59 protein-coding genes (2 of these 59 only partly in view) are annotated in these 53,570 nt (G+C 69.2%); 25 read left to right on the top strand and 34 right to left on the bottom strand.

The annotated features are described in order from the left end of the window. A protein-coding gene (locus tag M3149_RS08530) for a CinA family protein (protein WP_251708883.1) crosses the window boundary here: on the top strand, nucleotides 1-135 show its final stretch. The gene continues 354 nt to the left of window position 1, outside the view; only the last 135 of its 489 coding nucleotides appear in the window; the start codon falls outside the window, past its left edge; it ends in the stop codon at nucleotides 133-135. A gap of 10 nt (nucleotides 136-145) precedes the next feature. After that, the gene (locus M3149_RS08525) at nucleotides 146-1,291 is read left to right on the top strand and encodes a DNA alkylation repair protein (RefSeq protein WP_251708882.1); all 1,146 of its coding nucleotides are present in this window, start codon (nucleotides 146-148) and stop codon (nucleotides 1,289-1,291) included. Nucleotides 1,292-1,303: 12 nt separating this feature from the next. Here M3149_RS08525 and M3149_RS08520 read toward each other — a convergent pair whose 3' ends face one another. Beyond that, on the bottom strand, nucleotides 1,304-2,464 hold the full coding sequence (locus tag M3149_RS08520) for an Acg family FMN-binding oxidoreductase (RefSeq protein WP_251708881.1): 1,161 nt from the start codon (nucleotides 2,462-2,464) through the stop codon (nucleotides 1,304-1,306). Nucleotides 2,465-2,553: 89 nt separating this feature from the next. Between M3149_RS08520 and M3149_RS08515 the strand changes: the two genes are divergently transcribed. The 3 genes from M3149_RS08515 to M3149_RS08505 all read left to right on the top strand — a co-directional run bounded on the left by M3149_RS08515 (nucleotide 2,554) and on the right by M3149_RS08505 (nucleotide 4,606). After that, nucleotides 2,554-3,444: a LysR family transcriptional regulator gene (locus tag M3149_RS08515; protein WP_251708880.1), complete on the top strand. Its 891-nt coding sequence runs from the start codon at nucleotides 2,554-2,556 to the stop codon at nucleotides 3,442-3,444. A 65-nt stretch (nucleotides 3,445-3,509) separates the two neighbouring features. Further along, nucleotides 3,510-3,929 carry a DUF3597 domain-containing protein gene (locus M3149_RS08510; protein WP_251708879.1) on the top strand — a complete coding sequence of 140 codons (420 nt, stop codon included), beginning with the start codon at nucleotides 3,510-3,512 and terminating at the stop codon, nucleotides 3,927-3,929. 11 nt (nucleotides 3,930-3,940) lie between these two features. Continuing rightward, the gene (locus M3149_RS08505; protein ID WP_251708878.1) at nucleotides 3,941-4,606 is read left to right on the top strand and encodes a glutathione S-transferase family protein; all 666 of its coding nucleotides are present in this window, start codon (nucleotides 3,941-3,943) and stop codon (nucleotides 4,604-4,606) included. Nucleotides 4,607-4,624: 18 nt separating this feature from the next. On the opposite strand, the gene M3149_RS08500 is transcribed toward M3149_RS08505, so the two are convergent. Together M3149_RS08500 and M3149_RS08495 are read right to left on the bottom strand one after the other, a co-directional pair. Further along, complete coding sequence (locus tag M3149_RS08500; RefSeq protein WP_251708877.1) at nucleotides 4,625-5,416, bottom strand: UPF0149 family protein; 792 nt, start codon at nucleotides 5,414-5,416, stop codon at nucleotides 4,625-4,627. 64 nt (nucleotides 5,417-5,480) lie between these two features. Continuing rightward, nucleotides 5,481-5,684 (bottom strand): hypothetical protein, encoded by a 204-nt coding sequence (locus M3149_RS08495; protein WP_251708876.1) that lies wholly within the window; start codon nucleotides 5,682-5,684, stop codon nucleotides 5,481-5,483. Nucleotides 5,685-5,833: 149 nt separating this feature from the next. Here M3149_RS08495 and M3149_RS08490 point away from each other — a divergent pair, with 149 nt between their 5' ends. Then, nucleotides 5,834-7,459: an FMN-binding glutamate synthase family protein gene (locus M3149_RS08490; RefSeq protein ID WP_251708875.1), complete on the top strand. Its 1,626-nt coding sequence runs from the start codon at nucleotides 5,834-5,836 to the stop codon at nucleotides 7,457-7,459. A gap of 9 nt (nucleotides 7,460-7,468) precedes the next feature. On the opposite strand, the gene M3149_RS08485 is transcribed toward M3149_RS08490, so the two are convergent. The 10 genes from M3149_RS08485 to M3149_RS08440 all read right to left on the bottom strand — a co-directional run bounded on the left by M3149_RS08485 (nucleotide 7,469) and on the right by M3149_RS08440 (nucleotide 17,270). Next, nucleotides 7,469-8,347, bottom strand: coding sequence for a toxin-antitoxin system YwqK family antitoxin (locus M3149_RS08485; RefSeq protein ID WP_251708874.1), 879 nt, complete (start codon nucleotides 8,345-8,347; stop codon nucleotides 7,469-7,471). Then, nucleotides 8,344-8,763 (bottom strand): putative toxin-antitoxin system toxin component, PIN family, encoded by a 420-nt coding sequence (locus tag M3149_RS08480; protein ID WP_251708873.1) that lies wholly within the window; start codon nucleotides 8,761-8,763, stop codon nucleotides 8,344-8,346. The genes M3149_RS08485 and M3149_RS08480 overlap by 4 nt, the downstream gene beginning before the upstream one ends. 2 nt (nucleotides 8,764-8,765) lie before the next feature. After that, nucleotides 8,766-10,049, bottom strand: coding sequence for a THUMP domain-containing class I SAM-dependent RNA methyltransferase (locus M3149_RS08475; protein WP_251708872.1), 1,284 nt, complete (start codon nucleotides 10,047-10,049; stop codon nucleotides 8,766-8,768). Continuing rightward, a complete protein-coding gene (locus M3149_RS08470; RefSeq protein WP_251708871.1) occupies nucleotides 10,046-11,674 on the bottom strand; it encodes an RNA polymerase factor sigma-54 in 1,629 nt (542 codons plus the stop codon). The genes M3149_RS08475 and M3149_RS08470 overlap by 4 nt, the downstream gene beginning before the upstream one ends. Continuing rightward, entirely contained in the window at nucleotides 11,674-12,459 is a 786-nt protein-coding gene (gene lptB / locus M3149_RS08465) for an LPS export ABC transporter ATP-binding protein (RefSeq protein ID WP_251708870.1), read from the bottom strand. Before lptB ends, M3149_RS08470 begins: the two co-directional genes overlap by 1 nt. 5 nt (nucleotides 12,460-12,464) lie before the next feature. Continuing rightward, the gene (gene lptA / locus M3149_RS08460; RefSeq protein ID WP_251708869.1) at nucleotides 12,465-13,097 is read right to left on the bottom strand and encodes a lipopolysaccharide transport periplasmic protein LptA; all 633 of its coding nucleotides are present in this window, start codon (nucleotides 13,095-13,097) and stop codon (nucleotides 12,465-12,467) included. A 104-nt stretch (nucleotides 13,098-13,201) separates the two neighbouring features. Next, entirely contained in the window at nucleotides 13,202-13,822 is a 621-nt protein-coding gene (locus tag M3149_RS08455; protein ID WP_251708868.1) for a thiol:disulfide interchange protein DsbA/DsbL, read from the bottom strand. Nucleotides 13,823-13,913: 91 nt separating this feature from the next. Next, nucleotides 13,914-14,642 carry an SPOR domain-containing protein gene (locus M3149_RS08450; RefSeq protein WP_251708867.1) on the bottom strand — a complete coding sequence of 243 codons (729 nt, stop codon included), beginning with the start codon at nucleotides 14,640-14,642 and terminating at the stop codon, nucleotides 13,914-13,916. 15 nt (nucleotides 14,643-14,657) lie between these two features. Next, nucleotides 14,658-16,343 carry an arginine--tRNA ligase gene (gene argS / locus M3149_RS08445; RefSeq protein WP_251708866.1) on the bottom strand — a complete coding sequence of 562 codons (1,686 nt, stop codon included), beginning with the start codon at nucleotides 16,341-16,343 and terminating at the stop codon, nucleotides 14,658-14,660. Nucleotides 16,344-16,352: 9 nt separating this feature from the next. Next, the gene (locus tag M3149_RS08440; protein WP_251708865.1) at nucleotides 16,353-17,270 is read right to left on the bottom strand and encodes a LysR family transcriptional regulator; all 918 of its coding nucleotides are present in this window, start codon (nucleotides 17,268-17,270) and stop codon (nucleotides 16,353-16,355) included. A gap of 116 nt (nucleotides 17,271-17,386) precedes the next feature. Here M3149_RS08440 and M3149_RS08435 point away from each other — a divergent pair, with 116 nt between their 5' ends. Beyond that, nucleotides 17,387-17,623 (top strand): hypothetical protein, encoded by a 237-nt coding sequence (locus M3149_RS08435; RefSeq protein ID WP_251708864.1) that lies wholly within the window; start codon nucleotides 17,387-17,389, stop codon nucleotides 17,621-17,623. On the opposite strand, the gene argP is transcribed toward M3149_RS08435, so the two are convergent. Next, nucleotides 17,578-18,501: an HTH-type transcriptional regulator ArgP gene (gene argP / locus M3149_RS08430; protein WP_251708863.1), complete on the bottom strand. Its 924-nt coding sequence runs from the start codon at nucleotides 18,499-18,501 to the stop codon at nucleotides 17,578-17,580. The genes M3149_RS08435 and argP overlap by 46 nt on opposite strands. A 103-nt stretch (nucleotides 18,502-18,604) precedes the next feature. On the opposite strand from argP, the gene M3149_RS08425 reads away from it, so the two are divergent. The 3 genes from M3149_RS08425 to M3149_RS08415 are packed head-to-tail and all read left to right on the top strand — an operon-like array spanning nucleotide 18,605 to nucleotide 21,670. Continuing rightward, nucleotides 18,605-19,231 carry a LysE/ArgO family amino acid transporter gene (locus M3149_RS08425; protein WP_251708862.1) on the top strand — a complete coding sequence of 209 codons (627 nt, stop codon included), beginning with the start codon at nucleotides 18,605-18,607 and terminating at the stop codon, nucleotides 19,229-19,231. Between the two features lie 5 nt (nucleotides 19,232-19,236). Further along, nucleotides 19,237-20,898 (top strand): flavin monoamine oxidase family protein, encoded by a 1,662-nt coding sequence (locus M3149_RS08420; protein ID WP_285886779.1) that lies wholly within the window; start codon nucleotides 19,237-19,239, stop codon nucleotides 20,896-20,898. Nucleotides 20,899-20,902: 4 nt separating this feature from the next. Then, a complete protein-coding gene (locus M3149_RS08415; protein ID WP_251708861.1) occupies nucleotides 20,903-21,670 on the top strand; it encodes a nitrilase-related carbon-nitrogen hydrolase in 768 nt (255 codons plus the stop codon). Here M3149_RS08415 and M3149_RS08410 read toward each other — a convergent pair. Continuing rightward, entirely contained in the window at nucleotides 21,627-22,559 is a 933-nt protein-coding gene (locus tag M3149_RS08410; protein WP_251708860.1) for a LysR family transcriptional regulator, read from the bottom strand. The two genes, M3149_RS08415 and M3149_RS08410, sit on opposite strands and share 44 nt — an antisense overlap. A 2-nt stretch (nucleotides 22,560-22,561) precedes the next feature. Further along, the gene (locus M3149_RS08405) at nucleotides 22,562-23,791 is read right to left on the bottom strand and encodes a CaiB/BaiF CoA transferase family protein (RefSeq protein ID WP_251708859.1); all 1,230 of its coding nucleotides are present in this window, start codon (nucleotides 23,789-23,791) and stop codon (nucleotides 22,562-22,564) included. A 109-nt stretch (nucleotides 23,792-23,900) separates the two neighbouring features. On the opposite strand from M3149_RS08405, the gene M3149_RS08400 reads away from it, so the two are divergent. Together M3149_RS08400 and M3149_RS08395 are read left to right on the top strand one after the other, a co-directional pair. Continuing rightward, on the top strand, nucleotides 23,901-24,596 hold the full coding sequence (locus tag M3149_RS08400; protein WP_251708858.1) for a haloacid dehalogenase type II: 696 nt from the start codon (nucleotides 23,901-23,903) through the stop codon (nucleotides 24,594-24,596). Nucleotides 24,597-24,624: 28 nt separating this feature from the next. Further along, the gene (locus M3149_RS08395; RefSeq protein WP_251708857.1) at nucleotides 24,625-26,823 is read left to right on the top strand and encodes a malate synthase G; all 2,199 of its coding nucleotides are present in this window, start codon (nucleotides 24,625-24,627) and stop codon (nucleotides 26,821-26,823) included. Between the two features lie 81 nt (nucleotides 26,824-26,904). On the opposite strand, the gene M3149_RS08390 is transcribed toward M3149_RS08395, so the two are convergent. Then, a complete protein-coding gene (locus M3149_RS08390; protein WP_251708856.1) occupies nucleotides 26,905-28,029 on the bottom strand; it encodes a hypothetical protein in 1,125 nt (374 codons plus the stop codon). A gap of 212 nt (nucleotides 28,030-28,241) precedes the next feature. Here M3149_RS08390 and hemB point away from each other — a divergent pair, with 212 nt between their 5' ends. Beyond that, the gene (gene hemB, locus M3149_RS08385; RefSeq protein WP_251708855.1) at nucleotides 28,242-29,243 is read left to right on the top strand and encodes a porphobilinogen synthase; all 1,002 of its coding nucleotides are present in this window, start codon (nucleotides 28,242-28,244) and stop codon (nucleotides 29,241-29,243) included. Nucleotides 29,244-29,256: 13 nt separating this feature from the next. Next, the gene (locus tag M3149_RS08380) at nucleotides 29,257-30,369 is read left to right on the top strand and encodes a magnesium transporter CorA family protein (RefSeq protein WP_251708854.1); all 1,113 of its coding nucleotides are present in this window, start codon (nucleotides 29,257-29,259) and stop codon (nucleotides 30,367-30,369) included. Nucleotides 30,370-30,379: 10 nt separating this feature from the next. Here M3149_RS08380 and M3149_RS08375 read toward each other — a convergent pair whose 3' ends face one another. Genes M3149_RS08375 through M3149_RS08365 form a run of 3 tightly spaced genes read right to left on the bottom strand, consistent with a single transcriptional unit; the run spans nucleotide 30,380 to nucleotide 32,611 of the window. Beyond that, nucleotides 30,380-31,285, bottom strand: coding sequence for an amidohydrolase family protein (locus M3149_RS08375; RefSeq protein ID WP_251708853.1), 906 nt, complete (start codon nucleotides 31,283-31,285; stop codon nucleotides 30,380-30,382). Between the two features lie 4 nt (nucleotides 31,286-31,289). Next, on the bottom strand, nucleotides 31,290-31,976 hold the full coding sequence (locus M3149_RS08370) for a dienelactone hydrolase family protein (RefSeq protein ID WP_251708852.1): 687 nt from the start codon (nucleotides 31,974-31,976) through the stop codon (nucleotides 31,290-31,292). Nucleotides 31,977-32,011: 35 nt separating this feature from the next. Continuing rightward, a complete protein-coding gene (locus tag M3149_RS08365; RefSeq protein ID WP_251708851.1) occupies nucleotides 32,012-32,611 on the bottom strand; it encodes a 2-hydroxychromene-2-carboxylate isomerase in 600 nt (199 codons plus the stop codon). An 86-nt stretch (nucleotides 32,612-32,697) separates the two neighbouring features. Between M3149_RS08365 and M3149_RS08360 the strand changes: the two genes are divergently transcribed. Continuing rightward, complete coding sequence (locus M3149_RS08360) at nucleotides 32,698-33,447, top strand: SDR family oxidoreductase (protein WP_251708850.1); 750 nt, start codon at nucleotides 32,698-32,700, stop codon at nucleotides 33,445-33,447. Further along, the gene (locus M3149_RS08355) at nucleotides 33,447-34,067 is read left to right on the top strand and encodes a MarC family protein (protein ID WP_251708849.1); all 621 of its coding nucleotides are present in this window, start codon (nucleotides 33,447-33,449) and stop codon (nucleotides 34,065-34,067) included. Before M3149_RS08360 ends, M3149_RS08355 begins: the two co-directional genes overlap by 1 nt. Nucleotides 34,068-34,082: 15 nt before the next feature. On the opposite strand, the gene M3149_RS08350 is transcribed toward M3149_RS08355, so the two are convergent. The 13 genes from M3149_RS08350 to hpaR all read right to left on the bottom strand — a co-directional run bounded on the left by M3149_RS08350 (nucleotide 34,083) and on the right by hpaR (nucleotide 45,485). After that, complete coding sequence (locus tag M3149_RS08350; RefSeq protein WP_251708848.1) at nucleotides 34,083-35,087, bottom strand: TRAP transporter substrate-binding protein; 1,005 nt, start codon at nucleotides 35,085-35,087, stop codon at nucleotides 34,083-34,085. A 21-nt stretch (nucleotides 35,088-35,108) separates the two neighbouring features. After that, nucleotides 35,109-36,197 (bottom strand): aromatic ring-hydroxylating dioxygenase subunit alpha, encoded by a 1,089-nt coding sequence (locus tag M3149_RS08345; protein WP_251708847.1) that lies wholly within the window; start codon nucleotides 36,195-36,197, stop codon nucleotides 35,109-35,111. Between the two features lie 89 nt (nucleotides 36,198-36,286). After that, on the bottom strand, nucleotides 36,287-37,102 hold the full coding sequence (locus tag M3149_RS08340) for a helix-turn-helix transcriptional regulator (protein ID WP_251708846.1): 816 nt from the start codon (nucleotides 37,100-37,102) through the stop codon (nucleotides 36,287-36,289). A gap of 39 nt (nucleotides 37,103-37,141) precedes the next feature. Beyond that, the gene (locus M3149_RS08335) at nucleotides 37,142-38,176 is read right to left on the bottom strand and encodes a 2-dehydropantoate 2-reductase (protein WP_251708845.1); all 1,035 of its coding nucleotides are present in this window, start codon (nucleotides 38,174-38,176) and stop codon (nucleotides 37,142-37,144) included. Between the two features lie 39 nt (nucleotides 38,177-38,215). After that, nucleotides 38,216-39,010: a class II aldolase/adducin family protein gene (locus M3149_RS08330; RefSeq protein ID WP_251708844.1), complete on the bottom strand. Its 795-nt coding sequence runs from the start codon at nucleotides 39,008-39,010 to the stop codon at nucleotides 38,216-38,218. Between the two features lie 19 nt (nucleotides 39,011-39,029). After that, entirely contained in the window at nucleotides 39,030-39,857 is an 828-nt protein-coding gene (locus tag M3149_RS08325) for an aldolase/citrate lyase family protein (RefSeq protein WP_251708843.1), read from the bottom strand. A gap of 10 nt (nucleotides 39,858-39,867) precedes the next feature. Next, entirely contained in the window at nucleotides 39,868-40,692 is an 825-nt protein-coding gene (gene hpaH, locus M3149_RS08320; protein ID WP_251708842.1) for a 2-oxo-hept-4-ene-1,7-dioate hydratase, read from the bottom strand. Nucleotide 40,693: 1 nt separating this feature from the next. Further along, complete coding sequence (locus M3149_RS08315) at nucleotides 40,694-41,149, bottom strand: 5-carboxymethyl-2-hydroxymuconate Delta-isomerase (RefSeq protein ID WP_251708841.1); 456 nt, start codon at nucleotides 41,147-41,149, stop codon at nucleotides 40,694-40,696. Nucleotides 41,150-41,168: 19 nt separating this feature from the next. Next, complete coding sequence (gene hpaD, locus M3149_RS08310) at nucleotides 41,169-42,092, bottom strand: 3,4-dihydroxyphenylacetate 2,3-dioxygenase (protein WP_251708840.1); 924 nt, start codon at nucleotides 42,090-42,092, stop codon at nucleotides 41,169-41,171. A gap of 28 nt (nucleotides 42,093-42,120) precedes the next feature. Beyond that, nucleotides 42,121-43,593 (bottom strand): 5-carboxymethyl-2-hydroxymuconate semialdehyde dehydrogenase, encoded by a 1,473-nt coding sequence (gene hpaE / locus M3149_RS08305; protein ID WP_251708839.1) that lies wholly within the window; start codon nucleotides 43,591-43,593, stop codon nucleotides 42,121-42,123. Nucleotides 43,594-43,600: 7 nt separating this feature from the next. Then, the gene (locus M3149_RS08300) at nucleotides 43,601-44,365 is read right to left on the bottom strand and encodes a fumarylacetoacetate hydrolase family protein (RefSeq protein ID WP_251708838.1); all 765 of its coding nucleotides are present in this window, start codon (nucleotides 44,363-44,365) and stop codon (nucleotides 43,601-43,603) included. Next, complete coding sequence (locus tag M3149_RS08295; protein WP_251708837.1) at nucleotides 44,362-45,015, bottom strand: fumarylacetoacetate hydrolase family protein; 654 nt, start codon at nucleotides 45,013-45,015, stop codon at nucleotides 44,362-44,364. Before M3149_RS08295 ends, M3149_RS08300 begins: the two co-directional genes overlap by 4 nt. Then, entirely contained in the window at nucleotides 45,012-45,485 is a 474-nt protein-coding gene (hpaR, locus tag M3149_RS08290; protein ID WP_251708836.1) for a homoprotocatechuate degradation operon regulator HpaR, read from the bottom strand. The genes M3149_RS08295 and hpaR overlap by 4 nt, the downstream gene beginning before the upstream one ends. Nucleotides 45,486-45,576: 91 nt before the next feature. Here hpaR and M3149_RS08285 point away from each other — a divergent pair, with 91 nt between their 5' ends. From M3149_RS08285 to rfbC, 9 genes are read left to right on the top strand one after another with little or no spacing between them, the layout of a single operon-like run. After that, entirely contained in the window at nucleotides 45,577-46,623 is a 1,047-nt protein-coding gene (locus tag M3149_RS08285) for an NAD(P)H-dependent flavin oxidoreductase (RefSeq protein WP_251708835.1), read from the top strand. Nucleotides 46,624-46,633: 10 nt separating this feature from the next. Further along, nucleotides 46,634-48,013, top strand: a complete 1,380-nt coding sequence (gene radA / locus M3149_RS08280; RefSeq protein WP_251708834.1) for a DNA repair protein RadA — start codon at nucleotides 46,634-46,636, stop codon at nucleotides 48,011-48,013. A 13-nt stretch (nucleotides 48,014-48,026) separates the two neighbouring features. Continuing rightward, nucleotides 48,027-48,443: a glycerate kinase gene (locus M3149_RS08275; protein WP_251708833.1), complete on the top strand. Its 417-nt coding sequence runs from the start codon at nucleotides 48,027-48,029 to the stop codon at nucleotides 48,441-48,443. 44 nt (nucleotides 48,444-48,487) lie between these two features. Beyond that, on the top strand, nucleotides 48,488-49,426 hold the full coding sequence (locus M3149_RS08270) for a branched-chain amino acid transaminase (RefSeq protein ID WP_251708832.1): 939 nt from the start codon (nucleotides 48,488-48,490) through the stop codon (nucleotides 49,424-49,426). Nucleotides 49,427-49,428: 2 nt separating this feature from the next. Beyond that, nucleotides 49,429-49,635 (top strand): zinc-finger domain-containing protein, encoded by a 207-nt coding sequence (locus M3149_RS08265; RefSeq protein WP_251708831.1) that lies wholly within the window; start codon nucleotides 49,429-49,431, stop codon nucleotides 49,633-49,635. 54 nt (nucleotides 49,636-49,689) lie between these two features. Further along, a complete protein-coding gene (gene rfbB, locus M3149_RS08260) occupies nucleotides 49,690-50,754 on the top strand; it encodes a dTDP-glucose 4,6-dehydratase (protein WP_251708830.1) in 1,065 nt (354 codons plus the stop codon). Then, entirely contained in the window at nucleotides 50,751-51,647 is an 897-nt protein-coding gene (rfbD, locus tag M3149_RS08255; RefSeq protein WP_251708829.1) for a dTDP-4-dehydrorhamnose reductase, read from the top strand. The genes rfbB and rfbD overlap by 4 nt, the downstream gene beginning before the upstream one ends. Next, nucleotides 51,644-52,549, top strand: a complete 906-nt coding sequence (gene rfbA / locus M3149_RS08250; RefSeq protein ID WP_251708828.1) for a glucose-1-phosphate thymidylyltransferase RfbA — start codon at nucleotides 51,644-51,646, stop codon at nucleotides 52,547-52,549. The genes rfbD and rfbA overlap by 4 nt, the downstream gene beginning before the upstream one ends. Next, a complete protein-coding gene (rfbC, locus tag M3149_RS08245; RefSeq protein ID WP_251708827.1) occupies nucleotides 52,546-53,109 on the top strand; it encodes a dTDP-4-dehydrorhamnose 3,5-epimerase in 564 nt (187 codons plus the stop codon). The genes rfbA and rfbC overlap by 4 nt, the downstream gene beginning before the upstream one ends. A gap of 103 nt (nucleotides 53,110-53,212) precedes the next feature. Here the strand turns inward: rfbC and M3149_RS08240 are convergent, their stop codons facing one another. Continuing rightward, nucleotides 53,213-53,570: the 3' portion of a glycosyltransferase family 4 protein gene (locus tag M3149_RS08240; protein ID WP_251708826.1), read on the bottom strand. 830 nt of this gene lie beyond the right edge of the window; the window shows 358 of its 1,188 coding nt (coding positions 831-1,188); the start codon falls outside the window, past its right edge; the stop codon is at nucleotides 53,213-53,215.

Genomic DNA, 53,570 nt, shown 5'->3' with positions numbered 1-53,570 from the left:
GGCACGGTCTGGTTCGGCTGGTGCACGCCGGCCGGGATCTTCACCGAACGCCAGCGCTTCAATGGCGACCGCGCAGCGGTGCGCCGCGCCAGCGTGGTGCACGCACTGGGCGGGCTGCTGCAGCGCCTGCCCTGACCCGCACGTCGTGGCCGAACCGTTCAAGAATTTCATCAACGCCGGCACTGCGCGACACGCGGCGCAGCACCTGCGCCGCGCCTGGCGCGGCTTCGATGCGGCGCGCTTCGAAGCGCTGGTGTGCGATGGCCTGGACGCACTCGAGTTCAAGGCGCGCGCGCTGCGCTGGGCCGACGCGCTGCAGGCCACCCTGCCCGATGACTTCGACCGCGCCTGCGGCGTCATCGAGACCGCGCTGGCGCCGCCGTTGGCACTCGACGCCGACGGCGAGCCGGTGGGCCTGCAAGGCGCGCTGCACCCGCAAGGCATCGCGGGCTGGGCGCTGTGGGGCACCGGCGAATGGGTGGCACGGCACGGCCAGCCCGCACCGCAACGCGCCCTGGCCTGCCTGCACGCGATCACGCAGCGCTTCACCGGCGAGTTCGCGATCCGCCCCTTCATCGCGCAGCAACCCGACGTGGTCTGGCCGGTGCTGCAGCGCTGGGCACAGGACCCGAGCGCGCACGTGAGGCGCCTGGCCAGCGAAGGCAGCCGCCCGCGCCTGCCCTGGGGCCTGCGCCTGCAGTTGCTGGTGGTCGACCCGGCACCCACCCTGCCTCTGCTGCGCGTGCTGCAGGACGACCCCAGTGCCTACGTGCGCCGCAGCGTGGCCAACCACCTCAACGACATCGCCAAAGACCACCCAGCGCTGGTGGCCGGCTGGGTGCGCGAACACCGCGTGGGGGCGAACGCACAGCGCGAGGCGCTGCTGCGCCACGCCAGTCGCAGCCTCATCAAGGCAGGCCACGAGGACACGCTCGCGGCCTGGGGGTTGTCTCGCGGTTTCGCGGGCGAGGCCACGGTCACCGTCGCGCCCGCGCGCGTGGCGGTGGGTGGCGCGGTGGTCATCGAGGCCGTGCTGCACGCCCGCGCGCGGCACAAGCAGACTCTGGTGGTGGACTACGCGGTGCACCACGTCAAGGCCAACGGCAGCACATCGCCCAAGGTGTTCAAGGGCTGGAAGCTTGAACTCGCACAGGACGAGGTTCGCACCCTGCGCAAGACGCACTCGTTGCGCGAGGTGACCACGCGGCGCCTGTATCCCGGACGCCACCGGGTGGAGCTGCTCGTCAACGGCGTGGCGGTGGCCGAGGCCGCGTTCGACCTCGTCACCTGATCCGCGCCTTCGTCAGGCCTTCATCACGTGCGCGGCCACACCGCGGCGCGGTGCCGGCCCGATGGACGGCCCGTACCCGAGCCGCGCCCACATCTGCACCGTGTGGCGCGGTGCCGATGCGCCCAGACGCTCATGGATCTCGCGGTATGGCGCGGCCATTTCGGGGTACTCCTGCAGGGCCTGCGAGATCGGCTGCATCGCCAGGCCCTGCGCCGTGGCCGCCAACTGTGCACGCACCCAGGCACGACCGGCATTGACCTGCGTGATGCGGTCATTGCCTTCGCTGACCAGCCAGTAGAAGGCCGATGTGGCAGCGATCTTCGCGTTGAAGTCGTCGATCTGCCCGGTGGTGGCCGTGTCGTCGGGCCCGGGCGCCACGCTGCGGTCGAACAGGCCAGTGGCCACCAGCAGGCGCACCATCGGATCGTTGAGCGAGATGCCGTCGCGGTGCTCGGCGATTTCGCGCGGGCCCACGCGCAACACCTTGAACGATTCGAGCACGGTGCGTGGCGTGGTGAGCTCGATGCGCCAGGCCTCGCGCGCGATGCGGCGCTGGTGCTCGATGGCTTCGGCGTCTGCGCTGGTGACGAAGCCGGTGCGCATGGGATAAGCGGCTGTGCTGGCAGCAATCGCCCGCAGTGCGTCGGGCGATGGCACACGCGGTTCGTACGCCTCGCGGTTGGTGTGGCGCCGGAACACCTGCGCGAACAGCGGATCGCGCGCCACCGCGGCGTCGGGCACGAGGCGGATGCGCGCGGTCGGCCGGTCGTCCAGCGTGGTGGGGCCGAACACGCCTTCAGGAAACAGCGCGATCTCGGCGCGCAGGCCCTTCTCGCGCGCCGCCTGGTCCAGCAGCTCGAGGAAGGTGCCCTGGCTCATCAGCATCTGGCGCGAGAACGGGTCGGTCTCGGGCAGCAGGCGCGTGCGATCGATGCGCAGCGTGATCTGGTCGGGCACCGACAGGTCCACCAGCCAGCTCTGCAGGTTGTGCGAATGCGGCGCAAGGATGGCGTGCGCGAGGATCCAGCGTCGCACGTCGGGCTCGTCGCCCGGGCCGCGCCAGGCGGCGATGGCGGCATCGGGCAGCGCGCTGCTGCACCCGGCGATGGTGGTGGCGGTGGCGGCGGTGATGACACCCCCGCCAGCGATGCGAAGGAAGGAACGGCGGTTCATGGTGGGCTCCGGTGGGTGGCGATGGGGTCATTGTGGGAACGCGTGCCCCCATCCACAATTGACGAACCGCAAACACCAGCCATGCAGAAATGAATGAGACGGGCTTCAACTGGACGCTGATCCGCTCCTTCCTGGCGGCGCTGGACCAGGGCAGCCTGATGGGCGCAGCGCGCGCGCTGGGCATGCACCAGCCCACGCTGGGCCGGCACATTGCCGAGCTGGAGCAGCAACTTGGACTCACGCTGTTCGAGCGCACCGGCCGCGGCCTGCTGCCCACGCCCGACGCGCTGCGCCTGGCCGACGCCGCGCGCGGCATGGCCACCGCGGCCGACCAGCTCGCGCGACAGGCCAGCGGCGCGCAGCGCAGTGCACCGGGTTCGGTGCGGCTGAGCGCGAGCCAGCCCGTGGCCTGCCTGCTGCTGCCGCCGCTGCTGGCGCAGCTGCGCGCGCAGCAGCCGCAGATCCAGATCGAGCTGGTGGTGAGCAACGCGGTGAGCAACCTGCTGCAGCGCGAGGCCGACATCGCGATCCGCATGGTGCGCCCGGAGCAGGGCTCGCTGGTGAGCCGCAAGCTGGGTCAGGTGACCATTGGCGCCTACGCGCACCGCGACTACCTGCGCCGCCGCGGCACGCCACGCCAGCCGGCCGACCTGCTGCAGCACGAGCTGATCGGCAACGACCGCCAGACGGACATCGTGCGCGGCTTCGCCGGCATGGGCTACCGGCTCGCGCGCGAGCAGTTCGCGCTGCGCACCGACGACCTCATCGCCTACCACGCGCTGGTACTCGCCGGCGCCGGCGTGGGCTTTCTGCCGCACTACATGGCGCGCCACCACCCCGAGTTGGTGCCGCTGCTCACCGCGCTGCCGATCCCGCCGCTGCCGATGTGGCTCGCGGTGCACCGAGAGATCCGCAGCAACCCGCGCATCCGCACCGTGTGGGACGCCCTCGCTGCGGCACTGCCCGAGGCCCTGGCCTGAAATCACCCACGCGTCACACCCCGCTCCTATACTGGCTGGCCCTTCAACGCCAACGGGAGATGACCATGGGTTTCTTCAGCACTATCCTCGACAAGCTGGGCCTGTCCAAAGCAGAAGCCGCCACGCCGGCGGCCACTGCACCGGCCCCAACGGCGGCACCCGCGCCCGCCAGCGCTGCGGCCCCCGCGAGCGCACCGGCCGCACCCGTCGTCAACCCCATCGCCATGGTCGACGTCGTGGCCCTGATGGAAGCGAAGGCCAAGGCCAACCCGCAGAAGCTGAACTGGCGCACGTCCATCGTCGACCTGCTCAAGCTGCTCGACATGGACAGCAGCCTGCAGGCGCGCAAGGAACTGGCCAAGGAGCTCTACTGCCCGGACGAGCTCATGAACGACTCGGCGAAGATGAACGTGTGGCTGCACAAGAACGTGCTCGCCCACATCGCGGCCAACGGCGGCAACATACCCAAGGAATTGCTGGATTGAGACAACACCCCATGATCCGCGTCCACCACCTGAACCACTCGCGCTCACAGCGCGTGCTCTGGCTGCTCGAAGAACTCGGCGTGCCTTACGAGATCGTGCGCTACGAGCGCGACCGCAAGACCATGCTGGCGCCGCCCGAGCTCAAGAAGGTGCACCCGTTGGGCAAGTCGCCGGTGGTCACCGACGGCCCGCTGGTGCTGGCCGAGTCGGGCGCGATCATCGAGACGCTGGTGGAGCGCCACGGGCCGCAGCTTCGCCCTTCACCGGACACCCCTGCGTTCCTGCGCTACCGCTACTGGCTGCACTACGCCGAGGGCTCGCTGATGCCGCCGTTGCTGCTCAAGCTGGTGTTCGACGAGATCGAGAAGAAGTCGCCGCTGCTGGTACGCCCGGTGGCCAAGGGCATCTCGGCACAGGTGAAGAAGCTGCTGATCACGCCCAACCTGCGGCAACACCTGGATTTTCTGGAGGCCGAACTGGCCGAGGGCCCGTGGTTCGCGGGCAAGGCCTTCAGTGCGGCCGATGTGCAGATGAGCTTCCCGATCGAAGCGGCGGCGGCGCGCGCCGGACTGGATGCCAGCCGGCCGCGCCTGATGGCATGGCTGGAGCGCATTCACGGCCGCCCGGCCTACCAGCGCGCGCTCGACAAGGGCGGGCCGTTCGAGATCCCTGGTTGAAGCGAGATGCTGCGCGCCTCAGGCGCCGTGGCACTTCTTGAACTTCTTGCCGCTGCCGCACCAGCACGGGTCGTTGCGGCCCGGGGTGGCCGCCTGGCGCAGCGGCGCCACGCGCGGGCCCAGGCTGTGCCAGATGCGATGCAGGTCGTACACCGCCCAGATTGCGGCCGCGAAGTCATCGAGGCGCTGCTCGCTCACGCTGGGGGTTGACTGCTCGTCGTGCAGGTTGACCGCGGGCTTGCCCTTGTCGTCCTGCGTGAGCACGTCGATGCTGTCCAGCGCGTCCTCGATCCACTGCGCGGTCTCGCGATCGCGCGGCAGCGCCCACTCCTCGTCCCACTGCTCCACAACGAACAGAAAACCCAGTGCCCACACCTGGCCGTACGAGGGCACCGGCAGATCGGCGGGCGGGCGCTCGGCCTCGGGCAGCGCAGCGAGCGCGCCGCGCACGTCCATCACCTCGGGGTGGTAGCTGCGTTCGTCGTCGAGCGCCTCCACCTCGGTGGTCAGTGCCTGGCGGACTTCCGCCTCGCGCCGCTGCCACAGGGCCATGAAGCGCTCGTAGGCCGCGGTGTTCGGGAAATGGGTACCGCCATCCTGGGGCAGCGTGGGCAGGTCGGCGGTGCCCAGCAGCAGCGGCAACCACTCGGCGGGCGCCACCGGTCGGCGGGTGCAGACCAAGGCGGCCATGGCGCCTTCGAGGAACTCCCACTCGGGCACTTCCTCATCGCGCTTGCGCAGCTCATCGAGCAGCGCGTCGAGTTCGTCGAATTCGGCACCGCTGAGCGGCACGTCGGTTTCTGGGCTCATGGGGCGGGCGGCCTGCGGGCCGCAAAAGGCCGGCAGTGTAGCCGCGTGCCGCCCGTGCCGCGCGTCAGTGGTGCAGGCGCGAGTCGGCTTCGGCAGCCCCGAAAGCCAGCGAGGCCAGTGCGGTGGGCGCGGGCGACACGGGTTCGTGTGGTGTGCCGGTGGCCTCGCGCGGTGCGGCCTGCGCGCCGCGCCAGGCGTCCTGCAGCAACTGCCAGGCACGCGGCGCCACCTTCATCGCATCGGGTTCGTCCATCAGGATGGGGAACATTGCGGACTCCTTGCATGGCAGGCGAGTCGAGGCCCGGTCCGCGCTGCCTGCCCCGCGCGGTGGGTGGTGTGAGGCCATTGTTCGCCTGTACAACACCCTCGCCAATAATGCTCATGCAGCATTTCGCACCGCCTGTCCGACACCCACCGATGCTTGATCGCCTCAACGCCGTCTATCCCGTCCGCTATACCGTTCTCGCCTTCTGCGCGGTGGCGGCGTTGCTGAGCCTGTTCACGCTGGTCGCCTTCGGCATCGGGGGTTTCTGGTTCCTGGTGTTTGCCGCGCTCAGCGCGCTTGGCGCCTGGGACTTGCGCCAGACACGCAGCTCGGTGCTGCGCAACTACCCGGTGATCGGACACCTGCGCTTCATGCTCGAGTACGTGCGCCCCGAGATCCGCCAGTACTTCATCGAGAGCGACACCGAGGCGCAACCGTTCTCGCGCAGCCAGCGCAGCCTGGTGTATGCGCGCGCCAAAGGCGAGACCGACAAACGCCCGTTCGGCTCGCAACTGGACATGAAGGACAACGGCCACGAGTGGATCAACCACTCGATCGCGCCGAGCGCGCTGGCCACGCACGATTTCCGCGTGCGCATCGGCGGGCCAGACTGCACGCAGCCCTATGAGGCGAGCGTGTTCAACATTTCGGCCATGAGCTTCGGCGCGCTCTCGGCCAACGCCATCCAGGCGCTCAACGCGGGTGCCGCGCGCGGTCGCTTCGCGCACGACACCGGCGAAGGTTCCATCTCGGCCTGGCACCGCCTGCACGGCGGTGACCTGATCTGGGAGATCGGCTCGGGCTACTTCGGCTGCCGCAACGACGACGGCACCTTCAGCGAAGAGAAATTCGCCGCGAACGCAACCGATCCGCAGGTGAAGATGATCGAGCTCAAGCTCAGCCAGGGCGCCAAGCCGGGCCACGGTGGCGTGCTGCCAGGCGCCAAGGTGACGGCCGAGATCGCGGCCGCGCGTGGCGTGCCCGAGGGCGTGGACTGCATCTCGCCGGCCGCGCACAGCGCGTTTGCCACCCCGCTGGAGATGCTGGACTTCATCGCGAAGCTGCGCGCGCTCTCGGGCGGCAAGCCGGTCGGCTTCAAGCTGTGCATCGGCCACCCGTGGGAGTGGTTTGCCATCGTCAAGGCCATGCTGCAGACTAGCATCACGCCCGACTTCATCGTGGTCGATGGCGCCGAAGGTGGCACCGGCGCGGCCCCGCTGGAGTTCACCGACCACGTGGGCGCGCCGCTGCAGGAGGGCCTGCGCCTGGTGCACAACACGCTGGTCGGCGTGAACCTGCGCGATCGCATCCGCATCGGCTGTGCCGGCAAGGTGGTGAGCGCGTTCGACATCGCACGCGCCATCGCCATCGGCGCCGACTGGTGCAACAGCGCGCGCGGCTTCATGTTCGCGCTTGGCTGCATCCAGGCGCAGCACTGCCACACCGGCCAGTGCCCCACCGGCGTGACCACGCAGGACCCGCTGCGCCAGCAGGCGCTGGTGGTGCCCGACAAGGCCGAGCGCGTGTGGCGCTTCCACCAGAACACGCTCAAGGCCTTGAAGGAACTGGTGCAGGCCGCGGGCCTGCAGCACCCGCGCGACATCAGCGCACACCACCTGGTGCGCCGCGTGAGCGACAACGAGGTGCGCCTGCTGGCCAACCTGCTACCGACCACCGCGCCCGGCGCGCTGCTCGACGACGACGTGGACGGCGAGCACGCGGTGTTCACCACCTGGTGGCGGCGCGCGCGCGCCGAGAGTTTCTCGATCGCGCCCTGAGGCGCCGGCTCAGGTGCGGGCGTCGTCGCTGTTCACGCGCTCGGTGCGCTGCAGGCGGCCACGCTCGTCGTAGAAGCGGCGCTGCAGCAGCACACCGCGCTCGCCGTGCTCGTCCTCGCGCTGCAGGGTTCCGCCGCGCGCGTGGTACTGCTGCCAGCCGAACAAGCGGCCGTTGCGTTCACGGTTCACGGCGGCCGGCGAGCCGTCTTCATAGAAGCTGCGCGTCTCGCGCAATTCGTCGCGGCCCAGGCGGCGCACCGACTGATCGAGCTTGAGCTGGCCGTCGAGGTACCACTGGCGGATGCGCCGCTCGCGGCCCTCGGCCCACTCAACCTCCTGCGTGATCTGGCCCGACTCGGCGAATTCGCGGCCCGTGCCCTCGCGCCCCCGGTAGTCCTGCGGGGCGGGTTCGACGAGGTCGATCTCGTGCCGCAGGCGCCCGGACGGGTAGTACACGCGCTTGATGCGCCGGTCGGGCGCGTCGTTGCGGTCGATGAACTCCTCGCTGCGCACCAGCCCGCCCTGCGGATTCACGATGGTCTGACGCAGCATCACGCCGCGTTGGTGGCTCACCGTGCCGAAGGGTTTACCGGGCTCGCGGAACAAGGTGGTCTCGCGCACCTGGCCGTCGTGGCCGCAGGGCTCGCGATCGGCGGCGAGCAGGCTCGCCGGCGCGCAACGCAGCTCGGCCAGGCTGCCATCGGGCCAGCGGCGCAGCAGCACCGAGGCGCGGCGACCGTCGGCCGTCATCACGCGCTCGATCGTGCTGCCGTCGGGCGCGCTGCAGCGCTGCAGGCCACCGGGGCCGGGCGCACTGCAGCGAAGTTCATCGGCTGCGGCGGGGGCGGTCAACGCCAACACGGCGAGCATGGTCAGGGTCGTCTTCATGCAGCAAGCTCCGACAGAACGGACGGCGGGCCCACGCGCACGCCAATGCGCGCGAGCCGTCGTGCAAGCGCCAGCACCTGAGCGTCCTTGCTCAGCAGCAGCGCGTTGTGCGCCACGGCGAGGTCGATGAAACGCTGGTCATCCGGGTCGCGGCAGGTGAAGGTGGCCTTGGGCGCGGGTTCGACGCGGCGGGCGTGGCGGTCGAAGGCCTCGAGCACGGCGGTCGCGCCGGCCGCGCCGAGGCGGTGTGCAATGTGGGGGTAATCGAGCACGCGCTGCAACTCGTCGCGCATGGCCTCGCTGGCCAGCCACGTGGCGCGGCCCTCGCGCAGCGCGGCGTGCCAGGCCACGCAGGCCGGGTCGTCGAACACGAAGAGGTCGAGCACGACGTTGGTGTCGATCACGACCGCGTTCACGATCAGGCCTCGTTGTTCTCGGTGCGCGGCTTGCGCGCGGTGAGATCGAAGCGGAACAACCGGCATTCGATCGGGCCGTTCCACAACGGCACGCGGCGCGACTCCTTGAGCCGCATGCGCCCGGGCAGCTTGAGGTCGGGCGTGAGCAACCAGGCACTCCAGCCTGCGTAGTGCGTCTTCCAGTGCGCGGCCAGGCGCTCGAAGAAGGCGTCGGCGGTCTCGCCGTCGTCGCTGCGCGCCTGCTCCCGGCCCACGGTGAAGGTGCGCGCGCGCTCGGCCGCATTGCGGCCGGCCACACCGGCCGCAGCGATGCGCTCGCCATAGGGCGGGTTGAGCAGCAACACGCCCGCGCGCGCTGTGGGTGGCGTGCGCTGCAGTGCGTCGCCGCCGCGCAGCTCGATGGCCTGGGCCACGTGGGCGCGCGCGGCATTGCGTTGCGCGAAGTCGACCATGCGGAACGACACGTCGCTGCCGAACACGATCGGTGGGTGGCCCTCGGGCCAGGGCCGCTCGGCCTGGCGCGCCTCGTCGTGCAGCGCGTACCAGACGTGCGGCTGGTAGGGCAGCAGCTTCTCGAACGCGAAGCGGCGCTCGCCGCCGGGTGCGATGTTGAGCGCGATCTGCGCCGCCTCGATCGGCACCGTGCCACTGCCGCAGCACGGGTCGACCAGCGGCGGGATGTCGGCCAGCGTGGCGGCCTCGCGCGCGAGCGTGTCCCAGCCGGTGGCGGCGATCATGGCGGCGGCCAGGGTTTCCTTCAGCGGTGCGTCGCCCTTGTCCTCGCGCCAGCCACGCTTGAACAGCGGCTCGCCAGTGGTGTCGATGTAGAGCGTGAGCGTCTCGGCCGTGAGGTGAGCGAACAGGCGCACGTCGGGGCGCTGCGTGTCCACGCTGGGGCGCTCGCCACGCTTGTCCCGAAAGCGGTCGCACACGGCGTCCTTGATCTTCAGGGCGGCGAAGTTCAGGCTCTGCAGCGGGCTGTGCTGCGCGGTGAGCTCGACCTTGATGGTCTGTTTCGGCGTGAACCAGATCTCCCAGGCCACGTCGGTCGCAGCGCGGTACAGGTCGTCCTCGCTGCGGTAGGGGCCGTGCCACAGGCGCACCAGCACGCGTTGCGCAAGCCGGCTGTAGAGGTTGAGTTTGAGCGCGTCGCGCCACGAGGCCTCGAGCGTGACACCGCCGCGTGAACGCTGCAGCGCTGGCACCCCGGTGATGCGCTGTGCCTCATCGGCCAGGAAATCCTCGACGCCGGCGGCGCAGGGAAGGAACAGATGGAGTTGGTTCAAAGCGATTTGCGCAGGTTCGCGGGCGCAATGCGCATGGCCTCGCGGTACTTGGCCACAGTGCGGCGCGCGCACTCGATGCCCTGCTCCTTGAGCAGGTCCGAGAGCTGGTTGTCGGACAGCGGCTTGCCGGGCTCCTCGGACGCGATGAACTGCTTGAGCAGCGCGCGCACCGCAGTGCTGGAAGCATTGCCCCCGGTCTCGGTGCCGAGCGATGAGCCAAAGAAGTACTTGAGCTCGTAGGTGCCGAAGGGTGTGGCCATGTACTTGGCGGTGGTCACACGGCTGATGGTCGATTCGTGCAGGCCGAGTTCGTCGGCGATCTCGCGCAGCACCAGCGGGCGCATGGCCAGTTCGCCGTGCATGAAGAAGTTGCGCTGGCGCTCCACGATGGCGCTGGAGACGCGCAGGATGGTGTCGAAGCGCTGCTGGATGTTCTTGATGAACCAGCGCGCCTCCTGCAGCCGTTGCTGCATGGCGGCGTGGCCGCCTTCACCGCCGTCGCGCACGCCGCGGTTCTGACGCAAGGCGTTGGCATACACGTCGTGCACGCGCAGGCGCGGCATCACGTCGGGGTTGAGCACCACCTTGAAGCCACGGCCGGCGCGCGTGACGATGACGTCGGGCACCACCACGTTGCGCTCGACGTCGACGAAGCGGCGCCCGGGTTTGGGCTCCAGGCGCGCGATGAGCGCAAGCGCGGCGCGCACCGTCTCCTCGTCGAGACGGCAGGCGCTGCAGAGCTTGCGTACGTCGCGCTTGGCCACCAGCTCCAGCGGCTGCGCGCACAGGGCGAGCGCGGCGCGCGCCACGGGCGTGTTGCGCAGCTCCAGGATCTGCAGCCGAAGGCACTCGGACAGGTCGCGCGCGCCGACACCGGGCGGGTCCATGTGCTGCAGCCATTGCAGGGCGGTGCGCAAACGTTGTCCCGCGGTCTCGCGCTGTTCCAGTGCGGACTCCCCGTCGGGCTCGGCCACACCCTGCAGGCGCAGGAACGACAGTGCCAGCGCCTCCAGGCTGTCTTCGAGATAGCCGTCGTCGTCGAGCGATTCGATGAGGAAGTACAGCGCGGCCCGGTCCTCGTCGTTGAGCCGCAGGCAGCGCGCCTGCTCGTGCAGGTGGTCCTGCAGCGAGACCTGCGCACGCGCGAGATCAGCGGCGCTGGCGGTCTCGTCGTCATCGCCGCTGCCACTGTGGCGTGCGGGCGCGTCGCCGCCCCATTCGCTGTCGTCGGGCGCGATCTCCACCGAGCCATCGCCCTCCCAGCTTTCTTCGATCGGGCTGGCGCCGTCCAGACGCGCTTCCAGCCCATCGCCGTCGCCGCCGTCCACGCCATCGGCCCCTTGCCCCGCTTCACCGCTGTCGGCGGTGCCGCTGCACGCAACGGGCGTGGTGGCTTCCACGATCTGCTCACCCGCGCTCACCGGTGCGTCGGCGCTGGCGACCTCGCCGAACACCTCGCGCTCACTGCCGTCGTCGGCGCGTTCGAGGAACGGGTTCTCGTCGAGCATCTGCTCGACCTCCTGCGCCATCTCCAGCGTCGAGAGCTGCAACAGGCGGATGGACTGCTGCAACTGGGGCGTGAGCGCCAGGTGCTGTGAAACCCGGAGCGACAGAGCGGGTTTCATCACATCCTGAAGTGTTCGCCGAGGTAGACGCGGCGCACGTCCGCGTTCTCGACGATCTCCGACGGCGTGCCGCTGGTGAGCACGTGGCCGTCGTTGATGATGTAGGCGCGGTCGCAGATGCCCAGGGTCTCGCGCACGTTGTGATCGGTGATGAGCACGCCGATGCCGCGCGACTTGAGAAAGCCGATGATGCGCTGGATCTCGATCACCGCGATCGGGTCGATGCCGGCGAAAGGCTCATCGAGCAGGATGAAGCGCGGGTTGGTGGCCAGCGCGCGGGCAATCTCCACGCGGCGGCGCTCACCGCCCGACAACGCGGGCGCAGGCGAATCGCGCAGGTGTTCGACGTGCAGGTCGCGCAGCAGCGTGTCCAGGCGCTCGTCGATGGCTGCGGTGGTCAGCGGGCGGCCCTGTTCGTCCTCCTGCAGCTCGAGCACCGCGCGCACGTTCTGTGCCACGGTGAGTTTGCGGAAGATCGAGGCTTCCTGCGGCAGGTAGCCCAGCCCGAGCCGTGCGCGCCGGTGGATCGGCAGCCGTTCGATGGACTGGCCGTCGAGCAGGATCTGCCCGCCGTCGGCGCGCAGCAGGCCCACGAGCATGTAGAACGAGGTGGTCTTGCCCGCGCCGTTGGGCCCGAGCAGGCCCACCACCTCGCCCTTGTCGACCGCGAGCGAGACGTCCTTGACGACCAGGCGGCTGCCGTAGGACTTCTTGAGCCCGCGCGCGACCAGACGGCTGACCCCGGCGATTGCCTGGGTGGCGGCAAAGTCGGCGGCAGGCGCCATGCGGGTCACGGGCGGCTCCCGCCGAGGGTGCCCGACGGGCGCAACGGCGTGCCGGTGGCAGGCGGTGGCGGCGTGGCACCCGCCTCGCCCTCGCGCGGCACGGGCGTGAGCGTGGCGCGCACGCGACCGCCCGGATTCCCGGCGCTGCCGGCCGCGGGGTTGCCGTCGACGGTGAAGACCTCGCTGCGGTTGTCGTAGACGATCACGCTGCCGCGGGTTTCGTCGTTGAGCTGGGTACCGAGGTAGCGGCGCAGCACGGCGTCGCCGATGAAGCGGACCGTGTCGGCGCGGCTGTCGTACTCGATACGGCTCGCCTCGCCTTCGATGAATTCGTTGACGCCCTCGCGCTTTTGCTTGAAGTAGCCGGGGCTGCCCTGCACGATGCCGAACTGGTGGCCTTGCGGGTCCTGCCGCACCTCGACCTGCGCCCCGCGGATCACGATGGTGCCCTTGGTGATGACGACGTTGCCGGTGAACACGCTGATCTGGCGCGCATCGTCATAGCGCAGGTTGTCGGCCTCGGCGTTGAGGGGCTTGAGCCGGTCGGCCTGTTCGGCGCGCAGCCCACCGGCGCTCAGCGCCAGGGCCATGCCCAGCACGACGGCCAGAAGGAGAGAGGGACTAAGGGTGGGGCGCATTTGGAGGGCACGAAACTTGCATGCCATTCTAAACACGCCGCCGCGCCCGACACCCTCGGTCACCGGGCTTCGGTGAAGTTTTTTCGCCCAGACGGGCGGCGGCGTCAGCCCTTGCGCGCTTCGGCGATCAGCGCGTTGGCGACCACCAGCGTGTTGGGGCCCTGGCCCGGCACGGTGAAGCGCCCGGCAATGCCCAGCGCAGGCGTGCCTTCAATGGCGTAGGCGTCCTGCAGCGCCGCGGCACGGCGCGCCTTGGTGGCGGTGGCGCCGCTGTTGAACACCTCGCTGAACTTCGCGCGGTCCACGCCCTGGCGCACCACCCACTCGGTGATAGGACCCGACGTGGTGAGCGGCAGGCGATCGGCGTGGATCGCCTTGAACACGGCGCCGTGCAGTCGCTCGAGCAGATTCATGCTTTCGAGCGTGTAGTACAGACGCTGCATCGGCTCGAATGCGGGCGAGAAGGCCACCGGCGTGCGGCGCAGCACCACGTCGGCCGGCTTGCGCTTCTCCCAGTCTTCGAGCAGCGGCTCGAAGTTGTAGCAGTGGATGCAGGAGTAGGCGAAGAACTCGATCACCTCGATCTTGCCGGCCGGCGCCTCGACCGGCGCGGGCTTGGGCAGGCGCTGGTACTCGACGCCCTCGCGAGGCGCCACGCGCTGGGCAAACGCAGGCAGGGCAGTGCCAGCGGCCAACAGGGACAGGGTGAAATCGCGGCGGTACATGAGAGGGCAGCTCCGTCAGTGAATCTGGGCGATTGGGCGGTGACCCACGGGGAAAGTTCCCGCGGGCCGCCGCAGCGGCACGCCGGTCTGATCAGCGTTGCACGCGCACCAGCGCGGCATCGACCTTGTTGACCTGCAGTTGCTCGATGGTGAGGTCGGCCAGCGCCTTCTGCGCGAACGGGCCCACGCGAACGCGGTACACGGTGCGCCCGCTCTGTTCGCGCTCGTCGATGTTGGCGCTGATGCCCAGCATGGCCAGCCGCGCGCGCTGGGCCTCGGCTTCGTCGGGGTTGCGGAAGGCGCCGGCCTGCACGAAGTAGGTGAAGGGGTCGGCACCCACGGCGGGCTCGGCCGCCGGGGCAGCGGGGGCGGCAGCGCCTGGCCTCGCCGCAGCCGTGGTGCTGCTGCCCGCGGCGGGGGCAGGTGCGGCACCGGGCTGACCAAGGCGGGAATTCACGAGGTCCCCGATCGGGTCCTTCGCGGCAGCACCCGCCGGCGGCAACGTGCGGCCATCGGCGGGCGGCACGGAAATGGCGCCTTCGCTGCCCGGCGTGGCCGCCGCTGCGGGCGGTGCGGTACCCGCGGCGGGTGCGCCGCTGATCGCGCGGTTCGGGTTCCAGCCTTTGTTGCGTTCGGCCTCCTTGGCGTCGTCCTCGGCGCTGCGCGAGAGGCCGCGGTCGACGAAGGGCACCGGCACGCGCGTGACATAGACCGCGACCGCGAGGGCCGCGGCCAGGCCCACGAGCAGGCCGACGGCAAAGCCGATGAGGGTGCCGCCCAGGCTGCTGCTGCGGGATTGGGAGGAGGACTTTTTCGTCATGGGGCTCGGGGGCCTTTACATCTTCTGCGGGGCGCTCACGCCCAGCACGGCCAGACCATTGTGCAGCACCTGCGCGGTGGCAGCGACCAGCGCCAGACGTGCGCGCTTCACACGCTCATCATCGACCAGGATGCGCTCGGCGTCGTAGTAACTGTGGTAACTGGCTGCCAGTTCACGCAGGTAGAAGCTCACGTCGTGCGGCGCGAAGTCTCGTGCGGCACCCGTGAGCATTTCGGGGTACTTCGCGAGCTGGCGCATCAGCGCCTGCGCGGCAGTTGTGTCCAGCGGCGCAAGGTCGGCATCGGCGAGCGTGGCGACATCGCCGCCCCAGCCGGCGAGCACCGAGCAGATGCGTGCATGCGCGTACTGCACGTAGTAGACCGGGTTGTCGTTGTTCTGCTGGATCGCAAGGTCGACGTCGAAGGTGTACTCGGTGTCGGGCTTGCGGCTGAGGAGGAAGAAGCGCACCGCGTCCTTGCTGGTCCAGTCGATCAGGTCGCGCAGCGTGACGTAGCTGCCCGCGCGCTTGCTGATCTTCACTTCCTGCCCGCCGCGCACCACGCGCACCATGGTGTGCAGCACGTAGTCGGGGTAGCCGGGGGGAATGCCGACGTCGGCGGCCTGCAGGCCGGCGCGCACGCGCGCGATGGTGCCGTGGTGGTCGGTGCCCTGGATGTTGATGACCTTGCCGAAGCCGCGCTCCCACTTGGCGATGTGGTAGGCCACGTCGGGCACGAAGTAGGTGTACGAGCCGTCGGACTTGCGCATCACGCGGTCCTTGTCGTCGCCGTAGTCGGTGCTGCGCAACCACAGCGCACCGTCCTGCTCGTAGGTCTTGCCGTTGGCGATGAGCCTGTTCACCGCGGCCTCCACGCGCCCGCTGGTGTACAGGCTCGACTCGAGGTAGTAGTGGTCGAACTTGACGGCAAAGGCCTGCAGGTCGAGATCTTGCTCGTGGCGCAGGTAGGCGACGGCAAACTCGCGAATGCCGTCGAGGTCGTCCGGGTCGCCGCTGGCGGTGAATTCGCGGTCGTCGGCCTTGACGGTCTTCTTCGCGAGGAAGTCATTGGCGATGTCCTGGATGTAGTCGCCGTTGTAGGCCGCCTCGGGCCAGCCAGCATCGCCGGGTTTCACGCCGCGCGCGCGCAGCTGCGTGGAGGTGGCCAGCGTGTTGATCTGCACGCCCGCGTCGTTGTAGTAGAACTCGCGGTGCACGCGCCAGCCCTGCGTTTCGTACAGGTTGCAGATCGCGTCGCCGAGCGCGGCCTGTCGGCCATGGCCCACGTGCAGCGGGCCGGTGGGGTTGGCCGAGACGAACTCGACCATCAGGCGCTGGCCCTGCTCCACTGTTCTTTCGGGCTGGCGCCCGTAGGCCGCACCGGCCTGCAGCACGTCGCGCACCACCTGCTGCTTCGCCTCGGGTTTGAGGCGGATGTTGATGAAGCCCGGGCCGGCGATCTCGATCGCCTCCACCCAGCGCCCGAAAGCGGGTTGGGCGAGCAGCCCCGCGCGCAACTGTTCACCCACGGCACGCGGGTTGAGCTTGAGCGGCTTGGCCAGCTGCATGGCCGCGGTGACGGCGTAGTCGCCGTGCGCAGCCACCTTGGGCGATTCGAACGCGGCCTTGTCGCCCGCACCGGGGCTGAGCTTTTCCAGCTCGTCGCGCAGGGCCGAGAGCAGGTCTTGTTGGATCTGGAGCATCGGGGGATTTTAGGTGGCGGCCTGTTCGTGCCCGGTGAGCCACGCGCGCCAGTGGTCAATGCAGGCGCGCAGCTTGGGCAAGCGGTGGCGCTCGGGCAGCATCACCGCGTAGATCGGCACGCGGCTGCGGTCGAACCAGTCGTCCAGCACGGGCACCAGCGCGCCGCGGGCCAGGTGCTCGCGTGAAAGCAGGTCATTGAGCCGCGCGATGCCCACGCCCTGGAGGGCGAGCGCCATGGTGATGGCCGAGTTGTCGCTGCGTGTGTGGCCCCGCGCCAGCAGCACCGCGCCGCGCGCAAAGCCACGGCCGGCGGCGTAGGGCCAGCGGTTGAGCGCCGGGTTGGCGCTGTGCGTGATGAGCCGGTGCTGCCCGAGCTCGTCGGGGTGTTGCGGCATGCCCCACTGCGCGAGGTAAGCTGGCGCGGCGCACAGGCGCCGCCCGAACTCGGCCAGCGGCAGCGCCACAAGCTGCTCGCTCTGGTGCGCGCCGGTGCGGATCGCGATGTCCACGCCATCGCGCGCCATGTCGCTCATGCGGTCGTCGGCCATCACCTCCACCTGCAGTTGCGGGTGGCGCTGGTACAGCGCAGGCAGGCTGGGTGCGATCACGGTCTCGGCCAGCACCGGGCTCACGCTCACGCGCACCCAGCCGCTGGGGCCGCCGCGGTGGCGGCTGAAGGCGCCGGCCAGTTCGTCGCGCGTGTCGATCAGGCGCCGCGCGTGGGCGGCGAAGGTGTCGCCCTCGTCGGTGAGGCTCAGGCTGTGGGTGGTGCGGTGCATCAGCCGCGCGCCGCAGCGCGACTCGAGTCGCGCCAGCGCGCGCGAGACCTGGCTCACGGGCAGATCGCGCTCGCGCGCGGCGGCCGACAGCGAGCCGAGTTCGGCCACGCGCAGGAACAGCTCGGCATCGTCCAGGTCCAGCTTCATCGAACGGATTGTGCGGGTTTTGCAGTTTCTGCAAAAGCCATTGGCATTTCATGCGGTTTCGGGCATTTGGTGTTGTTTCTAGAGTTCACCCACAGCCCAACCAGCGGAGCGATGCCATGCACAACGACCCTTCCTTGACCCGGCATGAGGCGCGGGCGCACGCCCTGCGCCGCGAGGCCATGGCGGACTTCTGGCGCGGCGCGGACGCGGTCTGGGCCCGGTTGCAGCTCGACGCCGCCGCGCGCCTGGCGCGCAGCAGGCAGCGGCTGCAGGCGCGACTGCGGCACCGCGCCGGCGCCAGCGCGGCTCACGCCGCCGCGGGGGCGGCGGAGGGCATGGGTGCCAGCCGCTGAGCGGCCGCTGCCCTCACCGCCGCGGTAAGCCGCTGCGCCGAGGGCGGCTCGTGCGCCCAGTGCTGCCAATACAAGGCCACATCCACCGTGGCGCCAGGCAGCAGCTCGACCAGCGCGGGGTGTTTGGGCAGGTGCTGCTCGGGCACCATGCCCCAGCCCAGGCCAAGGCCGATCGCGGTCTCGAAGGCCTCCACCGCGGGCACGTAGTGGCGCGGGTAGGCCGGCTGGCGCAGGCCGATGTGCTGCGCCAGAAAGGCGTCCTGCAGCGCGTCCTTGCGGTTGAAGATGACCGCGGGCTGTGCCAGCAGCTTGTGCGGCGACACCGCCCCGCGTGGCGTTCGGCAGCGCTGCGCCACGGCGGCGGTGGCCACGCAGTGATAACGCATCACGCCCAGCGGCTCGGCCACGCAGCCGCGCATCGCGTCGGCACGGGTGGTGACGCAGCCCAGCACGTCACCGCTCTTCAAGGCGTCGTGCGTGTGGTCCTGGTCGTCGATCACGATTTCCACCAGCAGGCGGTGGCGCGCCAGCAGCGGCGCCACACCGGGCAGGAACCAGCTGGACACCGAATCGGCGTTGATTGCCACCGACAGGCTCTGCCAGCGCTCGCCCGCGCGCGCCTCGCCGCCACGCAGACCGGCCAGCAGGTCGGCCTCCATCATGCGCACCTGCTTGACGTGGCCCAGCAGCGCCTGCCCCGCAGGCGTGGCGCGCACGCGCTTGCCACGCACCAGCAGGCGCTGGCCCAGCTGGTCTTCCAGCGACTTGATGCGCAGCGACACGGCCGCAAGGGTGAGCTTCAAGGCCTGCGCGGCCGGGCCGAAGCCCCCATGCTCCACCACGGCGGCCAGTGCATCGAGATGGCGCGGATCGATCATTAAGTCTGGCTTGAGTGAATCGAATTCGCATCAACTCTATTAAACAACAGCCCGAATTGCGGCACCATGCGCTCCGCTGTCACCCCAGAACCGCGAGTCCGACATGACCCTGAGCTTTCCCGTCTTCTCCGCCGGCATGCTGCTGAGCCTGTCGCTGATCATGGCCATCGGCCCACAGAACGCGCACGTGCTGCGCATGGGCCTGCAGCGCCAGCACCTGTGGCTCACGGTGGCGGTGTGTGCGCTGTCCGATGTCGGCCTGATCGCCCTCGGCGTACTGGGCCTGGCGCAACTGGGCGGGCTCTCGGACAAGCTGCAGGGCGCGCTCATCGGCGCCGGCGTGCTGTTCCTCTCGGTCTACGGCTGGCAGGCCTTCCAACGGTTTCGCTCGCCTCAGGCACGCACACCCGAGGGTCAGCCGACGCCGCCGGCGCCCAGCACCCGCAAGCAGGCCGTCTTCTCGGCCCTGGCGTTTTCCTGGCTCAACCCGCATGCCTGGCTCGACACCGCGGTGCTGATCGGCACCGCCTCGCTGGCCTATGGCCCGGCCAGCCAGGTGTTCGGCCTGGGTGCGGCCACCGGCTCGCTGATCTGGTTCGTGGGCTTCGGCGCGGCCGCCTTCTGGATGGGCCGGCGCCTGAACTCGCTGCACCTGTGGCGTGTGCTGGATGGCCTGGTGGCGCTCATGATGTGGGGCACGGCCTTGTGGCTGCTGCTGTCCCTCTTCTGAGCACCATGGCATCGAACCAACCCGTCACCGTCTTCGGCCCCGACTTCCCCTTCGCCTTCGACGACTGGCTGCGCCACCCCGCGGGCCTGGGCCGCCTGCCGCGCGACCTGCACGGCACCGAGGTGGCCATCGTGGGCGCGGGCATGGCGGGCATGACCGCCGCGCACGAGCTCATGAGGCTGGGCCTCAGGCCTGTCGTCTATGAGGCCTCGCGCCTGGGCGGGCGCTTGCGCTCGCAGGCCTTTGAAGGCGGTCACGGGGTGGTGGCCGAGCTGGGCGGCATGCGCTTTCCGCGCTCGGGCACGGCCTTCTTCCACTACGTGCACCAACTCGGGCTGCAGACCCGGCCCTTCCCCAACCCGTTGACGCCCGCGGCCGGCTGCACGGTGATCGACCTCGAGGGCTGCACGCACCGCGCGCGCACGCTGGCAGATCTGCCGCCGCTGTTTCGTGAGGTGGCTGACGCCTGGGCCAGCGCGCTCGAAGAAGGCGCCGGTTTCGGCGAACTGCAGGACGCCCTGCGCGAGCGCGACGTGCCGCGCCTGAAGGCGCTGTGGGACCGGCTGGTACCGCTCTGGGACGACCGCACCTTCTACGACTTCGTCGCGCAGTCCAGCGCGTTCCAGCGGCTCTCGTTCCACCACCGCGAGGTGTTCGGCCAGGTTGGCTTTGGCACCGGCGGCTGGGATTCCGACTTCCCCAACTCGATGCTGGAGATCCTGCGCGTGGTGCTCACGGGTTGCGACGAAGACCAGCACCTCGTGGTGGGCGGCGTGCAGCAGGTGCCGCAGGGCCTGTGGCAACACGCGCCAGCGGCGCGCGCGATGCAGCACTGGGGCGCGGGCACCTCGCTCGCGCAGCTGCACGGCGGCGCACCCCGGCCCGGTGTGGCGGCGATCGCGCGCGCACCCGATGGCCGCCTGGCGGTGACCGACGTGCTCGGCAACACCCGCCGCTACGCCGCGGTGCTGGTCACCTGCCAGAGCTGGCTGCTCACCACGCAGATCGCGGTCGAGGAGTCGCTGCTGTCGCACAAGCTGTGGATGGCGCTGGACCGCACGCGCTACATGCAGTCGTCCAAGACCTTCGTGATGGTCGACCGGCCGCTCTGGAACGATCTGCGCGCCGACGGTTGGCCGGTGATGGGCATGACGCTCACCGACCGCCTCACGCGCGGCACCTACCTGTTCGACAACGGGCCCGACCAACCCGGCGTGATCTGCCTGAGCTACGCCTGGATGAGCGACGCGCTCAAGATGCTGCCGCACCCGACATCGCGGCGCGTGCAGCTCGCCTTGTCGGCACTGAAGAAGATTTATCCCGACGTGGACATCGCCAGCCATGTCATCGGCGACCCGATCAGCGTGTCGTGGGAGGCCGACCCGCACTTCCTGGGCGCCTTCAAGGGCGCGCTGCCGGGCCACTACCGCTACAACCACCGCATGTACGGACACTTCCTGCAGGACGCGCTGCCCGCGCAGGAACGCGGGCTGTTCCTCGCGGGCGACGACGTGTCCTTCACGCCCGCCTGGGTGGAGGGCGCGGTGCAGACCGCGCTCAACGCGGTGGCGGGCATCGTGCGCCAGTTGGGCGGCACCGCCCACGACGACAACCCCGGGCCATGCGAGGCCTATCCCCGCATCGGGCCGGTGGCCCTGCCGGATTGACGCCATGGACGCCTTGCGCCTGGCGCTGTGGCAGACGCCGCACCCGGCCGACAGCGCCGAGGCGCTCACGCGGCTGCAGACCGTGGCACGCGACGCGGCCGCACAGGGCGCGCACTGGCTGATCACGCCGGAGATGTTCCTCACCGGCTACCTGATCGATCCCGCGCTGATCGCCGCGCGCGCCGAGCCGGTGGACGGGCCGCTGATCGCGGCGGTGCGCGCGATCGCACTGCGAGAAGGCATCGGCCTCGTCACCGGCTGGCCCGAAGCGAACCCCGGCGCCCTGCCGTACAACAGCGCCGCCGCCATCGACGCCTCGGGCACGGTGCTTGCGGTTCACCGCAAGATCCACCTGTTTGGCGACGGCGACGCGCAGCGCTTCTCGCCCGGCATGGACCCACCCGCGCTGTTCGCCTGGCAAGGCTGGCGCCTGGGCCTGCTGATCTGCTTCGACGTGGAGCACGATGCACCGCTGCAATCGCTGGCCGCGCGCGGCGCGCACGCCGTGATGGTGCCCACCGCCAACATGGCGGGCTTCGATGACGTGCAGCACGTCCGCCTGCCCGACGCGGCGCTGCGGTCGGGCCTGGCGATCGCCTATGCGAATGCCTGCGGGCAGGAGGGCGGGACGGTCTACAACGGGCTGAGCACCGCCGTCGGTGGTGACGGCTCGCGCATCGCGGAGGCCGGGCGCGCGCCCTGCCTGCTGGATGCCGCCCTGCGGCCGCTCAACGCCCCGCCCAGTACGCCGCCCGCCCGTACTCGTGCTTGAGGAAATCGATCCACAGGCGCACGCGCAGCGCCAGGTGCTTGCGCTGCGGGAACAGCGCGTAGATGCCGTTGGGCGGCGCGGCGAAGTCGTCGAGCACGCTTTGCAGGCGGCCGGCCTGGATGTCGGCCTCCACCTCCCAGGTGCTGCGCCAGGCCAGGCCCAGGCCGGACAGGCACCACTCGTGCAGCACCTGACCGTCGCTGCAGTCCAGTGGGCCGCCGGGGCGCAGGTAGTGCACCTCGCGCGCACCGGCCTCACCGCCATCGACCGGCATGGAGAACGCCCAGCCACGCGTCTGCGACGCATCGCTGGACAGCGTAAGGCAGTCGTGGCGCGCCAGATCGGCCGGCGTGGCGGGCGTACCGCGGCGCTGCAGGTAGGCGGGCGCGGCCACGCAGAGACGGCGGTTGTCGGCCAGGCGCACGCTCACCAGCGATGAGTCGGGCAGGTCGCCCACGCGCACCGCGCAGTCGTAGCCCTCACCCGCCACGTCGACCACGCGGTCCGACAGGTTGAGCGAGATGGTGACCTCCGGGTGAAGGTCGCGAAAGCGCGGCACCAGCGGGGCCACGTGGCGCCGGCCGAAACCCGCGGGGGCGGTGATGCGCAGGTGGCCGCTGGCCTTGACGCCGCCCGCGCTCACGCTGGCCTCGGCGTTGGAGAGGTCGGTCAGCAGGCGCTGGCAGTCCTCAAGGAAGGCACTGCCCTCGTGCGTGAGCGAAATGCGCCGCGTGGTGCGCACCAGCAGCTTCACGCCCAGGCGCGATTCGAGCGCGTCGAGCCGACGCCCGATGATGGCCGGCGCCACCGATTCGGCGCGCGCTGCGGCCGTGAGGCTGCCGCGCGTGGCCACCGAGACGAAGGTTTCGAGCTGCTTGAGCTTGTCCATGTTCAGGTCTGGCCGGCGGGCCGGGGCGCTGCGCGGCCCAGGCGCTCGATGGCCGCGTCGTCGTAACCCAGGGCGCGCAACACCTCGGCACTGTGCTCGCCCAGCCTTGGCGGGCTGCGCACGGGCAGGCGCTGGCCGTGCAGGGTGAAGGGCAATGGCACGGTGGACACGGTCTGGCCGGCGCGTTCGCCGTCGGGCAGGGTGATCGGCGCCAGCCCGCCGGTGGCCTTGAGGTGGGGGTCTTCGAGCAACTCGTGGGGCCTGGTGATCGGCGCGAACGGCAGACCGTGCGACTCGAACAGCTCGGCCAGTTCCCGCTTGCTGCGCGCAGCGACCCGGCGCCGCATCTCGGGCAGCAACCAGTCGCGCGCGCGCACCCGGTCGTTGTTGCTGCGCAGGCGCTCATCGCCCTTCCAGTCGTCCCAGCCCATGGCATTGCAGAAGATCGCCCACTGCGTGTCGCTCACCACCGCCAGGAAAATCTGCTCGCCCTCGGCCACCTCGAAGACGTCGTAGATGCCCCAGGGCGAGATGCGCTGCGGCATGGGGTTGGCGGGCACACCGGTGACCGCGTACTGCAGCATGTGCTGCGCCACCAGGAAGATGTTGTTCTCGAACAGCGCGCTCTGCACCTCCTGGCCGCGGCCGGTGAACTCGCGCTCGCGCAGGGCGGCCAGCACCGCGATGGCGCCGAACATGCCGCCCATGATGTCGTTGACGCTGGTGCCCGCGCGCAGCGGGTCGCCGGGGCGCCCGGTCATGTAGGCGAGCCCGCCCATCATCTGCACCACCTCGTCCAGCGCGGTGCGGTGGTCGTAGGGCCCGGGCAGGAAGCCCTTGTGGCTCACGTAGATCAAGCGCGGAAAGCGGTCCTTGAGGCTGGCGTAGTCCAGACCCAGCTTCTTCATCGTCGAGGGCTTGAAGTTCTCGCCCACCACGTCGGCGGTGGCGATGAGTTTCAACGCCGCCGCGCGGCCCTCGTCGCTGTGCAGGTCGAGCACCACGCTCTTCTTGCTGCGGTTGAAGAGCGGGAAGAAGCCCGCGCCCGAACCCAGCAGGTGACGCGTGTTGTCGCCCGTGGGCGGCTCCACCTTGATGACCTCGGCGCCGAGATCGGCCAGCACCAGGCCGCAGGTGGGCCCCATGACCATGTGGGTGAACTCGACGACGCGGATGCCGTGCAGCGGCAGCGTGGGCGGGGATTCGTCAGTGGCAGGGTTGGCGGCGGACACGCGGGCTCCAGGCGAGGGGTCAAGGCACGCAGATTACACGCAAAAAAGTCATGGATAAATGGCCCGATGGGCCATCAATGGCAGCCCAGGTCAGCAATAGAGTATGGGCATGCCCAAACCCCAGGCCGTGCTTTTCGACGCCTACGGCACGCTGTTCGACGTCTACAGCGTGGGCCTGCGCGCGGAACAACTCTTCCCGGGCCGCGGCGCGCGGCTGGCCGTGCTCTGGCGCGACCGCCAGATCGACTATTCGCGCCTCGTCACCATGAGCGGCGACCCCGCGCGCTACCTCAGCTTCTGGGACATCACCGAGCGCGCATTGCGCTATGCGATCCAGGCCATCGTGCCGCAGGCGGTGGACGACTGGGCCACCTACGCCGACGCGGCGGCCAGCCTCATGAACCAGTACCGCCACCTCTCGGCCTACCCCGAGAACCGCGAGGTGATCCAGGCGCTGCGCTCACAAGGCATCACCACCGGCATCCTGTCCAACGGCGATCCCGAGATGCTGGGCATCGCGCTGCGCAGCGCGGGCCTGGACAGCCTGATCGACCCGGTCATCAGCGCCGATGCGGTGCGCCAATACAAGATCGCGCCGTCGCTCTACGCGTTGGGCGAGCAGGCCACCGGCCTGGCGCGCGCGCAGATCCTGTTCGTGAGCAGCAACGCCTGGGACGTTCTGGGCGCCACCTGGTTCGGCTACCAGACCCTGTGGATCAACCGCGCCAACCTGCCGTTCGAACAGCTCGACACCCAACCCACCGCCAGCGGCACCAACCTGCGCGCGGTGCTCGATTTCTTCTGATCCCCCACCTTCACACGGAGCCCGCCCCATGAGCGCCAGAACCACCGTCCACGGCCTGCAGGTCGACACCGCCCTGCACGACTTCATCAACACCGAGGTGCTGCCCGGCACGGGCGTGGCGCCTGCGGCCTTCTGGCAAGGCTTTGGCACGCTGGTGCACGCGCTGGCCCCCAAGAACGCCGCGTTGCTGGCCGAACGCGACCGCCTGCAGACCGAGCTGGACACCTGGCACAGCGCCAACCCCGGCCCGGTGCGCGACATGGCGGCCTACCGCAAGTTCCTCGAGACCATCGGCTACCTCGTGCCCGAACCCGGCAAGGTCAAGGCCACGACGAAGAACGTGGATGACGAGCTCGCGGTGCAGGCCGGCCCTCAGCTGGTGGTGCCGATCCTGAACGCGCGCTACGCACTCAACGCCGCCAACGCACGCTGGGGCTCGCTGTACGACGCGCTCTACGGCACCGACGTGATCGCCGAGACCAACGGCTGCGAAAAGGGCACGCGCTACAACCCCAAGCGCGGCGCCAAGGTCATCGAATGGGCGCGCCACGTGCTCGACCGCACCGCCCCGCTGAAGAAGGGCTCGCACGTCGGCTCCAAGGGTTACCGCGTCAAGGACGGCGAGCTGGTCGTCACGCTGGCCGATGGCAAGACCAGCAAGCTGGACGACAAGTCGCAGTTCGTGGGCTACCAGGGCGACGCAAAGGCACCCTCGGCCGTGCTGCTGCAGCACAACGGTCTGCACCTGGAAATCCAGATCCGCCCCGACACGCCGATCGGCAAGACCGACCCGGCTGGTGTGAGCGACCTGGTGGTCGAGGCCGCGCTGTCGACCATTCTCGACCTCGAGGACTCGGTGGCCGCCGTCGACGCCGAAGACAAGCTGCTGGCCTACCGCAACTGGCTGGGCATTCTCAAGGGCACGCTCACCGAGACCTTCGAGAAGGGTGGCCAGACGCTCAAGCGTGGCCTCAACGGCGACCGCGAGTACACGGCCCCGAACGGCAAGAAAGCCGTGCGCCTGCACGGCCGCTCGCTGCTCTTCGTGCGCAACGTCGGCCACCTGATGACCAACCCGGCCATCCTGTGGGGCCCCGAGGGCAAGGAGATTCCCGAAGGCATCATGGACGCGGTCATCACCACCGCGATCGCCATCCACGACCTCAAGAAGGACAAGACGCACCCGCTGCGCAACTCGCGCAAGGGCTCGGTCTACATCGTCAAGCCCAAGATGCACGGCCCGAAGGAAGTGGCCTTTGCCGCCGAGCTGTTCGGCCGCGTCGAGCAGCTGCTCGGCCTGCCGCAGGCCACGGTGAAGCTGGGCATCATGGACGAAGAGCGCCGCACCTCGGTGAACCTGAAGGCCTGCATCGCGGCCGCGGCCGACCGCGTGGCCTTCATCAACACCGGCTTCCTGGATCGCACCGGCGACGAGATGCACACCGCCATGCTCGCCGGCCCCATGGTGCGCAAGGGCGACATGAAGACCAGCGCCTGGATCCAGGCCTACGAGCGCAATAACGTGCTGGTGGGCCTGGCCTGCGGCCTGCGCGGCAAGGCGCAGATCGGCAAGGGCATGTGGGCCATGCCCGACCTGATGAAGGCCATGCTGGAGCAAAAGATCGGCCACCCGAAGGCTGGCGCCAATACCGCCTGGGTGCCCAGCCCCACCGGCGCCACGCTGCACGCCATGCATTACCACCAGGTGCTGGTGCGCGACGTGCAGAAGCAGCTCGAGAAGATCGACGCCGACAAGGAACGCGACAACCTGCTGACCGGCCTGCTCACCGTGCCGGTGAGCACCAACCCCAACTGGAGCGCGGCCGAGAAGCAGGCCGAGCTGGACAACAACGTGCAGGGCATCCTGGGCTACGTGGTGCGCTGGGTCGACCAGGGCGTGGGTTGCTCCAAGGTGCCCGACATCAACGACGTGGGCCTGATGGAAGACCGCGCCACGCTGCGCATCAGCAGCCAGCACATCGCCAACTGGTTGCACCACGGCGTGGTCACCGAGCAGCAGGTGCGCGAGACCTTCGAGCGCATGGCCGCCAAGGTGGACAAGCAGAACGCCGGTGACAAGCTCTACCGCCCCATGGCCGGCAACGCCAAGACCAGCATGGCATACCAGGCTGCCCTGGACCTGGTGTTCAAGGGCAAGGAACAGCCCAGCGGTTACACCGAGCCGCTGCTGCATGCCTGGCGCTTGAAGGTGAAGGCGGCGGGCTGATCCGCGAATCGCCAGCGAGAAGGGCGCCCGAGGGCGCCCTTCTCTTTTGCGGCCGCAAGGACCGCGCCTCAAACCGGTGGCTCAGATCGACTTCGCAAGCTCGAACATGACCGCGGTGCCCAGCGCCTCGCGGATGTTGCCGCGGCCGACCTTGGCCATGGACGTCTCGCCGAAGCCGGACATGTCGAACGAGGTGTCGTCGGAGGAGATTTCCACGAAAGGCATGTCCATGGCGTGGCGTGCCACCTCGCGTCGGAAAGCGTCGAACTCGGGGCCCTTGAGCGCCGCGTCGATCACGATGATGCTCGGTGCGCGATGCGCCACCGCCTCGCCCGCCTGCAACAGGTCGACCACGCTGTCGGCGCTCACGCCGATTTCGCGCAGCGCGTCGCGCACATCGGCGCGGATCTGCAGCGAAGGAGAGACCACCAGCGCGTACACGCTCTGCAACGACTTGAACATCGACGATTGATCGTCGGACAGCTCGATCGCGGAGATGCCGTCCACCGACTGCGCGGTGCGCTGGAACAGCGCCGTGCAGGTGATGCCGTCGGGCGTGACCTCGCGCTGCAGGTCGATGCCGCCGGCGGTAGCCACGATCTGGCGCGTCAGCGCCCAGTCGAGGTTGTCCAGCGAGGCGGCGGACGAAGAAGGCGGAGCGCCGTCGCCGTGGACCCGCACCTGCAGCCGCGCGTGCGGCGGCCAGTGGTTCACATCCACGCGCACGTCGATGCGCCGACCCAGCGGCAGGGCCCAGTCGATCAGGGCATTGAGGAAGGCGTGCGCCACCGTGGGGTCGACCAGCACGTCCACCGGCTTGACCTTGCGGCGCATCTCCACGCCCATCAGCGCGAATTCCTTGCGACGCTCCTGCAGGCTTTCCTCGGCCAGGCGAGACAGATCGATCTTCTCGTGGGATTGGCGAATCCGCCCGGCATGGAAACGCTGCAGTTGCTGCATCACGACCGTGAGGCGCTTGATGCGCGCCAGCGGCACGCCCAGCGTCCATTGCGCCTGTGCGCCCAGCTTGTGTTGCGACTGCAGTTGATCGACGCCATTCTGCAGGTCCTGCAGGGCGTCGCCGATCTGCTCGGCGGCGGCGGCCAGCAAGGCCGGCGCGTGCTCGGAGAGCGACCAGGGCTCGTTGCTGCGCAACGCGCCCGCGGCGCCTGCAGCGCCGGGCTGGTCTTTCTTGGGTGTGGCCATTCGGTGTTTCAAGGCTCGTCTGTCCGTGGTTTGCGGGGCCCCTGGGCCGTGCAAAGCCGCCCATTGTGCGTTCCCGCACGGGCGATGTAACGAAATCTGCACCAGAACAAGCGTTCAAACCAGGGGCTGGTAGCGGGAATGTCTACATTCCGTGCGTTGCCGCACGTTTGCGGTCACGCCGTCACCAGGCAACTGTTTGCCACAATGCCACCATGCATACCCCCGCCCCCTACCCCGCCGCCCGTCCGCGCCGCCTGCGCCGCGATACCTTCACCCGCGAACTGGTGCGCGAGCACCGGCTGCATCCATCGGACCTGATCTATCCGGTGTTCGTGCTGGACGGCCAGAACCGGCGCGAGGCCGTGGGTTCCATGCCCGGGGTAGAACGCTTGAGCCCGGACCTGCTGCTGCCCGTGGCCGAGGATTGCGTGAAGCTGGGCATTCCGGTACTGGCGCTGTTCCCGGTGATCGAGCCCTCGCTCAAGACGCCCGACGGCCAGGAAGCCATGAACGCCGACGGTCTGATACCGCGCGTGGTGCGGGCGCTCAAGGCGAACTTTCCGCAACTGGGCGTGATGACCGACGTGGCGCTGGACCCCTACACCAGCCACGGTCAGGACGGCGTGCTCGACGAGCACAACTACATCCTCAACGACCCCACCGTCGCCATCCTGGTGCAGCAGGCGCTCACGCAGGCTGCCGCGGGTGTGGACATCGTGGCGCCGAGCGACATGATGGACGGGCGCATCGGCGCCATCCGCAGCGCGCTGGAGGCCGCGGGCCACGTGCACACGCGCATCATGGCCTACAGCGCCAAGTACGCCAGCGCCTTCTACGGCCCGTTCCGCGACGCCGTGGGCTCGGCCGCCAACCTGGGCAAGGCCGACAAGAAGGTCTACCAGATGGACCCGGGCAACACCGACGAGGCGCTGCGCGAGGTGGCGATGGACATCGCCGAGGGCGCCGACATGGTGATGGTCAAACCCGGCATGCCCTACTTGGACATCGTTCGCCGCGTGCGCGATGAGTTCGCGATGCCGACCTTTGCCTACCAGGTGAGCGGCGAATACGCGATGCTCAAGGCCGCGGCGCAGAACGGCTGGCTCGACCACGACGCGGTGATGATGGAGAGCCTGCTCGCCTTCAAGCGCGCCGGTGCCGACGGCATCCTCACCTACTTCGCGCGCGACGCCGCGCGGCTGCTGCGCGGCTGAGGCCGGGGCACCCATGCGGGTCTTTCACGTTCAGCCCGGCGCCGTCAACGAATCGGCCGGCCTGCCGATGGTGCTGCCGCCGCGCGGCTTCCTGTGGGTGGCCTGCGGCCGGCGCGAGTTCGAACTGGAACACGGCAACATCCAGGCCGCCCTGCAGGTGATGTGCGGCACCACGCTGGTGGACCTGCACGTGAGCGACCTGCTCAACAACCAGTTGCCCTCGCACTACGACTACACCTCGCAATACGACCTTCTGGTGTTCCGCCGGCTGGCCGCTGGCCAGGCCGAGGTCGACCTCGGCCAGCCCGGTGCGGTGCTGACCGAGCCGGTGCGCCGCGGTGGCCCGCCGGTGCTGCGCCGCATCGACACCAGCCCGGTGGGCTTCGCGGTGTTCGACCGCGTGTTGCTGACCGTGCACCCCGCCAGTTGCGGTGTGCTGGACCAGTACTCCGCGCGGCTGCTGGCCAGCGCCGCCAACACCGCACGCACGGTGGGCGCGGGCTTGCCCGCCAGCCCGGCGGATCTCATGCTGCGCATCGTCAACCAGATGGTGGACGGCTACCTCGACCTGCGCCGCGAGCTCACGCGCCAGCTCGATCACTGGCAGAGCGAACTGCTCAGCCCGCGCACGCGCTTCATGAACTGGGCCTCTCTGCTGGATGCGCGCATCTCGCTGCACCAACTCGACGAAATCTGCGAAGACCAGCGCAGCGCCGTGCAGGACTGGATCGAAGCGCTGGAGGAATGGGAAGCCAACGAGGCCATCGGCGGCCAGCGCGGGCTGGAGCTGCTCAAGGTGCGCAGCCGCGATGTGCTGGAGCACATCGAGCGCGTGGTGCACCACGTGCGCCGGCTGGAACAGAACGCAGAGACCGCGGTGCAGATGCACTTCTCGGCGCAGAGCAACCGCACCAACGACATCATGCGCACACTCACCGCGCTCACCGCGGTGTTCCTGCCGCTCAACCTCATCGCGGGCATCTTCGGCATGAACTTCGAGTTCATCCCGCTCATCCACGAGCGCGCCGGCTTCTGGTGGGCCATGGCCTCGATGGTGGGCGTGGCCGTGGGCCTGAGCGTGTACTTCTGGCGCAAGCGCTACCTGCGTTCCTCGGGCGGGCGCTGACGCAGCCGCCTCAGCGCGGCGACGGCTCGTCCAGGCCGAACAGGCGCGCGCCGTTGTCCCAGGCGATCTTTTTCGCCACGTCGGGTGGCAAGGTGCCGAGCCAGGCGCGATAGCCCTGCATGAGGTTGTCGTAGTACAGCCAGCGCTGGTTGATCCAGGTGTCCGAGCCGATCAGGAAGCGGTCGGGGTACTTCAGCAGCAGCGCGCGCCACTCGGGGCACAACACACCGTCGCCACAGGTGAGGCCGGGGCGGTAGGAGAGTTCGCCCTTGAGTTGCGGAAACTTCGCCATGAGCTCGTCGACCCGCGCCAGCGGCGAGCCGCCGATGCCAGTGTGGGCCCAGATCAGCTTCGTGCTCGCGCCCTTCGACGCCGTGTGCGCCATCAGCTTCTCGACCGCCACGTCATCCACGTGCGCGAGGATCACCAGACCCTTCTCATCGGCGAGCCGCATGAGTTGCTGCGCCACCGGGCCATCGGCATTGGCGCTGTCGTAAAGGTGGAACTCGCCCAGGCCGCGGTAGGGGCCCGAGGGCGTGCCGCGCGCCAGCTCGCTGTCCACCATCGCTGCGATGCTCGGGTCGCGAAACCAGTTGTTGTAATCGGCGCGGTTGCGGTAGAGGCGTACGAGGGGCACCACGGTCACGCCGGCGGCGCGTGTCTGCTCGCGCGCCTGCGCCAGCGCGCGCGTGCCGTCGTTGGGGCGCGAGTTGGCCACGATGGCGCGCACACCGTTGCGCTGCATGCGATCGAGCACGTCGGCCAGCGGGTGCGGGCAACCGGGCGAGGCCTGCGCGTCGTGCACGCAGGCCTCGTCGTTGTAATGCAGGTGGGCGTCGAACAGCGGGCCGCTGTACTGCGCGGCAGCCGCGGCCGCAAAGCCCAGGCCCAGCAGCGTCAGCGCGGTCCGCTTCATGGCGTCAACCGATGTGTTGAGCGAAGAACGCCAGCGTGCGCTCACGCGCGAGCTTTGCGCTGGCTTCGTCGTAAGAGCCGCGGTGGTCGCAGTTGAAGCCGTGGTGGGCGGGATAGACGTGCACCGCGACCTCGGGATGCGCCTTCTTGAAGGCCTCCACGGTGTCCAGCGGGATCCAGTGGTCCTGCTCGCCGAAGTGGGCCAGCACCGGCACCCGCGGCTGGCGCGCAATCTCTTCGGGCATTGTCATGCCGCCACCGTAGTAGGGCGCGGCCGCGCTCAGGCCCTTGACCTGCGCGGCCGAACGCCAGGTGAGCAGGCCGCCCCAGCAATAGCCCACGATGCCAACCTTGCCGGCCTGCGCCGCGTGGTCCACCGCGGCCTGGATGTCGGCCATCACGCCCGGCGCGGGCAGTGCCTCCACGGCGCCCTTGTAGCCGAAGCCTTCCTTCATGTCGGACTCGGTGTAACCAAGCTGCACGTCGCCCTTGCCGATACGCGAGAAGGTGGCCGGCGCGACCACGAGATAACCCGCGGCGGCGTAGCCATCGGCCACGGCGCGGATGTGGGCGTTGACGCCGAAGATTTCCTGCAGCACCACGATGCCGCCTTTGGCCTTGCCCGCCGGTTTGGCCACATAGGCGGGGAAGCTGTGGCCGTCGGCGGCCTTGAGGGTGATGGTTTCGCTCATGTGATGGTCTCCTCGGGGTGGAATGAAAAGGCCGCTCAGGCCAGCAACCGGCGTTCGACGAAATCGAGCCGGTCCTGGCCCCAGAACATCTCGCCGTCGACCACGTAGCTCGGCGAGCCGAACACGCCCGCGTCGATGGCGGCCTGGGTGTGGGCATCGGCCAGCGCCTGGCCCTGCTCGCCCTGCGACTGCACGAGCCGCGCGGCGTCCAGCCCGGTCTCGCGCAGCAGGGCGGCCAGGGTGTCTGTATCGGCGATGTCGCGTTCCTGCACCCACACCGCGGTGAGCACGGCGCCCGACAGGCGCATGGCGGCCTGGCTGCCGTCGCGCTCGGCCACCACGCTGATGAGGCGGGCCGAAGGGTCACCGGCGACCGGGAAGTGCTTCGGCTGCAGCGTGAGCGGCAGTTGCAGCCATTCGCTGAAGCGGCGCAGCTCCACCAGGCGGTAGGCCTGGCGCTGCGGCGCGCGCTTGCCCAGCGGCAGGCCGCCCGAGAGCGGGAAGATCTTGCCCAGGTCCATGGGGCGCACGCGCACCTCGGCGCCGGCTGCCGCGGCCATGCGCTCGAAGCGCGCGTGGCCCAGGTAGGCCCAGGGGCTCATGGTGGCGAAGAAATAGTCGATCGTGCGACGCATGCGGGTCTCCGTTGGCTGTTGTAATCGTGCGCTGGCGACGCAGGCGATTTGTACGCCATGCGCGCGAAGGTTGCAGGAGACGGGTTATGACAGAGAAGGTGTTGCTGGTCACGGGGGGCTCGCGCGGCATCGGGGCCGCCACATGCCGGCTGGCCGCAAAAGCGGGCTGGGCCGTGGCGGTGAACTACACGGCCAACTCGCTCGCGGCCGACGAGGTGGTGCGCGCCATCCGCGCCGACGGCGGGCGTGCGATGGCGGTGCAGGCCGACGTGGCCGACGAGGCGCAGGTGCTGCGCATGTTCGAGCAGGTCGACGCAAAGTTCGGTCGCCTCGCGGGCCTCGTGAACAACGCGGGCGTGGTGGACCAGCGCGCCCGGCTCGACGAAATGGACATGGCGCGCTGGCGGCGCATGTTCGACATCAACGTGATCGGCAGCCTGCTTTGCGCGCGCGAGGCCGTGCGCCGCATGAGCACGAAACACGGCGGCACGGGCGGCGCCATCGTGAACGTGTCCAGCGCGGCCTCACGACTGGGCTCGCCCGGCGAGTACGTGGACTACGCGGCCAGCAAGGGCGCCATCGACACCTTCACCGTGGGTCTGGCCAAGGAAGTGGCCAACGAAGGCATCCGCGTCAACGCCGTACGCCCTGGGCTCATCGACACCGAGATCCACGCCAGCGGGGGGCGCCCCGAGCGGCTGCGCGAGCTGGCGCCGTTGATTCCCATGCAGCGCGGCGGCACGGCCGACGAGGTGGCGCAATTGATCGTGTGGCTGCTGTCGGACGCCGCGAGCTACACCACCATGAGCCTGGTCGACGTCTCCGGGGCACGCTGATGGACTTCAAGCCGCTCATCACGCTGCTGGCCATCGTCAACCCGTTGGCCATCGTGCCCTTCTTCATCCACTACACGCAGGGCTTCAGCCGCAAGCAGCGCCAGCGCACGGTGATGATCTCGGCCCTGAGCGCGTTTGCCGTCATCGCCACCTGCGCGCTGATTGGCCTGCAGATCCTCGAGTTCTTCTCGATCTCGCTGGCGAGCTTTCAGGTCGGCGGCGGCATGCTGCTGCTCACGTCCGCGCTGTCCATGCTCAACGCGCGCCCGGCCGAAGCCAAGGCCACCGATCAGGACCTGAGCGACACCTCGGCGCGCGCCAGCATCGCGGTGGTTCCGCTGACCATTCCGCTGCTCACCGGACCGGCCACGATGTCCACCGTGGTGATCTATGCCGACCAGGCGAAGACCTTCTTCCAGCACGCCGCGCTGGTGGGCTATGGCGTGGTCATCGCGCTGGCCACGGCGGTGTGCTTTGCGCTGGCCGAGCCGATCGCGCGCTTCCTCGGCCAGACCGGCATCAACGTGATGACCCGCCTGATGGGCCTGATCCTCGCCGCGCTGGCGGTCGAGGTGATGGCCGACGGCCTGATGAAACTGTTCCCCGCGCTCGCGGGGTAACAGTGCCTCAGGCCTTCACTTCAGCTTTTGCGTCTCGGCGCGGAACTCGGCCAGCACGGCGCGTGCGTTCTTGAGGCCACGGGCTTCGGCCGCCGCCACCCACTTGTCTTCGAGCTGCGCCTGCTTGGCCTTGACCTCGTTGACGAAGGCATCGTTGGCCATCTGGCGCTGCACGCCGGTGGTTTTCTGGATCTCGCGCGAGGCGGCGTCGGTGCGGTCCCAGCCGGCCGCAAACAGGCGCGCCGCGTTCTCGCCCGACACCTTGTCGATGGCCGCCTTCTCCTCAGGCTTGAGGGCGTTGTACTTGGCCGGGTTCATCATGAAAACGAAGCTGGTGTTGTAGAGCCCGCCCGGGAAGGTGGTGGCGTACTTCACCATGCTCAGGCGCATGGACTGCAGGGATTCGTCGGGGAAGAAGGTGCCGTCCATGACGCCGGTGGAGAGCAGTTCGAACGACTCGGTGGCCGGCTTGAGCGTGGTGTTCCAGCCCATGAGCTTGGACAGCTCGTTGATGTTGCCACCGCCGATGCGGAACTTGAGCTTGGCGGCTTCGGCCGCGCTGGTGACGGGCTGCTTGGTGGTGAAGATGATGCCGGGGCCGTGGGTGAACACGCCCAGCACCTTCACGCCGCGGTGCTCGCCCAACGGGGCGAAGTACTTGTCGTAGATGCGCTGGTAGGCCACGCTGGTCGCCATGGAGGTGTCGCCCAGGAAGGGAAACTCGGCCACCTGGGTGAAGATGAAGCGCCCGGGTGTGTAGCCGTCCACCGTGTAAGACACATCGGCCAGGCCGTCGCGCACCGCATCGAAGGTGCCGGGCGGCGCCGACACGGCCTTGGGCAGCAGGTTGCACTTCACGCTGCCTTTGGTTTCCTTCTCGACCGCTTCGCACCACTGGTTCTGCGCCATGGTGGCGCCGTGCGTGGGCGGCAGCCAGGTGGAGACGTTGAGCACGGTCTGTGCACCGGCGCTGGCGCCTAGGGTCATCAGGGCGGCGAAAGTCAGGGTGTGGCGGTTCATGGGCATGTCTCCGGGTCGTTGTCAGGCCGTGGTGGCCGGTCGGGTGGGGGAAAGGGTCGGTGCCTGCTGTTCGGCGCGCACGCGCGCTTCGAGCAGGCGGCGGAACTGGATCAGCGCGGCGTCCATGGCCAGCGGCAGCATGGGCAGCGCGGGGTTGTGCTGGATGTTGCGGTGCTGGGCGGTGATCATGTCGCGGTCCTCGTTGAACGCACCGATCAGGCTGTCGAAGATGCTCTGCGTCACGGTCTCATCGCCCTCGCCGGTGGGATGCGACTGCTGGAAGAAGTAGTGCGTGGTGGTGGCGGTCTCGGGGGTGAGCGTCTGGCACGAGTGCAGGCGCACCGACGGGCCGGGCGCATCGGCGTCGCTGCCGCTGGGGCGTCCGCCCGAGTGCATCAGCAGCGTGCCTGGCAGCAGGAAGTCGTAGACGAACCAGCGGTCGAGGTTGGTGTCGAAGCGGCGGAAGCGTTGGTAGAACGGCGGCGGCGGCACGTCGCTCACATGGCGTGAGACCTTGATGCCGATCTGCGGCCACTCGGCGTTGGGGCCGGGCACGGGTTCGATCACCGGCCGCGCCTGCGCGATGCGCGTAGAGCCACCGAGCGACTTCTCGTGCACGAACGACAGGTGTGAGAAATCGAGCAGGTTGTCGCAGATCAGCAGGTAAGGCGTGTCGTAGTGCAGGTAACCGGGCTTGTTCTGCCACTCGGGCGAATCGCAGCTGAAGTTGTCGGGCAGCAGCGCGTCGTCGGCCAGCGCAGGGTCGCCCATCCACACGAAAACCCACTTGTTCTGCAGCACCAGCGGGTAGCGCTTCACGCGCGCCTTGACCGGGATGATGTCGATGCCCGGGGCCTCGACGCACTGGCCGCGGTGGTCGAACTTGAGGCCGTGGTAGCCGCAACGCACGCAGTCGCCCTCGCGCTTGCCCACCGACAGCGGCGCGTGCCGGTGGCAGCAGCGATCTTCCAGCGCTATCAGATCACCCGCCTGGGTGCGATAGACCAGCACCGGCTCGCCGAGCACGGTGCGCGTGAACAGCTGCGGCGAATCCGCGGGCGGGATCTCGTGGTCCCAGGCGATCACGTACCAGCAATTGCGCAGCCACATGGGGCGTCTCCTCCTCTTGGGGATGGAGCGGCCATGCTAGGCAGCTGGCGCTGGCGGCTTGTCCCCTTCGGGGGGGATGGACGGGGGCATCAGGCGAGCCAGCGCGCCAGCCGCAGCCGGTCTGCCGGCAACCCGGCTTCGGCGAGCTTGGCGTAGGCGCGCTTTCTCAACGTCACCACGGTCGAGGGTGCCACGTCGAGGTCGGCGGCGATGCCGTCGGCGCTGAGGCCGCTGGCGATGCGGGCCACGACCTCGGCCTCGCGCGGTGACAACGCGGGCAGCAAGCGAAGCAGTTTGCGGCGCGCCTGGGCCACCTGCGCATCGCGGTCGGCGGCCACGGCCTGGCTGGCCAGCGACGCCTGGTGCGCCTGGCGCAGCAGCGGCGCCAGGCCCAGCAGTTGCTGGATTTCGTCCGGGCGGAACAAGCCCTGGCGCTCGTCGCGGTAGAGGTGGATGGCCTGCACGGCGCCGGGCGTGGGCGCGTGCAGCAGCGTGAAGCGCTCGGTGAGGCGCTCGCGCTTGTAGATCTCGTTGCGCCAGCCGGCCACGGGCAGTTCGTCGGCGCGGCAGTGCAGCACCGCCACGTCGCGCGCGGGGCCTCGGGCCACGCGGTCGGCCAGGCGCATCACCGAGTCACTGCGCCAGTAGCTGCGGCGGTAGATGGCGAAGCACTCGGCGACCACGTCGCGCTCATGGGTGTGGCGCGAGCTGCCCTCGATGAGCTCGGGCGTGTCGCGCTGCAGGCTCACGAGCGAGAGGTATTCCACCGGCACCACCGCGTGGATGGCACGCAGCAGCCGCGCGGCGCTGGGCGGCGCGCTGGCGCAGTCGATCAGCGCCGAGACGGCGGCCGGGTTCAGGGCCGGGCCGGGCGCGGGGGTGTCGAGCGACCAGATGGCAGGCATGCGGACATTCTCGAAAACCGCCCGCCGCGCGCCAGCGGGCTAACCCTGCTGCGGCCGCGCCGCCAGCGGCGAGGCTTCTTCGGGGTACAGCCCGAGCGTGCGCGCGTGCAGGCGCGCCAGGCCGAGCAGCGCGTCGGTGAACGGTGTGGGTACCTGGGTCAGGCGGCCGAGGTCGGCCACCACCGCCACCAGCGCGTCGAGTTCCACCGGGCGGCGCGCTTCCACGTCCTGCAGCATCGAGGTCTTGAACGCACCGAGCTTGAGTGTGACGGCGTGGCGGTCCTCGGGTTGCTGCGGGATCGGGATACCCAGTTTTTCGCCGATTGCCTTGGCCTCGAGCATGACGGCGCTGATGAAGCCGCGCGCCTGCGGGTCGGCCAGGATGCGATCGGTGGTGGCGCCGGTGAGGGCGCTCACGGGGTTGACCGTCATGTTGCCCCAGAGCTTGAACCAGATGTCCTTCTGGATCTGCGGCGAGAGCGTGGCGTCGATGCCGGCCTCGCGCAGCTTGGCCACCACGGCCTGCGCGCGCGGGCTTTGTTCACCCGAAGGTTCGCCCACGATGAGGCCATTGCCGAAGTGGTGCCGCACCAGGCCCGGTGCATCCACCGAGCAGCTGGCGTGCACCACGCCGCCGAGCACGTGCCGCGCCGGTACGGCGCGCGCCATGGCGCCATGCGGGTCCACGACCGGCAGGGGCGTGCCCTGCAGCTTGCCGCCGAAGCCTTCGAAGAACCACCAGGGCACGCCGTTCATGGCGGTGAGCACGACCGTGTGCCGCCCGATCAGCGGGCCGATGACGGGCGCGATGCCGGGCAACGCGGGCGCCTTGACGGCGAGGATCACGAGGTCGTGCGCGCCGAGTTGGTAGGCGCGATCAGAGGCCTCGAGCGGGCATTGCAGCAGCTCGCCGCCTTGCTGCAGGCGCAGGCCGTGCGTGCGCAAGGCGGCGAGCGTGTCACCGCGCGCCAGCGCACTGACCTGGCAACCGGCGCGGCCCAGGTGCACGCCGAGCCAGCCGCCGATGGCGCCGGCACCGACGATGGCCACGCTCTGGATGGGGGGCAGGTTCATGCGCGCGAGCTTAAACGCTGCATGGGAGACGTTGCGGGTTCACGCGCGGTAGCTGCTGTCGATGCGATCGACCTGGCGCACCAGCGCATCGAAAACGTCGCGCCCGGCGCCGTGGTTCGGATTGAACTGCAGCGCATCGCGCGTGCATTTCTCGGCGATGGCATCGGACACCGGCAGCGCAGCCTGCGGCCCGCCCATGCTGAACGTGGCGAGCTGGATCTCGCAGGCGCGCTGCAGCGTCCAGAGGATGGCGAAAGTCTGCGGCAGTGTGGCGCCCCAGGCCAGCAGGCCGTGGTTGCGCAGGATCACCGCGGGCTTGTTGGCGATGCTCTGCAAGAGGCGCGGGCCCTCGTCGGCGTGGATGGTGATGCCCTCGAAGTCGTGGTACGCCACCATGCCGTGCAGTTGCGCGGTGTAGAAGTTGGTCTGCTGCAGACCGTCCTTCAGGCAGGCCACGGAGACACCGGCCGTGGTGTGCGTGTGCATCACGCAGTGCGCGCCGGCGATGCCGTCGTGAATGGCGGCGTGCACCACGAAGCCTGCGGGGTTCACGCGGTGCGTGGAGCCGTCGAGCACGCGGCCCTGCAGATCGATCTTCACCAGGTTGCTGGCCGTGACCTCGCTGTAGTGCAGACCGAACGGGTTGATCAGAAACTGCTTCTCGCCTGCGCTCACGCTGTCGGGCAGGCGCAGCGTGATGTGGTTGTAGATCATCTCCGTCCAGCCGAGCATGGCAAAGACGCGGTAGCAGGCCGCGAGCTCCAGGCGCGCGGCCCATTCGTCGGGGTGCATGCCGGGCGGCAGCACGGTGCTGGTCTGCAGGGCGGCGTTCATGCGGGGTCTCCTTGCGTGTTCAGTAGGTGTTGGGGCCGTGCGGTTCGGCCTTCTTGAACATGGCCAGCAGCTGTGCGGCACCACTGGCCAGCAGCATCGTGTCGGCGCCCACGGCCACGAACAGCGCACCGGCTTGCAGCCACTGCTGCGCACCGGCCTCAGTGGTGGCCAGGATGCCCGGGGCCTTGCCCGCGGCGCGGATGCGGCGCATGCCATCGGCGATGGCGGCCTGCACCTCGGGGTGCGCGGCATTGCCGCGGTGGCCCATGCTCGCGCTCAGGTCGGCCGGGCCGATGAACACACCGTCCACACCGGGCGTGGCAGCGATGGCGTCGAGGTTTTTCATCGCCGTCACGGTCTCGGCCTGCACCAGCACGCAGACCTGCTCGTCGGCCTCGTGCACGTAGCGCGCGTGCGCCTGCCAGCGCGAGGCACGCGCCAGCGCGCTGCCCATGCCGCGCACACCCACCGGCGCGTAGCGTGTGGCGACCACCACCTGCGCGGCCTGTTCGGCGGTGTCGATCATGGGCACCAACAAGGTTTGCGCGCCGATGTCCAGGTATTGCTTGATGAGCGCGGTGCCGACCTCGCCCACGCCCACCGGCACGCGCACCACCGGGTGCGAGCGCGCGTCGCCGAAGGCTTGCTGCGCGCTGGCCACGGCCTGCAGCTGCGCGAGGGTGCTGCGCACGTCGTTGGGCGCGTGCTCGCCGTCGATGAGCAGCCAGTCGTAGCCGGTGCCGGCGACGAGTTCGGTGCTGTAGGGGCTCGCGAGCGCGGCCCACAGGCCGATCTGCGCGCGGCCGGCGGCCAAGGCCTGCTTGAAAGGGTTGATGGGGGTCTGCATGGCGGGTCGGTCAAACGAAGCGGAAGTGCAGCACGCCGAGCGGGCCATAGTCGGCCTCGAAGCGATCGCCCGCTTTGGCGGGCACCGGGCGTGTGAAGGAACCGGCGAGCACGATCTGTCCGGGTTGCAACGCGTCGCCCCAGTGCTGCAGCTTCTCGGCCAGCCAGGCGATGCCGATCGCCGGGTGGCCCTGCACGCCGGCGGCCAGGCCGGTCTCTTCCACCGCGCCGTTGAGCTTGAGGATGGCGCCGCACCAGGGCAGGTCGGTGGTGAGCGGATTTGCGCGGTAGCGGTCGTCGCCCTCGCCCACCACGATGGCGGCGTTGGCCGCGTTGTCGCTGATGGTGTCGAACACCTTGCGCGGGGCCTTGGTGTGGCGGTCGAACTGCTCGATGCGCGCGTCGATGATCTCGATCGCGGGCGTGACGTATTCGGTGGCGGCCAGCACCTCGTCCACCGTGACCTGGCCGCGGAGTTCGCGCTTGAGCACGAAGGCGAGTTCAACCTCGACGCGCGGCGAGAGGAACCGGTTCGCGGGAATCTGCAGTTCCTCCCCGGCCTTCGCCACGAGCTTCATCGAACCCAGCAGCGTGCCGAAATCGGGCTCGTCGATCTGGCTGGAGAGTTGCATGGCGCGGCTGGTGAGCCCGATCTTGTGACCGATGACCGGGTCCCCGCGCCCGCGCTGCAGTGCGACCCAGGCGCGGCCCACGCGGTAGCCGTCGTCGATGGTCATGCCCGGAAAGCGCTGCGAGAAGTGCGTGAGCGGCTGTCGCGTGCGCGCAGACGCGTCGAGTTCGGCGGCGAGCTGGTCGATGGTGGCGGCGTCGAGCATGTCAGGCCTTGGCGGGCGGCGCGAACAAGGGGTGGATGGAGCTGTTCTTCGCATCGAACACCTCGTGGCCTTCGTCCACCTGCGTGGTGATGCCGATGGCGCGGGTGGCCAGGTGGGTGGCGAAGTGGGCCTTGCACACCGCCTCCATGGTTTCGCCGGTGCGCCGGTGCACCTCGGCGCTACGGCCCTGGGCCATGCGCAGGTTCAGGTAGACGAAGGCGTAGTCGCCGCCGCGGCCCGCGGCCTCGCCGGCCGCGCCGCCGTCGGCAATGGCCCAGTGCGCGGCCGGGAAAGCCAGCACGCGCGTGCCGCCGGTGGGGAACACCTGGCGGTCCTGCTCGTCGCGCACGGTGAGCAGGGCATCGCACAAGCGGCGGCACAGCGCGCCCATATCGGTGCCGCCCATGGCGGGCGGGTGGTCGAGGTTGCCGCTGTAGAGGATGACGAGATGGGGCATGACGTGAACCTTGGTTGCTCTACAAACGGGAGACGGCCTGAAAGCCTTGCGCCGACGAGGCCTGTGGCGCGGGAATGGCGCTGTCGGTGACGGGCGTGACCGGGAACACGATGTTGATCTGCCCAGTGCCAGAGGCGCCGAAGTACGGCGTGATGACCTCGCCCTGGCCGGTGTATTCGCTCCAGCCAAGCGCGCCCAGCATCATGGCGGTGTCGTGCATGAAGCCTTCGCCGTGCCCTTTCACGGCGTACTCGGGCAGCATCTCGCAGAAGGCCTTCCACTCACCGGCCTGCCACATGCGCACCACCTCGTGGTCCATGGTTTCCAGGAACGGGCTCCAGAGCTTGAAGGCGTACTCGGGCGCCAGGCCGTTTTGCGCGAAGCGATGGCTGAGCGAGCCGCTCGCAAGGATGGCGACGGTACCGTCGTACTCGTCTTCGATGGCGCGGCGAAAGGCCCAGCCCAGACGCGCGCTGTCGTTGAGGTAGTGGGCCATGCACAGGGCCGACACCGACACCACCTTGAAGCGCTGATCGGCGTTCATGTAGCGCATGGGAACGATGGTTCCGTACTCGGGCGCCAGGGTGGTGGCATCGTGCGCCAGTGTGTCGACCCCCAGGCTGTTGGCCACCCTGGCCAGCAGCTTGCCCAGGCCGGGGTTGCCCGGGAGGGCATATGGCATGTTGCTGATGAAGTGCGGCAACTCGTTGCTGGTGTAGTTGCCCTGCCAGTGCGGTGCGCAGTTGATGTGATAGCTGGCGTTGACGAGCCAGTGGGTGTCGAAGATGACGACGCTGTCGACGCCCAGGTCCCGGCAGCGCTGGCCGATGGCCTTGAGGCCGTCAATGGCGTCCTGCCGTGTGCCCTTGCGCGGGCCGTCGAACTCGCTCAGGACGATGGACGGAACGTGGGTGATCTTGGCCACCAGTGCGAGCTTGCCCATGTGCGTTGCCTCCTGCGGTGCGGACGCCTCAGACGCCCCAATGCGGAATGTGGTGCGACCCCAGGGAGACGGCCACGTTCTTGGGTTCGAGAAAAACCTCGTGGCTCCAGGTGCCGCCCTCGCGCCCGGTGCCTGAGGCCTTCGTGCCGCCGAAGGGTTGGCGCAGGTCGCGCACGTTCTGCGAGTTCACGAAGCACATGCCGGCCTCGATGGCCGCGGCCACGCGGTGTGCGCGGCCGATGTTCTCCGTCCAGACGTAGCTGGAAAGACCATATTGAATGTCGTTGGCCAGCGCGATCGCGTGGGCTTCGTCCTTGAACGGGATCAGGCAGGCCACGGGGCCGAAGATTTCCTCCTGCGCGATCTTCATGCGGTTGTCGACATCGGCGAACACCGTGGGCCAGACGTAGTTGCCCTGGCGCACGCGCTCGGGCAGCTCGGGCGCGTAAGAGGGTCGGTCAAGGCCGCCGCACAGCAGGGTGGCGCCCTCCTTCGGTCCAAGTTCGATGTAGCCCTTCACCTTCGCAAGATGGGCCTTCGAGATCATCGGGCCGATGATGGTTTTTTCGTCCTGCGGGTCACCCACCACGATCTTCTTTGCGCGCTCGGCGAACTTCTGCGCAAAGTCGGCGTAGATGCTCTGCTGCACCAGGATGCGGCTGCCCGCGGTGCAGCGCTCGCCGTTGTTGCTGAAGATCATGAACACCGCGGCGTCGAGCGCGCGGTCGAGGTCGGCGTCGTCGAATACCACGAACGGGCTCTTGCCGCCGAGCTCCATGCTGAACTTCTTCAGGCCCGCGGTCTTCACGATGCGGTTGCCGGTGGCGGTGGAGCCGGTGAAGCTGATGGCGCGCACGTCGGGGTGGGCGCACAGCGGCTCGCCCGCGTCGCGGCCGAAGCCGTGCACGACGTTGAGCACGCCGGGTGGCACGCCGGCTTCGAGCGCGAGCTCGCCCAGGCGCGCGGCGGTCATGGGCGAGAGCTCGCTCATCTTGAGCACCGCGGTGTTGCCGAAGGCGATGCAGGGCGCGACCTTCCAGGTGGCCGTCATGAAGGGCACGTTCCAGGGGCTGATGAGCGCGCACACGCCCACCGGGTGGAACAGGGTGTAGTTCAGGTGCGTGGGCGTGGGGTAGGTGTGGCCGTCCACGCGCACACACATCTCGGCGAAATAGCTGAAGTTGTCAGCCGCGCGCGGCACGAGTTGCTTGCCCGTTTGCGAAATGGTCTGGCCGGTGTCGTCGGTCTCGGTGCGCGCGATTTCGGGCACGTGCTTCGCGATGAGTTCGCCGAGCTTGCGCACGATGGCCGCGCGCTCGGTGGCGGGGCGGCCGGCCCAGGCCGGGAAGGCGTTCTTCGCGGCCTGCACGGCGGCGTTCACCTCGGCCTCGCCGCCGGCGGCCACGTCGGCCAGGGTTTCCTGCGTGGCGGGGTTGGTGGATGCGAAGCGCGCGGCGCTGGCGACGGCCTTGCCGTTGATGAGGTGCTGGATCGTGGTCATGAGATGTTCACGCGGCGGTGATGGTGTTGTGCAGGTCGCCGATGCCTTGGATGGACGTGATCACCACGTCGCCGGGCTGGCAGTCGACCACGCCGTCGGGCGTGCCGGTGAGGATGAGGTCGCCCGGCTGCAGGGTCATGAAGGACGTGAAGTACTCGATGAGCGTGGCGATGTCGAACACCATGTCGCGCGTGTTTCCCCCTTGCGTGACGGTGCCGTTCACGGTGGTCTGCAGCGCGAGGTTCATCGGGTCGGGCACATCCGCCGCGTCGACCCGCCAGGGGCCGATGGGCGTACCGGTGTCGCGGTTCTTCACGCGCAGGTTGGGGCGGTACCAGTTTTCCAGGTAGTCGCGCACCGCGTAGTCGTTGGCCACGGTGTAGCCGGCGATGAAGTCGTGCGCGTCGCCGCGCTTCACGCGCTTCGCGGTGCGGCCGATCACGACCGCGAGCTCGCACTCGTAGTGCATGTTCTGCACCCCCGCGGGCCGCACGGTGGCACCACGGTGGCCGATGAGCGAGGCCTCGCCCTTGGCAAACGCCAATGGCTCGGTGGGCGGCTTGAAAGCAAGCTCCTTCGCATGGTCGGCATAGTTCAGGCCAAGTGCGAGCACGGTGCGGGCGCGGGGTACGGGGGCAAGCGGCGGCAGCCAGACCACGTCTTCGAAAGCGACGCGGCGGCCTTTGAACGCAGGCGTGAGCAATTCGAGCTGGCCCTCGGCTTCGACGGCGTCGTGCACCGCGCCGGCCCAGGCAACGCGGGCGTGCTTCATGCCGGCACCTCTTGCTCGAAACGCTGCAGTGCGGGTTTGAGCCCCGGCGCGCTGATCTCGACCGCGTCGCCAGCCACCACGCGCGGCCGTGTGCCATCGGGCAAGGCCTCGCTGCCCACCAGCAACACGTCGCCCTCCCGCAGGGTCATGAATTCGCTCACGTCGCGCAGCAGGGTGGGGATATCGCGAACCAGATCGCGCAGCGCTGTCGTCTGTTTGTGCACGCCGTGGATGCGCAGTTCGATCTCGAGCCCGGTCAGGCCGTGGAGGCCGCCGATTGCGGACAGCGGCGTGGGCTCCAGCGGCAGGCCGAGAAAGCCGTCGCGGTTGCGGAACTTCATTGGCGGTCGGTAGTAGCTGTCGTGCGCCAGGCTCATGTCGTTGGCGAGCAGCGCATGCGACGGCGCGCCATCGGCGCCGATCAGCAACCCCAGGCTCGCGGCGACCTCCAGGGTGCCGCCTTCGGGCAGCACCACCGCAGCGCCGTGCGGCGCGAAGGTGTTGGCGGTCTTGACATAGAGCACGGGCGCCTTCGGCGACGCAGCGTACGGTTTGTCGTTCATGCGCGGCTGCCACTGCGCCCATTCGCCACGGAAGTTGAGCAGGGTGCCGTAGACCGTGCCCGACGGGGTCCAACCCGGAAGGGTCATGCGGCCTCCTCGTCGATCTCGTCGACACCGCCTTCGAGCGCGATCACCTCGTCGAGCAAGGCATACAGCTGCGCCAGGCGCGCTTTGCTCAGGCGCTGCTCCAGCCAGTCGTAGTGCGCCTCGATGGTGGCGGAGAGTTTGCGCACCAGCTTCAGGCCCGCGGGCGTGGCGCGCACCACGGTTCGCCTTGCGTCCTGGCTGCAGCGCTCGCGCGTGATGAGGCCGTCGCGCTCCATGCGCGTGAGCACACCACTGAGGCTGGGCCCGAGCAGAAAGGCCTCGCGCGCGATGCGCCCGGTCTCGATGCCGCCCGGCTCGCGCGCATGCTCGCCGAGCACGCGCAGCACGCGCCACTGCTGGTCGCTCAGGCCGTGCTCACGCAAGCTGGGGCGGGTGTGCTGCATCACGGCCTCGCGCGCCTGCAGCAGCAGGCGCGGCAGGTTGCGGTGGGCGAAGGCAGTACCGAGCATGCCGGACATTATTTAATAAGTTAAATAAATCGGCAACCCTGCCCCGGGTGGGTGTTTTCCCGCAGCAGGCCAGGCGCACCACAATCACCGCATGAACCGATTGACCTCCCTACTGGGCACGCGCTGGCCCCTGATTCAAGCGCCGATGGCCGGCGTGCAGGACGCAGGCCTTGCGATCGCCGCGGGCGCCGCCGGGGCGCTGGGCTCGCTGCCCTGCGCCATGCTGGCGCCCGAGGCCATGCAGCGCGAACTGCGGCGCCTGGCCGACACAGGGCGGCCGTACAACGTGAACTTCTTCTGCCACACGCCGCCTCAGCCCGACGGGGCGCGCGAGGCCACCTGGCGTACCGCGCTGGCGCCTTACTACGCCGAGATCGGACAGGACGTGAACGCCGTGCCTGCCGGCCCCGGGCGTCTGCCGTTCAGCGATGCGGCGGCGGATGTGCTCGAAGCCTTCAAACCGCGCGTGGTGAGCTTCCACTTCGGCCTGCCAGCGCCCGCGCTGCTGGCGCGCGTGAAGGCCTGGGGCGCGGTGGTATTGAGCTCGGCCACCACGGTGGATGAAGCGCTCTGGCTTGAAGCGCACGGCGCGGATGCGGTGATCGCCCAGGGGCTGGAAGCCGGTGGCCACCGCGGGCACTTCCTGAGCCACGACCTCACGCTGCAGACCGGCACCTTCGCGCTGCTGCCGCAGATCAAGGCCGCGCTGCGCGTGCCGGTGATTGCAGCCGGCGGCATTGCCGACGCCGCGGGCGTGCGCGCGGCCATGGCACTGGGCGCCGACGGCGTGCAGGTGGGCACGGCCTACCTGTGCAGCGACGAGGCCACCACCAGTGCCCTGCACCGCGCGGCGCTGCGAAGTCCGGCCTCGCGCCACACGCAGCTCACCACCCTGTTCACGGGCCGGCCGGCGCGCGGCATCCCGAACCGGGTGATGCGCGAACTCGGTGCCCTGCAAAACGCCGCGCCGGCGTTCCCGCTGGCCACCGCGGCCATCGCGCCGCTGCGCGCGCACTGGGAGAAGCAGGGCAAGGGGGACTTCTCGCCGCTGTGGTCGGGGCAGAACGCCAGCGGCTGCCGCGCGGCGGGCGCGGCAGCGATCACACAGGAACTGGCCAAGGGGTTCGGGCCGATATAGTCGCGCCCCTATGGCCAAGGACAAGACGATCTTCACCTGCAGCGAGTGCGGCGGCACCAGCCCGCGCTGGCTGGGCAAGTGCCCGCACTGCAACGCCTGGAACACGCTGGTGGAAGGCGTGGCCGAGGGGTCTGGTGCGCCCGCGAAGAACCGTTTTGCGGCGCTGGCCAAGACCGCCGAAGTGATGCCGCTGGCCAAGATCGAGGCCAGCGACGTGCAGCGCACGCCCACCGGCCACGAGGAACTCGACCGGGTGTTGGGCGGCGGCATCGTCGAAGGCGGGGTGGTGCTGATCGGGGGCGACCCGGGGATCGGCAAATCCACCCTGCTGCTGCAGGCCCTGGACAGCCTGCAACGCGCCGGCCTCAACGCCTTGTACGTGACCGGCGAGGAAAGCGGCGCCCAGGTGGCGCTGCGCGCGCGCCGGCTCGGCATCGAAGGCTCACAGGTACAGGTGCTGGCCGAGATCCAGCTGGAGAAGATCCTGGCGACGCTGGACAGCGTGCGGCCCGCGATCGCGGTGATCGATTCGATCCAGACCGTGTATTCCGAGCAGCTCACCAGCGCGCCGGGCTCGGTGGCGCAGGTGCGCGAGTGCGCAGCGCACCTCACGCGCGCGGCCAAGGCCTCCGGCACGGCCATCGTGCTGGTGGGCCACGTCACCAAAGAGGGCGCGCTCGCCGGCCCGCGCGTGCTGGAGCACATGGTGGACACCGTGCTCTATTTCGAAGGCGACACGCACAGCAGCTACCGGCTCATCCGCGCGATCAAGAACCGCTTTGGCGCGGTCAACGAGATCGGCGTGTTCGCCATGACGGAGAAGGGCCTCAAGGGTGTGAGCAACCCGAGCGCGATCTTTCTCTCGCAACACGCCGAGCCGGTGCCCGGCAGTTGCGTGATGGTGACGCTGGAGGGCACGCGCCCGCTGCTGGTGGAGCTGCAGGCCCTGGTGGACAGCGGCGGGCCGAGCCCGCGCCGGCTGAGCGTGGGCCTGGAGCGCGACCGCCTGGCCATGCTGCTGGCGGTGCTGCACCGCCACGCCGGCGTGGCCTGCATGGATCAGGACGTGTTCGTGAACGCCGTCGGTGGTGTTCGCATCAGCGAGCCCGCGGCCGACCTGGGTGTGATGCTGGCCATCACCAGCAGCCTGCGCGGCAAGCCGCTGCCCAAGGGCTTCATCGCCTTCGGTGAGGTGGGCCTGGCGGGCGAGGTTCGCCCGGCCCCGCGCGGGCAGGAGCGCCTGAAGGAGGCCGCCAAGCTGGGCTTCTCGGTGGCGGTGGTGCCCAAAGCGAACCTGCCGAAGAAGAACGACAAGGCCTTCGAGGGCCTGACCGTGCACGGCGTGGAGCGCATCGAGCAGGCGCTGCAGCTCGTTCGTACCCTGGATTGAGAGGGCCGCCCGCATGAGTTGGCAACGCATTCTGGTGGCGCTGGTTGCCGCCGCCCTGCTGTTCTGGGGCCACCGGCAGTACGGCTGGCCCGGCGTGGCCGCCGTCGCGGGCGGCCTGCTGATGTGGCTGCTGCTGCATTTCACGCGGCTGATGGCGGTCATGCGCCGCGCCGCGCAGCGCCCCATCGGGCACGTGGACAGCGCGGTCATGCTCAACGCCCGGCTGCAGGCCGGCATGCCGCTGGTGGGCGTGACGGGCCTGGCGCACGCGCTGGGCGAACAAGTCTCGGCCGAAGGGGAGCAGCCCGAGATCTATCGCTGGACGGACCCGGGCGGCGCCAGCGTGCAGGCGCGCTTTGCCCAAGGCAAGCTGCTGGACTGGGGGCTCAAGCGCCCCGGGCCCGACGGCGAGCCGGGTTCCGCAAAGTAAAATCGCCGGCTGTCCGAACACACTCCCACACCCCAAGGATGCCCATGAGCCCGACCCCTCCCTCGATGTCCGACCGCGACGGCAAGATCTGGATGGACGGCCAGCTGGTGGACTGGCGCGACGCCAGGATCCACGTGCTGACGCACACCCTGCACTACGGCTGCGGGGCTTTCGAGGGCGTGCGGGCCTACAACACAGTCAACGGCACCGCCATCTTCCGTCTGCAGGAGCATACCGAGCGCTTGTTCAACAGCGCGAAGATCCTGCGCATGAAGATCCCGTTCACTCAGGAACAGGTGAACGAAGCCCAGAAGCAGGTGGTGCGCGAGAACAAGCTCGAGAGCTGCTACATCCGCCCCCTCACCTGGATCGGCGACAAGAAGCTGGGCGTGAGCCCCAAGGGCAACACCATCCACCTGAGCATTGCGGCCTGGGCCTGGGGCGCCTACCTGGGCGACGAGGGATTGAAGCGCGGCATCCGCGTGAAGACCAGCAGCTACACGCGCCACCACGTCAACATCACCATGACGCAGGCCAAGGCGGTGAGCAACTACACCAACAGCATCCTGGCCAACATGGAAGCCACGGATGAAGGCTATGACGAGGCCCTGCTGCTGGATACCGCTGGCTTCGTGAGCGAAGGCGCGGGCGAGAACCTGTTTGTCATCAAGGGCGGCGTCATCTACACGCCCGATCTCTCGGCCGGCGCCCTCAACGGCATCACGCGCAACACCGTGTTCCACATCGCCAAGGACCTGGGCTTGGAGATCGTGCAAAAGCGCATCACCCGCGACGAGGTCTACATCGCCGACGAGGCCTTCTTCACCGGCACCGCCGCCGAGGTGACGCCGATCCGCGAGCTCGACCGCATCGAGATCGGCGCCGGCAGCCGCGGCCCGATCACCGAGAAGATCCAGAGCGCTTTCTTCGACATCGTGAACGGCCGCAACCCGAAATACGCGCATTGGCTCACCAAGGTCTGACCATGAGCAAAGCCATCGTCGAACTCAAGGCCAAGGACCTCAACGCCCACGGTGGCGTGTACTGCCCCAGCCCGCTGGCCGACATGAAGCTGTGGAACAGCCACCCCAAGGTCTACCTGGACGTGGCGCGCACCGGCGAGGCCAAGTGCCCGTATTGCGGAACGGTGTACAAGCTCGCGGCGGGCGAGCACGTGGCCCACGGGTATTGACGGCGCGGGATGATGGGCGGTGACGACCCGGCACCGCACAGGGAGAGAACACACATGATCCTGGTCACCGGCGGCGCCGGCTTCATTGGCAGCAATTTCGTGCTGGACTGGCTCGCGCAAAGCGACGAGCCGGTGCTCAACCTCGACAAACTCACCTACGCGGGCAACCGGCGCAACCTCAGCAGCCTGGACGGCGACGCGCGCCACGTGTTCGTGCAAGGCGACATCGGCGACACCGGCCTGGTGGCGCGGCTGCTGGCCGAACACCGGCCGCGCGCGGTCATCAACTTCGCCGCCGAGAGCCACGTCGACCGCTCCATCCACGGCGCCGAAGATTTCATCCAGACCAACATCGTGGGTACCTTCCGCCTGCTGGAGGCGGTGCGCGGTCACTGGCTGGACCTGCCCGAGGCCGAGCGCGCGGCGTTCCGCTTCCTGCACGTGAGCACCGACGAGGTGTACGGCAGCCTGACGCCCGACGCGCCAGCCTTCACCGAGCAGCACGCCTACGAACCCAACAGCCCCTACAGCGCCAGCAAGGCCGCCAGCGACCACCTGGTGCGCGCCTGGCACCACACGCACGGGTTGCCGGTGCTCACCACCAACTGCAGCAACAACTACGGGCCCTACCACTTCCCTGAAAAGCTGATCCCGCTGATGATCGTCAACGCCCTGGCGGGCAAGCCACTGCCGGTGTACGGCGACGGCATGCAGGTGCGCGACTGGTTGTATGTGGGCGACCACTGCAGCGCCATCCGCCGCGTGCTGGAGGCCGGACGCGTGGGCGAAACCTACAACGTGGGCGGCTGGAACGAGCAGCCCAACATCGAGATCGTGCACACCATCTGCGCCCTGCTGGATGAACTGCGCCCGCGCGCCGACGGCCAGCCTTACACGGTGCAGATCTCCCACGTGAAGGACCGCCCGGGGCACGACCGCCGTTACGCGATCGACGCGCGCAAGATTGAGCGTGAGTTGGGATGGCGGCCGGCCGAGACCTTCGACACCGGCATCCGCAAAACGGTGCGGTGGTTCCTGGACCACGCGGATTGGGTGGCGGAGGTGCAGAGCGGGGCGTATCGTGAATGGGTGAACGCCCAGTACGAGGGCCGCGCGTGAGAATCCTGCTGCTGGGCGCCCATGGCCAGGTGGGCTGGGAGCTGCAACGCAGCCTGGCGCCGCTGGGCGAGCTGATCGCGCTCGACCACAACACGCCCGAGCCGGCCGACTTCGCACAACCCGACGCATTGACGGCAATGGTCGAACGCGTGGCGCCCGACGCGATCGTGAACGCCGCCGCCCACACGGCCGTGGACCGCGCTGAAAGTGAGCCTGAACTCGCCCACACGATCAACGCCACCGCGCCGGGCATGCTGGCGCGCGTGGCTGCGGCCCGTGGCGCGCTCGTCGTGCACTACTCCACCGACTACGTATTCGACGGCAGCGGCCAGCACGCCCGCACGGAAGACGCGCCCACCGGCCCGCTCAGCGTCTACGGCGAGACCAAGCTCGCCGGCGAGCAGGCCGTGCGAGAGAGCGGCGCGCGCCACCTGATCCTGCGCACCAGCTGGGTCTACGGCGCGCGCGGCCAGAACTTCCCCAAGACCATGCTGCGGCTGGCGCAGGAGCGTGCCGAGTTGCGCGTCATTGCCGATCAGGTGGGCGCCCCCACCGGCGCCGAGCTGCTGGCCGACGTGACGGCACACGCCCTACGCGCCGTTCGAACACAGCCCGCCCTGGCGGGCACCTACCACGTGGCAGCGGCCGGTGAAACCAGCTGGCACGGACTCGCGGGTTTCGCCATCCACACCGCGAAGGCCCTGCGCCCCGATCTGCCCTGGCGTGTCGAGCGCATCGAGCCCATCCCCACCACCGACTACCCCACCCCGGCGCGCCGGCCGCTCAACTCGCGCCTGGACACCGCCCGCCTGCAGACCGCCTTTGGTCTGCAGATGCCCCCTTGGCAGGCCGGCGTGCGTCGTATGCTCACGGAGTTCCTCGCCCCAACATGAGCACCACGCAACGCAAAGGCATCGTCCTCGCCGGCGGTTCGGGCACGCGCCTGCACCCCGCCACCCTGGCCATCAGCAAGCAACTGCTGCCGGTGTACGACAAGCCCATGATCTATTACCCGCTGAGCACGCTGATGCTCGCGGGCATTCGCGACGTGCTGGTCATCAGCACACCGCAGGACACGCCGCGCTTCCAGCAATTGCTGGGCGACGGCAGCGCCTGGGGCATGAACCTGCAGTACGCGGTGCAGCCCAGCCCCGATGGCCTGGCCCAGGCCTTCATCATCGGCGCCGACTTCGTGGGCAACAGCCCGAGCGCGCTGGTGCTGGGTGACAACATCTACTACGGCCACGACTTCGCGAGCGTGCTGCACCGCGCCGATGCGCAGCCGGGCGGCGCCACCGTGTTCGCCTATCACGTGACCGACCCCGAGCGCTACGGCGTGGTGGCCTTCGATGCGGCCGGCAAAGCCACCAGCATCGAGGAGAAGCCCGCGCAGCCCAAGAGCAACTACGCCGTGACCGGCCTGTACTTCTACGATGCGCAGGTGGTCGACATCGCCAAGGCAGTCAAGCCCAGTGCGCGCGGCGAACTCGAGATCACTGCCGTCAATCAGGCTTACCTGGAGCGCGGCCAGCTCAACGTACAGATCCTGCAGCGCGGTTACGCCTGGCTCGACACCGGCACCCACGACAGCCTGCTCGACGCCGGCCAGTTCATTGCCACGCTGGAGCACCGCCAGGGGCTGAAGATCGCCTGCCCGGAAGAGATTGCCTGGCGCAATAGGTGGATCGACGCGACGCAGCTGCAGCGGCTGGCGGAGCCGTTGAAAAAGAACGGGTATGGGCAGTACCTTTTGCGGTTGTTGAAGGACCGCGTGTTCGGCGGTGCCAGCGCATGAGCGGCAACCTCAAGGTCACGCCCACCGCCATCCCCGGCGTGCTCATCCTCGAGCCCCGGGTGTTCGGCGACGAACGTGGTTTCTTCCTTGAAAGCTTCAACCAGCGCGCGTTCAACGAGGCCACGGGCCTTGACGTGCAGTTTGTGCAAGACAACCACTCGCGCTCGGCCAAGGGCGTCCTGAGGGGCTTGCACTACCAACTGCCGCCCCATGAACAAGGCAAGCTTGTCCGTGTGGTGCGCGGGAGCGTGTTCGACGTGGCGGTGGACATCCGGCGTGAGTCGCCAACGTTCGGTCGGTGGGTCGGGGTGGAGCTGACTGAAGACAATCACCAACAACTCTGGATTCCGCCGGGGTTGGCGCACGGATTCCTGGTGACGAGCGATTCGGCGGATTTCATCTACAAGACGACCGACTATTACCTGCCGGTGGCAGAGCGCGGGATCGTGTGGAACGATCCGACCCTGGCGATTGGCTGGCCTGACACGCCGAAGCGCCAGCTTTCGGTTAAGGACTCGACCGCACCGACACTTCAGCAGGCTCTTGACGGCATCGGCTGAGAAGTGCCATTTACTCCCCGGTGCTGGCCATGGACCAACGCGCCCAGCAGAACGGCGACGACCGGCAAGACCTCCAGCCAGCGCGTGCCTCGGCGTAGCAGCCTCAAGGCGCGCGCCCTACGACCGAATCCACCAGACCGAGGCTGAGCCGCGCCAACTCGTCCATCTGGGCGGACCGCTGGTGCCGCGTCACAAAGTCGAGTCGCTCGTACGCCGTGCCGTCCAACGCCAGGAGCCCCTGGAAGGCGCCGTCCGCCGAAGTCGGCGAGAACACCCGTACGCCTGGCTGAGAGGCAAGATACGCCGCCGCGTGCCCCGCGACCCCCGCCAGCACGGGCTTGCCCGTCGCCAGGTACTCGAAGAGTTTGGACGGCAGCACCTTGTCGAAGGCCGGCAGGTCGTTGAGGTGCAGGAACAGCACGTCGGCGTCCCGGTATTCGTCGAGCAGTGCATCGCGGCCC

Source organism: Hydrogenophaga intermedia, assembly GCF_023715105.1.
Taxonomy (GTDB): Bacteria; Pseudomonadota; Gammaproteobacteria; order Burkholderiales; family Burkholderiaceae_C; genus Hydrogenophaga; species Hydrogenophaga intermedia_A.
The sequence above is the reverse complement of the archived record's forward strand: the minus strand, read 5'-3'. Positions and strand labels throughout refer to the sequence as shown.

Bases quoted from the DNA above. Each gene is read 5' to 3' on its own strand.
- M3149_RS08520 (WP_251708881.1), bottom strand. From the start codon at position 2,464: ATGAACCGCCGTTCCTTCCTTCGCATCGCTGGCGGGGGTGTCATCACC.
- M3149_RS08515 (WP_251708880.1), top strand. From the start codon at position 2,554: ATGAATGAGACGGGCTTCAACTGGACGCTGATCCGCTCCTTCCTGGCG.
- M3149_RS08510 (WP_251708879.1), top strand. From the start codon at position 3,510: ATGGGTTTCTTCAGCACTATCCTCGACAAGCTGGGCCTGTCCAAAGCA.
- M3149_RS08505 (WP_251708878.1), top strand. From the start codon at position 3,941: ATGATCCGCGTCCACCACCTGAACCACTCGCGCTCACAGCGCGTGCTC.
- M3149_RS08500 (WP_251708877.1), bottom strand. From the start codon at position 5,416: ATGAGCCCAGAAACCGACGTGCCGCTCAGCGGTGCCGAATTCGACGAA.
- M3149_RS08495 (WP_251708876.1), bottom strand. From the start codon at position 5,684: ATGTTCCCCATCCTGATGGACGAACCCGATGCGATGAAGGTGGCGCCG.
- M3149_RS08490 (WP_251708875.1), top strand. From the start codon at position 5,834: ATGCTTGATCGCCTCAACGCCGTCTATCCCGTCCGCTATACCGTTCTC.
- M3149_RS08485 (WP_251708874.1), bottom strand. From the start codon at position 8,347: ATGAAGACGACCCTGACCATGCTCGCCGTGTTGGCGTTGACCGCCCCC.
- M3149_RS08470 (WP_251708871.1), bottom strand. From the start codon at position 11,674: ATGAAACCCGCTCTGTCGCTCCGGGTTTCACAGCACCTGGCGCTCACG.
- lptB (WP_251708870.1), bottom strand. From the start codon at position 12,459: ATGGCGCCTGCCGCCGACTTTGCCGCCACCCAGGCAATCGCCGGGGTC.
- lptA (WP_251708869.1), bottom strand. From the start codon at position 13,097: ATGCGCCCCACCCTTAGTCCCTCTCTCCTTCTGGCCGTCGTGCTGGGC.
- M3149_RS08455 (WP_251708868.1), bottom strand. From the start codon at position 13,822: ATGTACCGCCGCGATTTCACCCTGTCCCTGTTGGCCGCTGGCACTGCC.
- M3149_RS08450 (WP_251708867.1), bottom strand. From the start codon at position 14,642: ATGACGAAAAAGTCCTCCTCCCAATCCCGCAGCAGCAGCCTGGGCGGC.
- argS (WP_251708866.1), bottom strand. From the start codon at position 16,343: ATGCTCCAGATCCAACAAGACCTGCTCTCGGCCCTGCGCGACGAGCTG.
- M3149_RS08440 (WP_251708865.1), bottom strand. From the start codon at position 17,270: ATGAAGCTGGACCTGGACGATGCCGAGCTGTTCCTGCGCGTGGCCGAA.
- M3149_RS08435 (WP_251708864.1), top strand. From the start codon at position 17,387: ATGCACAACGACCCTTCCTTGACCCGGCATGAGGCGCGGGCGCACGCC.
- argP (WP_251708863.1), bottom strand. From the start codon at position 18,501: ATGATCGATCCGCGCCATCTCGATGCACTGGCCGCCGTGGTGGAGCAT.
- M3149_RS08425 (WP_251708862.1), top strand. From the start codon at position 18,605: ATGACCCTGAGCTTTCCCGTCTTCTCCGCCGGCATGCTGCTGAGCCTG.
- M3149_RS08420 (WP_285886779.1), top strand. From the start codon at position 19,237: ATGGCATCGAACCAACCCGTCACCGTCTTCGGCCCCGACTTCCCCTTC.
- M3149_RS08415 (WP_251708861.1), top strand. From the start codon at position 20,903: ATGGACGCCTTGCGCCTGGCGCTGTGGCAGACGCCGCACCCGGCCGAC.
- M3149_RS08410 (WP_251708860.1), bottom strand. From the start codon at position 22,559: ATGGACAAGCTCAAGCAGCTCGAAACCTTCGTCTCGGTGGCCACGCGC.
- M3149_RS08400 (WP_251708858.1), top strand. From the start codon at position 23,901: ATGCCCAAACCCCAGGCCGTGCTTTTCGACGCCTACGGCACGCTGTTC.
- M3149_RS08395 (WP_251708857.1), top strand. From the start codon at position 24,625: ATGAGCGCCAGAACCACCGTCCACGGCCTGCAGGTCGACACCGCCCTG.
- M3149_RS08390 (WP_251708856.1), bottom strand. From the start codon at position 28,029: ATGGCCACACCCAAGAAAGACCAGCCCGGCGCTGCAGGCGCCGCGGGC.
- hemB (WP_251708855.1), top strand. From the start codon at position 28,242: ATGCATACCCCCGCCCCCTACCCCGCCGCCCGTCCGCGCCGCCTGCGC.
- M3149_RS08380 (WP_251708854.1), top strand. From the start codon at position 29,257: ATGCGGGTCTTTCACGTTCAGCCCGGCGCCGTCAACGAATCGGCCGGC.
- M3149_RS08375 (WP_251708853.1), bottom strand. From the start codon at position 31,285: ATGAAGCGGACCGCGCTGACGCTGCTGGGCCTGGGCTTTGCGGCCGCG.
- M3149_RS08370 (WP_251708852.1), bottom strand. From the start codon at position 31,976: ATGAGCGAAACCATCACCCTCAAGGCCGCCGACGGCCACAGCTTCCCC.
- M3149_RS08365 (WP_251708851.1), bottom strand. From the start codon at position 32,611: ATGCGTCGCACGATCGACTATTTCTTCGCCACCATGAGCCCCTGGGCC.
- M3149_RS08360 (WP_251708850.1), top strand. From the start codon at position 32,698: ATGACAGAGAAGGTGTTGCTGGTCACGGGGGGCTCGCGCGGCATCGGG.
- M3149_RS08355 (WP_251708849.1), top strand. From the start codon at position 33,447: ATGGACTTCAAGCCGCTCATCACGCTGCTGGCCATCGTCAACCCGTTG.
- M3149_RS08350 (WP_251708848.1), bottom strand. From the start codon at position 35,087: ATGAACCGCCACACCCTGACTTTCGCCGCCCTGATGACCCTAGGCGCC.
- M3149_RS08345 (WP_251708847.1), bottom strand. From the start codon at position 36,197: ATGTGGCTGCGCAATTGCTGGTACGTGATCGCCTGGGACCACGAGATC.
- M3149_RS08340 (WP_251708846.1), bottom strand. From the start codon at position 37,102: ATGCCTGCCATCTGGTCGCTCGACACCCCCGCGCCCGGCCCGGCCCTG.
- M3149_RS08335 (WP_251708845.1), bottom strand. From the start codon at position 38,176: ATGAACCTGCCCCCCATCCAGAGCGTGGCCATCGTCGGTGCCGGCGCC.
- M3149_RS08330 (WP_251708844.1), bottom strand. From the start codon at position 39,010: ATGAACGCCGCCCTGCAGACCAGCACCGTGCTGCCGCCCGGCATGCAC.
- M3149_RS08325 (WP_251708843.1), bottom strand. From the start codon at position 39,857: ATGCAGACCCCCATCAACCCTTTCAAGCAGGCCTTGGCCGCCGGCCGC.
- hpaH (WP_251708842.1), bottom strand. From the start codon at position 40,692: ATGCTCGACGCCGCCACCATCGACCAGCTCGCCGCCGAACTCGACGCG.
- M3149_RS08315 (WP_251708841.1), bottom strand. From the start codon at position 41,149: ATGCCCCATCTCGTCATCCTCTACAGCGGCAACCTCGACCACCCGCCC.
- hpaD (WP_251708840.1), bottom strand. From the start codon at position 42,092: ATGGGCAAGCTCGCACTGGTGGCCAAGATCACCCACGTTCCGTCCATC.
- hpaE (WP_251708839.1), bottom strand. From the start codon at position 43,593: ATGACCACGATCCAGCACCTCATCAACGGCAAGGCCGTCGCCAGCGCC.
- M3149_RS08300 (WP_251708838.1), bottom strand. From the start codon at position 44,365: ATGAAGCACGCCCGCGTTGCCTGGGCCGGCGCGGTGCACGACGCCGTC.
- M3149_RS08295 (WP_251708837.1), bottom strand. From the start codon at position 45,015: ATGACCCTTCCGGGTTGGACCCCGTCGGGCACGGTCTACGGCACCCTG.
- hpaR (WP_251708836.1), bottom strand. From the start codon at position 45,485: ATGCTCGGTACTGCCTTCGCCCACCGCAACCTGCCGCGCCTGCTGCTG.
- M3149_RS08285 (WP_251708835.1), top strand. From the start codon at position 45,577: ATGAACCGATTGACCTCCCTACTGGGCACGCGCTGGCCCCTGATTCAA.
- radA (WP_251708834.1), top strand. From the start codon at position 46,634: ATGGCCAAGGACAAGACGATCTTCACCTGCAGCGAGTGCGGCGGCACC.
- M3149_RS08275 (WP_251708833.1), top strand. From the start codon at position 48,027: ATGAGTTGGCAACGCATTCTGGTGGCGCTGGTTGCCGCCGCCCTGCTG.
- M3149_RS08270 (WP_251708832.1), top strand. From the start codon at position 48,488: ATGAGCCCGACCCCTCCCTCGATGTCCGACCGCGACGGCAAGATCTGG.
- M3149_RS08265 (WP_251708831.1), top strand. From the start codon at position 49,429: ATGAGCAAAGCCATCGTCGAACTCAAGGCCAAGGACCTCAACGCCCAC.
- rfbB (WP_251708830.1), top strand. From the start codon at position 49,690: ATGATCCTGGTCACCGGCGGCGCCGGCTTCATTGGCAGCAATTTCGTG.
- rfbA (WP_251708828.1), top strand. From the start codon at position 51,644: ATGAGCACCACGCAACGCAAAGGCATCGTCCTCGCCGGCGGTTCGGGC.
- rfbC (WP_251708827.1), top strand. From the start codon at position 52,546: ATGAGCGGCAACCTCAAGGTCACGCCCACCGCCATCCCCGGCGTGCTC.